This window comes from Undibacterium sp. GW821-FHT11H02 (assembly GCF_058808015.1).
The window spans coordinates 1-48,214 of record NZ_JBXARG010000026.1 but is presented as its reverse complement, the minus strand read 5'-3'; the positions used below and the strand labels follow the sequence as shown (position 1 = coordinate 48,214).

Genomic DNA, 48,214 nt, shown 5'->3' with positions numbered 1-48,214 from the left:
GCTTGCACTTGATCGTAGATGCCCTTAACACTGTCATCGAGCGCATCACGTTGACGCGCCATTGCTTGCGCCGCCGTGTCTGTCAAACTGTTTAACTGATCTTGCCAAGTCGCTCGCTGCTGTGCGATTTCAGCAGCCTTTTGTGCTGCTTGCGCTTCGATCTCACGTTGTGCTGTGAGTGCTTGCACTTGATCGTAGATGCCCTTAACACTGTCATCGAGCGCATCACGTTGACGCGCCATTGCTTGCGCCGCCGTGTCCGTCAAGCTGTTTAACTGATCTTGCCAAGTCGCTCTTTGCTGTGCGATTTCAGCAGCCTTTTGTGCAGCTTGCGCTTCGATCTCACGTTGTGCTGTGAGTGCTTGCACTTGATCGTAGATGCCCTTAACACTGTCATCGAGCGCGGCACGTTGACGCGCCATTGCTTGCGCCGCCGTGTCCGTCAAGCTGTTTAACTGATCTTGCCAAGTCGCTCTTTGCTGTGCGATTTCAGCAGCCTTCTGTGCTGCTTGCGCTTCGATCTCACGTTGTGCTGTGAGTGCCTGTATTTGATCATATAAACCGCGATTGCTCGCATCGAGGGCATCACGTTGACGCGCCATTGCTTGTGCCGCCGTGTCCGTCAAGCTGTTCAATCTATCCTGCAACGATGCACGCTCAGACATGATCGCTTGCTGAGTCTTGATCGCGTCTGATGTTTTTTCGATAGCTGGATATAGCTCTGCAAATAGCCCGTTCAACTTAAGCAAAGCTGCTAGTTGCTCAGTGTTGCCCGACTTGTCAGCAGTCTCTACGGCTTTACGATAATCATCACGCGTGGCCAAACCGCCTGCACCGGCTTTCGTCAACTCTGCAGCGAGCGACTCACGCTTGATCTTTTGTTGTTCAGCTTCGCTATAAAAATTCTCAAAATACGAATTGCCTGCCGCTCTCAAGTTCTCTATGCCACCGAACAGATCTGCAAAGCCAGAAGCCGCTTTGATCCCCATCTCATTCGTTTGAAACAAAGTTAAATTGAGGTCTTTAAAAATCGCATTAACACTACCAAAATTATCCGCAACACGTGCCAAGGTAGCGCTCGCTGTCTCACCTTCTTTTGACAGCGAATCTATGCCGGGCAAAAGTGATTCTGCGATTGAATCAGCGATGGCCGAAAATGCAGCGTTGACTACTTTGGTATTTTCCTCAGCAGTTTTCCCGAGTGTGATGTTTAACTGGTCATTGCGCGTGGCAATGCTATCCGCGTTGATTCCCAATATTTTTGCGTACTCACTCGATGCTGATTTAATCGCTGCATAGCCGCTGTTTAGGATTTCCAATAATGCTTTGTCGGAATTGAGACTATTGCTGTCGACATAGGCTCTACCATCTTGGATCGCGGTCGAATCTTTCAAGCCATACGACCAGACACCGGATCGATCTGACCGAAACCATCCGCCAGACTGCGACCAAGATTGATTGCGCATCAAGCTATCCGTGCCCAATGTACCAGTAACGGTTTGACCGCCAAGCTCTTTTTCTCGCATGCCGAATGCTCGATTGAGACCGCCCGCAATTACCCCACCGATTGCAGCACCTATCGGCCCACCGAAAAAGGCACCAGCGATTGTTCCGACATTCACCAAAGCATTACCATGATCGCCGACAGAATAACCGTTTGAGATAGCACGACCTCCGTACACCCCCGCCGCAATACCCGCGCCATAACTCGAAAACGTACCAACGCCGCTAGCGAATGAGCCATTTGCACCGCCGCTCATTGATAAGCCCGCCTTATCCAGACCCGATTGGACAAACGTAGCAATCTTATCGCCGAACCCACTGAAACCTGAGCTAAACGATTCCCACATAGTTTTACCAGCATTGATCACGGACTCTGGACTGAATGGATCACTTGCAGCTTGTGCCATACCCGATGCAGATACAGAGACTCCAGCACCCACATTGATGAACCACTTTTTAATGGTCATCTGATAGAGCCAATCAAAAAATATATTTTTAAATGTGTCACGGAGACGCGCAGCCGTTTCTTTGCCACCATCGGCCATGCTGACAAACGTGTCGTGCGCAGTACGATCGATTGACGCCCAGATGTCGGTTTGCTCTTTCAAAGCTGTGTTGACTTTGTCGATCTCTTCTTGCTTGTCGATTCCCTTATTTTTCAATGAATTAAGCTCACGAATCAGCTTGGCTTCTTCGCGGTACTTATCACCTAGTTGGCCAGTCAAGTCGATTTGATCAAGCACATCTGCCATGGATTCTTTGGCAATTGCTTGACGCTCGATTTCAGCATCATTCAACTCGCGAATCGAATCTTTAGACATGCCGAGGCGGTTGTTATAGTCGAGCTGCGCTTCCACCTGAGACTTTAGTACATCGACGTTTTTTTCTAAAGTGTTCGCAAATTCAAGATTTTGTGCAGCGTGTTCTTGCGATACTTTTATTTCGTTTTCAATCGCCTTTTCGTTGGCCGAATGCGCCTCAATAGATTTTGTCAGCACTTTGACTTTATCTAGTTGCTTCCCTGTGATGCCAAGCTGAGCAGCCTCATACACCTTTGCTTGTGCCGCAGTTAAGGAAAGCATTGCGACTTCTTTTTCGAGGCTTTCGACAAACTTTGAACGCTGTTTTATTCTCGCCTCTAGCTCACGCTCCTCCCTCGCCATGCGCTTTTCTCTCTCTGCTTCAGCCTTCCTATAATCTTCATTGACTTTATCAAGCTCAGTCATAATCGTGCCGAGAGACGATTTGACCTTCTCATTCACTTTATCCGTGGCTGTTCCGATCTTCATGATGCTTTGTTCCCAAGCATCAAACTCTTTCCGACCTTGCTCAGCTTCAGATTTCATCATGTCACCGATGCGGCCTGCCTCCTCCCAGTTACCAGATGCAAATTGAGTCGCTTGAGCGGCTAGCCCGCCAATTTCTTTGCCAATACCTTTAAATACGTAAGCAACATTACCGCCCAATACGACAAGTGCCTTAAATCCTTCTAACATAATCGGCATCATCTCGACTGCCACTTTTGTTGACAACTCACCAGCACCAACTTTTAACGCTCCAAAACTATCTTGCAGTTGGCTCGCTTTTTGCGCGGCATCTGTTGATGCACCAGAAAACTTTTCGACGTTCTCCGCTACATCATTGAGATACGGCAATAAGTCCGCACCAGATTTCCCAAACAATTCGTTCGCTACCGCCGCTTTACTTGCGTCATCATTGTAGTCTTGGAGCTTATTAGCAATATCAATGACGACTTCCGACGTGTCGCGCAAATTCCCATCTGCTGTTTTCGAAGAAATACCAAGCGCATCTAACACTTTGGATGCACCAGTGCCTTCCTCATCAAAACCACCAAGATTTCTTGCCAATTTAGTGATGCTTGCATCCACGTTCCCAAATTCGAAGCCCGTCATCTCGGCCACTTTTTGCAATCGCGATAGATTTTCAACCGACGACCCGGTCTTCTGAGACATATCATCCAACGATGCAAGCTGCTCAACGGATTTATTAAACATCTCAATCGCACTACCAACACCGAGAAACCCTAGGGCACCACGAGTCGCATTAGCAAAAAAGTCTGAGACACTGTCTTTTGCTGCATCAAAGTGCTTTTGGGTGTTTTGTGCAAATTTAAGTGAATCCTGACTAGATTTATCAAGACCTTTTGTGTACTCAGCATATTCCAATGCGAGCTTCACGACGAGCGAACCCAATGCAGACATGGTCAATCCTTTTTTTGCTTATTTAATACGGGCAAAGCAGCAAGCTCAATAATGCGAAGGTCGCGATAGAGCGCTTGCCGCTTGTTTTTTTTAACAGGTTTAAAAGTGCGGACAATTGATTCGATGCAGGTGTAGTTGAGGCCTAGGTACTGCGTGCTATCTAGACCTCTCGTGACAACATGCCAGTGATTTGAGATGTCTAGAAAGAATAGAAGCGATTCCCAATTCTCTTCCCATACATCACATACATCATCAACAGGCTTGCTCTTATTACGCGCCGCTTCTATCACCTCGGGTGGTGCCCCCGATGCTTTCAGACTGTCTATCGCACTCTTGTCCATCTGACGTATTGCCGCTGCTCGCTCACCTGCCCAATAACGAGCGGCAGCTTCTAGTTTTTTTCTTTCGCCTTATTTACTGCAGCCCAAAAGGCATTTTTCAGTGAGATCACAACATTTGGTATTGACAATAAGATTTTCAAATTGACCTCATTAAACTCGACCTGTTGACCGTCATCGTCAATTAGCTCAGTGAATCCGACTATCACATTGGGCAGAAAATCTACTGGTTTTTCTTGGATTAAACGCTGGTGCTCTTCCATATCGATGCGACGGAATTCACACATGAAATGTGAGCTGTCAAAACCACCTTTTGCGTTTGCTGTTTCTACGTCAATACGAGTAACAAATGTTGGTTTTTGCGTGAGACGAAATGCCATGATAATTCCTTCAATAATTTTGAAATTGAAATAAAAAAAGCCCACCGATTCGGTGAGCTTTTTGTGTGGTACGACTGATTTTTTTACTGCTAGCGCAATGTGAGAATCAACTCATCGTTGCCAAGATCTGGCTTGTACATCGTTTTCATACCGATCATTAAAACGCCGTCTGAATCTGAATACGACGGTTCAGACAGCTGCACTTTGGGTGCATCAATCTCGATGATGTGCCCAGCTACCGTACCATGAACAATATTGAACTCACCCAAGTCAGCTTTGATGACGGAATCAAACCAATTTTTATCAGCAATCGTCCCCATCTCCAACAAAACATTGCCAGTCGGGAGGCGATCAGTGATGCGGATACCTTGCTTCCCAATCAGATTGCGATAGCTGACTTGATTTGCCCAATCGATACTGATTGATTCGAGCGCACCACTTTCGCCATGCAGAGTCCAGGTTGGCGTATTTGTGAAGTTCACCGGCACTGGATCAGTGAAATCAGAGTAATCAACACCAGTTGGCATGGGCGCATCTGCTGCTGCAACATACAGACCTGTGAATTTAAATGTCAGTAAAGAAATTGACTTTGATTTCAACTCAACAGAGACCGTGCCTTTGGCGTCGATCATGCGGTGGCGGATGCCGTCGATAAATACTTCGATTGTAAGCTGATCCGTGACGTTAGAAGTTACAGGCGCATAGACAACACTGGTTGTGGGCGTGATGGTTTCACTCATCGCGCAGGCACGCATTAAGTGCCCCCACTTTGGCGCCACACCCGCTGAACCAGAAGCCGCCAATTCGACTTGGAACTCAACTTCTGAATAGACATTAGTAATCACACTACCAGCATGACCGAAATGCGCTTTGATGTTTTTACGATCTTCACTACCCACTACGGCTGGACGTGGCTGTACGCCGCTGCAAAACAGCGCCTTGGTGCCATCGAGCGAGGCGGCTACACCGTTGACCGATTGAAGTGCGGCTAGCACGACAATACTTTTATAGAGCTTTGACATAGGTTTCCCTTTTTGACGTTAAAAAAAATGCGGCCTATGCCGCTTTGGTGCGTTGACCTGTTGCCGGGTCAAATACGTAGCTGCCGGGCTTGCCAGCGAAGTCATCGCGAGCTAGCACGTCGGTCGCTTTAGCCTGCGTTGCTGAAGGTGTTTCAAGCAATGGCTGCGTAGCCAGTTGCGTGTCTTGCTTTGTGACATCGGATTGCGATGTGCTTGCTTGATTCTTTGGTTTCATTTGCTTCACCCATAAAAAAACCCGCTAGGCGGGCGTTGAAAAAATCATTGTGCAGACGTCTGTACTACTGACGCATGCGGATCACATGGTTTGAGTAGTAGCCATAGACGCTTGCATCTGGCTCATAATCTGCATCGCCGTGATCGCCGTCTTCTAAATAGCCCACGACGGCCTTCATTGCGACTTTGACCTGCTCGTGCAGTGCGGATATCTCACCTTGCGTCTTTGCGAGGATGACGATCGACACTGTGTGCTGCTCATAACCGCCACCCATGACCCAGCCTTTTTCTGGTTGCGTCTCGATATCAAAGACGATGGCTGGCCACGTTGGATTTTGTGGCAACTCCACAGCCCACGTATTACTTAAAACTGGCGTTAGCGCAGTAATGATGGCTTGCTTTATGCTCATTTATTTGCCTTCTCTAACGTCTTTTGCAGTCGCTTTTTCATGGCTTCGATTGCCTCTGCCCGTTTATTGGTTAAAGCTGGAGCGATGAATGGTGTTGGCTGAGTCCTATTAACCACTGTCTTTGTCGTCTTCATACGATGTCGCTTGTTGAAACCAACTGCTTCAACCCTAGCTCGTGTACTACCACGATAAACGTTTCGACCAAATTCCAAAAACGACCAATAAAATGGATCATTCACATACTTCACACCGATCCTGCCGTTAGCCTTCACGGCCAACACTTTTTTAGCTTTGTTACCAAGACCTCTACCGTGTCTAACCCCCAAGTTATACTGTGCAATTCCTTCAGGTGTTTTCTCACGTTTGATCGCGATGTTGTCGATCAATGCACCTGTTTTTCGCAAGCCTTGCTGTTGCGCCAGTGCCTTTGCTTCTTTCTTCAGGACACCACCGGCTGCAACTACCATCGCTCGCGATGTGCGCAACTCCATGTCTTTTGAAATCGATTGAAAGCCTTTGCGTAGCTCTCCTAGACCTTCAATCTTTTCAGCGGCCATCGTTTAACCCCGAATCACAGGTAATGATTTGAATGCGGTGTGCACCATTCAGATCATTGACGTGCTTAATGTTGTAAATACTATCGTCATACTTGATGCGCATAGTTGCATTGATCGCCGACTTGTAGCGAATTGTGAACTCGCTGACTGCTTCGGTGATCGTGCCGTCCTTACTTTGTAGACGCTTCTCTTTGCCAGACAGGTGCACAACAGCAGCACGCAATTTGCCATCCGTTGACGTGCCAAACGGCACTGGTAACCACGTATCAACTAAGCCGCCGTGCGAGTCTTTGGACTGGCTTAGCGCTTCGATGATGATGGTGCGATTCATTCTGCCTGCTCGGATCATTTATCCCCCCATGCCATAGCGGTATGGCTGCAACAAAGAGCGGGAGCCACGTGGCAACTCTGAAGAGATCGTGCCGATGACTACGTCCTCGCGATTGGCAAAGCGATGCCCCAAAATGAGCAAGATCGCTTGCTTAATCGCTGCTGTGACGACTATCGGTGCACGTCCTGCATCACCCGCCGCAACAGCTGCATCAAGGGCTGCTTGATCGGCATAGACCTTGCGATCAATGAAGTCGATTGCTTCTTGCTCGGCTGCTTCGAGGTAATGCTGAATCAAGGCACCGTCTGAACTATCTGCATTGCAATGTGCAAGCGCAATATCTGTTGTGACCAGCATCTTGATTCACCTTTTTAGTTTTGGTTTTCAGCACCACCGTCAGCACCACCGTCAGTACCACCGTCAGCACCACCATCAGCACCACCGTCAGCACCACCGTCAGAACCACCGTCAGTACCACCATCAGTACCACCATCAGTACCACCATCAGTACCACCATCAGTACCACCATCAGTACCACCATCAGTACCGCCGTCAGTACCGCCAGCACCATCACCATCGGTACTGCTGCTAGCTGGTGAAGATTTCTTCTTGTTTGCTGGCGATTGGCGTTGTTTGTTTTGCGTTGCTAAACTTGGCTTCGTTATGACGACATCTTGGTCTTCTGTGGCTAAGCCAGCCTCGACCAGATCACGTGCACGTAGATCTTCCACTTCAATGACTTGTCCGACAGCGAACCAAACGCCGACACTTTGAAATGGCTTGAGAATCTTTATTTTTTTCATGGTAAAAAAATGGGCAGATTGCTCTGCCCACTCTCGAAGTTAGGTCAATAAAAACCGCTTGCGCTAGGGCTTCAATTAAGGTGCTGTGAATGCACCGTAAATGAAGGACTCAGGACGCATGACAGCCAATGCCAAGCGCTCTTGCGCCAAGATAGTGACCATCCCTTTTTTGAAGTTATCACCGTCTTCGGTCGATACTTCGACGCTTGCGTCTTCACGGTCAAAGATTTGTGCGGCCATATTGAACGCACCCACCAAGAAGTGATCCGGTGCGATCGCATTGGTATCGATCACTGGCACACGCCACATGCGAGGTTCTGCACCTGTTCCGACATTGACCCAGATGTATTGACCAATCGAGTCTTTTTGCAACTCGATTTCTGCCCAATCTGCTGGGTTGAGCATGATCGCATTCGGTGTGAACTCTGCTAAACGACATTGCAAGATTGCACGACGCAGTGTGTCGATCTTGGTGTCATTCACTTTGCGCAACGAATTGTTGAATGCCGCTGCTTGTGGTGTGATGCCCAACAAGTTTTGGCCTGTGCCATCGCCACCCAAGATGTCGAGTTCTTCTTTGTACGCAAGACCATAGCGCATGCGGCCATCGATATAGCTTTGCAACATCGGGATATCGTCTAACACCTGTTTAGATGCCAAGACATAATGACCGATGGTGCGCACTGGTGTTTGCTTCAACTCGAATGACAAGTCGGATTGTGCACGTGTCGCGCCTTCTGCCACCGCTGCTGCCATGTTTTGATAGCCAGATTCACGGACATACTCAATCGAATTTGAGGATGTACGACCTGGCATGATCAGATCGCGGACAGTGAACGTGCGCAGATTTGGAGATACAACGCCTTCCAATCGATCTGGACGGATAGCAGCACCAACACCGCCAGTGCCAGTCGTTGCACTAGTGATGCTAGTAACAGCCTTGAGCCCGATGCGGGCAATGCCGCGACCTTTGGCTTGCAGCGACTTGAAGTCGTCAGAATCTGTGAACAATTGACCATTTGACTTAACGACTTGGTCTTGATCACCACCACGACGCGCTAGCTTTTGCTCGACCTCATCGAGACGCGCTAGGATCGCCACGCCGTCTTCAGACAGTTTTTTCACTGATGCCGCAGTTTCAGCGCTGACCTTGCCCGTTTCTTTGATTTCTAACGCAGCCTTCTCACAGAAGGCTGTGATCTCGGCATCGCGCTTGGCTAAGCCTTCGTGGATGGACTTCAGTTCTAATTGATCGTCGGCACGGTCACCGGCTGCTTTGCGTTCTAACTGACGCGCATGAGGAATGTTACCCATGATGTTTCCTTATAAAAGATTTGAGAGAGAAAAACTATTTAATTGCGCAGCTAATGGCGCGAGGCTTACTTCATTTTCGCGGTCGCTGGCAGACTCACTCTGCAGCAAATGTTTCAGGCCACGGTTTGCGATGACTGTGGACTGCGTTTTTGAAAAGCCTGCCTCGCGCAGGAACTTTTCGAACTCGGGTAACTCGGGCAAATTGCCGTGTGCGATCTTGGATTTGATCAAGTCGATTCTGGCTTCGTCGTTGGCTGGCGTAGTGACGATACTGATCTCGACAAGATCGACTTCTTCTAACGTGCGAATGCCAGTCTTCTCGTTGTACGAGGACTTGATGACGTAGTAGCCAATTGACAGACCTGTGATCGACCGTGTTTGCATTCCTTTGTACGCGACCTTTGCGTTTGGCGCTTCTTCGAGCCATAACTCACCGTCACCTAGGAGACCATTGGAATCTTCTTTGAGATTCACCCATGATCCAATCGGCTCAACTGTGCGGTGCTGCCACAAAATTGGAATCGTGCGTCCTTTATCTTCTAGCGCTTTCAAACTATTGGCGAAAGCGCCCGGTGCGACAACTTCACCGTAGCTATCGACCACGCCAAACACGGAGCCATAACCTTTGAATGCGCCTTCGGTGTTGACCGACTTCACGTCAAGATCAAAGCAACGAATCTTCATGCCCGGTTTGTTTTTACGATTCATCGTTTTCTCCAAAAGTGGGTAGACCAAGCCAGCTAGAAAATGCATCTTTTGCGACTTTGTCTGGTGATGTTTTGCCGAGCAAGTTGATCGGCATTAAATTGCTTTGTACTGTGAGTTGATCAGCACCTTCACGTGGCGGTCGGTTCTCTAATTCACGAATCTCATTGCGATCCATCCAGCCGTTTTGTCCTGCTGATGCGTAGAGCGCTGCACGACCTTGTGAGTCTGCCCGCATCAAGCCTTCAATGCTGAACTCTGCAAAGAACTTGAGCCGATCTGGTGGACTAAGAAGATTTTTCTTGATGCCTTGCTCTAGCCGCGTGAGGTATGGCCTGAGCGCAAAGGTTAAGAAGCCGATCATTTGTTGCTCTAGTCCTGTGCCCCAACTTGTCGATTTCTCTGAGTGTCCAATCATGAACGGTGGCACGCGGTACCAACGGCACATTTCCTCTACGTTGAACGCTCTGGTCTCTAGCATCTGTACGTCATCGGGATTCATCGACAGTGTTTGATACGTTGCACCACCCTCAAGCACCATCAGCTTTCCAGTATTGGCAGTGCCAGCAAGGTTTGACGCCATCGATTCGCGGATCTGAGTACGCTGCTCAGGAGTCAGAATTCCTGACATGGTCAACGCACCACCTGCTCTCATGCCATTGGCAAAAAGTTTGCCGGATGCGCGATCTGCTGCCATTGCTGCACCGAAGGTATTGCGTGCGTAGGACACTGGCGACAAACCGACAAGACCGTTGGTACCAAATCCTTTGATGTGCCAGATCTCGGCTTCACTGTAACGAACGATGCCTTTCGCAGTCGTATACAGATAAAACAGATCACCATTCTCATCGGTCTTTACGACCATTGCGTTTGGATTCAACGGATCAAGAGAGACGATGCGCGTGCCAACGTAGGACTTAAACACGTAGGCATTACCCACCAAGCACAGCTGCGACACAACCGCTTCCCAAAACTCGACCGCTGTCATGTTGGCGTTGGGTTGGTCGTGTAGCAGTCGATACAACGGATGCTCGGCTGCCACCTTGCGACCTCCTTTGGGATCACGTTCGTACATGATCATTGGGAGCGTTGCAATCGTTTCTGCGATCAAGCGTACACAAGCCCATACGGTGGCGATCTGCATCGCGCTTTGATGCGTGACGAGTTCGCCAGAGTAGGAGTCGCTACCACCGACCGCACTTGGTATGGTCGCGACTCGACCCGCAACTGACTTCACCAGCCAGTTGATTGCTTTGTTAAATATCGTCATTTATACGACCACCGGATCAAAAATAAAGTCATTGATGTTTGCTTCGGGCACCTTGTTGATCGCCCGGTTCAGACACATGATGAGCGCCACCGCGCCATCGATTTTGTTTTCCGCTCGTTCTTTACGCGGAAAGATGTTGTCCTTCGCATCGTGATGGCAGACCACATTACTGATCATCCACGTTAAAACGGGATCACCATCAAAGTGGAACCGACCTTCAAGCACCAGCGATTCGAGCCATTTCATGGGCTCACTGAAGTTCTTAACCGTCTGCCCTACTTCGATCATCGGCAAGCCGTGCTCGATCATGCGTTGGCTGAACTGCGTGGCCTGAAACGGATCGTATGGCGCTTCATCGATGGTGAAACTGGATGCGTCCGCTAGGAACTCATCTTCGATCACACCAAAATCAGTGACATTGCCAGGTGTGCTGTACAGACGTCTGCACTTTGCCCATCCTTCATATTGCGAGTTTCGACCGTCTGTGATCGCTTGCTCGTTCAAAAAGAATTGGCTAAACGCGTAGTAGTGACGCACGCCTTCAATGTCACGCCCGAACAAGCGCACCTTCGCAGCGATATCGACTTTGCTCGCAAGATCGTGTGCGACGATGCACTCTTCGCCTTTAAAATCATCGATCTTTAACGTCTCATCAGCGCATGCATCCCATGCTCGCATGTCCATCCAAGCGGTATCGGCATTCACCCACACGTTCAATCGCTTGGTGAGAAATTCATTTTGTGCCGACATCATCACGGAGGCTTTTTTGCAAGCTGATCGCATGTCGTCAGGCTTGACCGATACTCCATAATTTGGATTAGCTTTAGGCCAGCAAGATTCGTCCTGCCAATCGTCATCCGCATCAATGGTGAAGATGATCCCAAAGAATGTGTCGTCTTCAACCGCATCGCCTTCGATTTTGTAACCTAATCCCTTATGCCGCAGCAGCGTAGCGTTCAAAATCTTGGTGGTATAGGTACGTAATTCGTAACAAATACCAGCGCGATTGCTACCTGCGGTCGTGATTGCAAATCCTAATGGCTGCGAACGCGCACCAGTTGAGCTGTCGATAACGTCATACAGACCACGATCAGCTTGAGCATGCACCTCATCGGCGATGAATCCGTGCGTATTTAGCCCGTCTAATGAGCCAAAATCACGCGCTAAAGCCTTGAATTCGCTGTTAGTTTCGACGTTATAAATCGCGCTGGTGTTCTCTTGCATGCCGAGTTCACCAAAACCAGATTCTTTTTGCATCATTGCCCGTGCGGTTTTCCACACGATCTTTGCTTGTTCTTTCTTTGTCGCGAAGCTGTAGACCTGCGCTCCGGGTTCGCCATCGGCACCAACCAAGTAGAGCGCCACGCCAGCCGCTTTGGTGCTCTTCGCATTCTTACGCGCCACCTCTTCGTAGGCACGACGGAAGCGACGCAGCTTAGTCGACTTATCCAGCCACCCAAACAGGTTGACCAAGATAAAGACCTGCCAGTCTTCGAGTTTGATTGTCTGATTGACTGGTAAGCCATCAATCCAAATCGGTTTACCCCACTCCCCTTCGACATGCGGGAGTAGTTCTACAAACTCACAGATGCGCGTACCTTCTTGCTCATCCAAATAGTATGGCCAGTTGGTTTCGACAGAGCGGATTTGATCGTCAAGAAACCGTCTCGCCGCCGCTTTAACCCACTTGCACGAAATGATTTCACCGGACAATACCGCTTGCGCGTAGCGATTTGCCCGCGCAATGAACGGCAACATCAGCGCTTGTTGAAACTACCAAGTGTTTTTGGTGCACTTGGAGTTTCACTCCCAACGACAGTCGGTTCAAAAAGCGACAATTGCGTGGTGGCTGGAGCCAAGTTCACACGCGATGCTGGTGTCAAGCCAAAGTCTGAACACAACTTGTGATAAATCTCGATTGCCTTATTGCTCGCGGTTAGCGCAAACGAATGCACCATGTGACCATTTGGCGAGGCCACGCATAAACCGTGATTGTTTGGATCTTTCTTCGATGCCTCTGCGATCATCTCTTCGGCCTCAACGTATCGCGCCCACTGCGTGCAAAGCATCGCCAATGCGCCACGGTCAACCGCTGAAATCATCTGATAACCGCCAAGCTCTTCCGTGATTCGCATCCATTCTTTCTTCGCCTCGCCGCGCAAGTGCTTTGGGCAATCAGGAACGGAAGCAACTGGACGAAATTCGTTCTTGTTGACTGGCCGTTTTCCGGGATTTCCCCCAATGACCTTGAGGGAAGTTGGTATCGCTTTACGTCCCATTCTTACCCCCCCTTCCTTTTTTTCGCGCACACAAAAATTTGACTTAGACCACGGTCTTTTCTCAAAAGGTTTTTAACTTTCACCCGCCCTACCCCTACCGACCAAAGCCGCCATCTTCGCTGGCGGTTTTCTTGTCGTGACATGGCTTGCAAAGCGGTTGCCAATTCGATGTATCCCAAAAAAGCTTTTGGTCGCCCTTATGCGGCTTGACGTGATCAACGATTGTGGCTTCAACGATTTGCCCCTGCTGCTCATGATGTTTGCAAAGTGGATGACGCTGAAGGAATGTGATTCGCGCCTTCTGCCATCGGGATGTGTATCCGCGTTGATGTGCCGACCCACGTTGCGCATCTGACTGTTTTTGCTTTTGCTTTGCATGCGCCTCGCACATGCCAGGTGTATCCAACAACTTGCCGCAACCCGCGTGGCAACAAATACTCTTCGCTCTGCTTGCCATTCGAATCACCAAATAAAAAAGCCACTCGAAGGTGGCAAAGACCGTTTCCGATCAGGAGAACTACACGGCTAATGACTGAACCAGACTCGGTCGTCCAGAAACATTACAAAGAGGTTTCCATGATGTACCCGAGAATTACTATTGCAATCATCAGCCGTGTAGTTCCTGACTCTTATGTGATCAAGAGCACTAGACACAAAACAAAATGCCCCGACTCATTGCTAAGTCGAGGCATCACATACGAAATAAGTTAAGGCAAATTGATCTGTTAGTCCGTTGCCACCGGATGCTACGTGCTAGTCCGCAGACCAATTACCTTTGCACTAAGCCAGCTTCAAGGTTTTAACAGGTGGAAGCACAAACAAAAAAGCCCCGCATTTAGCGAGGCTTACTTTTGTTTGGACGAGTTCCGCCCGCCCAAAACGAATATTAAACAAAGAAAATTCGCGTGGCAAGATTTTTCTTCAATTTATTTTCAAGTTCGTGTTTCGCGTCAACCACAACCTTTTCAAAATCCAATGATTGAAAGTTCCAAACATTGGTGATACCGCAGCATTTCTTGATAGCCCAACGCATATGCGCTGGCAAACCTCCGACCTCTGCATCTACCGCTTCAGCCACTTTACTATCCAAGTTCGAATACAAATGATCAGAACAAGGTGGCGCATCACTGTTCAAGTGACGCGAGCTACTGCCACAACCCACATCAAGATCAGCATGACGATACGAATCAATCCAAGTCTCCAAGCACTGATCCAGCGGTGTTGTTGGACGATGGTCATACACAGGTATCGCTCTTCTCTCAGCCATTTTTCTCTTCCTCAATAATCAATCTAAGTTGTTTCGCCACCACACGCGCTTCTTCAGGATCACTGAAATCCACACGCTCGATCAAAATTCCTTTGCGCTCAGCCAATGCCAGCGCTTCGATCATCCAATCAGGATCAACCCGCACTGAAATGCCCCGATCATTCAACACATAAGACGACGTGATAGACGTATTGCGAGTACCAACCTCAATCCCATTTTCACGCGCCCAAAAGCACCGCATATCACCCTTGATAGCCTTCTTCATCTGGCTATCTACAAAGCCCTTCCCATGTTGCAATCGCATCTGATCGACCAACTGTGCTGTCAAAGGCATCTGCTCTCTAAGGCTCATCTGTCACACCTCCAAAATCAAAAAGGTGTGACAGAAAAGTGAGACGTTCAAAACCCGCATAAACATTAGGTCTGTACAACGTTCAACCTTGTCCAACCTTTTTTTAATAGTTTCAAAATATTTTTTAAGGGGAAAACTCTCACGTGCGTATACGTGTGCGTGTGCGCACGTATACGAGAGAAATCGAACAAATAGGTGTGACGTGTGCCAACACCTTTGTTTATGCGGCTTTCCAACGTCACACCTTAAAAAACCTAGGTGTGACGTAGGTGTGACGTGTGACGCCTCAAAAGCAATCTGACCCTTTTCCGCAGACGTATAAAACGCCCACGATCTCTGAAGCACAGATGCCATTGAAACGCGTTCACACGCGATTGAATTAAAGTGGCAAGTCATCATCACCACCCTCTTGACTGCCCGACACGTTGCCATCTGGTCGCAAGTAATACCCCTCACGAGCGCCAGTGGTTTCTTTCTTCTTAATCCAGCCAAACTTGCGCATGATGTTGCCGACGCGCGTGGTCTCTGACTTCGCAGCACTGATCTTTGATATTTCCATGTGCAACGCTCGCGTCAGAATCTCGCGTGAAGTCACCTTATCAATACGTTTCGGAAACGCTGGAACAGTTCCGTCAGCCTCATAACCTTCAAGGTATTCCCAAATACGACCAGACCATTCATCAGCCAACTCGCGGTCTTCTTGGTGAGGCGATATCAACTCGATTTGCTGTTGCGGCGTTGGATACCACTTCACACCTTGCTGCATCAGATGCACCGCTTCACCAATCAATTGAGCACGATCAGCTTCCAACGCTGCCAAATCTAAATGACGCGCATCAACAGGCCAGAACCGTCGGTTACCCGTTGCGTCCTTAAAGTATTCATCTTGATTTGTCGTCGCTGCAAACACCGTGCGACGTGGCTGGTTCTTCATGCGACGACCATACGGCTCACGATAGCGATCCACACGGCTCGACATAAACGCCTTAACCGCAGTGACCTCAGATCGATTGAATTGCTCCAATTCCGCAATCTCATAGATCAGCACACCTTGAATCGCTAAGTAACCATCTTTCTCACCCATACGAAACGGCGTATCAGCAAACCAGTCGCCACCCAAGATCGAGAGCGCAGTCGACTTACCCTTACCCTGTGTGCCTTCAAAGACTGGTGCATAGTCATGCTTAACACCTGGCGTATAAGCACGCTTCGCTAAGCCAACAAAGAACATTGTCGAGATCAAGCGCATGTATTCGGAATCTAACGCGCCCCAATAGCGACTAAACGCACCATCAACGCGTGATTGACCATCCCATTCCGCATAGCATTGATCAAAGAAATTCGTCACCGGATTAAACGCATTTTCACGCGCTATCTGTGCCACCGCCTTTTCGATATCGCCCACCGATGCAATCACCAGCCCATAGTTATTGGCGAGATACATGCCCAAGTGAAAATCATCACCTTCATTCCACTCACCCAGTTCTGAATGCCACGGTGGCAACTTACGTTTCACCTGTAACAAAGCGAACTGATCAAGTGCAACCAAACCTTGCAAGGCAGGATCAAGCTTCATCGCCGTGTACACGTTCTCACGACAGCCCTTCACCCCGCCATTCGAGGTTTGAATCATCGCCAAGCGAATGTGACGCTTATCCACTGCACTTGCGCTAGCGGCACGAGCGGTAGAAATGCCAGATTCAATCGGTGCCTCATTGATCCATTCAGGCACATCATTAGAAGAAGGCGATGTTTCAGGCTCATCGACGGTAGACTTAGACGTAACACGACGAACCGCTTTTAGCCACGCTAAAACCTCATCACGTGTGCCACCATCACCGACCAGATCAGCAACATCCCACCCATCAGCAATCTGTCCAGGTGGAGGCACTGCGACCACGTCCACGATGCAACCCAGCCCCTCCAAGATCGCAGCGAGATTACGCATCGTGACGACTCCGGGCTGTTCATTCTCCGGTCGCAACACACCCGCTTGCGGATGCTTCTCTGCATACACTTTTGAATCGCAGTCAGGCCACAGAATCACATGACGGCCAGCCAGCAAATCCCAAGAAGCCTTGTCTACCGCCTTACCACCGCCCGGCCAAGACACAACATCAAACAAATCACCCACGATGTCATGTGCTGCATCAACACACTTCTCGCCTTCAACCACCACCACGGACAAATCAGAGCGCATCGCGCCCTTGATATACAGCGGACGTGGATCACGAAACGATATCCAACGCCACTCCCGCGCACCAGTCGCAGGATGTTCTGCATACACGCAAGGCAGCACCTCTTTACCGCCTTCAGAATTGGTAAAGCGATAGATCACGCCGAGCAATTGGCCGTCTTGATCACGATACTCCCAATGCATTTGTGGACGACCACGCTTGATATGCGCACGTGGATAAGCACCAGCCTCGGCAGGCACTGGCAAAATGGGCGTCCATTCAGTACGTGGCTTAACCCTTTCTACCCCCTGTGCCGCTTGCGCAGGCGCTGATTTCTGCGGCATTTTTTTAGGGACGATAGGATCATATTTAGCCTGCCCGCTTGGACGCGTATCAGTAAGCTCGATGCCCAACTGCGCCGCTAGCGCAACGCAAGCCTTACCATTCGTCATGCCCTCCTTGAGGGCATATAGTGAAATAAGATCGCGACCGGCTTCGCCAGTCGAAAAATCAGACCAGACCCCTACCTTGTCGCCTTTGACTCGAATGCGTAATGATTGGCCGGCTTCGCCGGAGATAGAACCAACGCTAAACTCGGCACCGATAACTACGCCGTTAGCAAACCAGTTCGATAGAATAGATTCGATTGAATCATTAAGTGCATCCGCTACGCGGCTGAAATCGTCGAGGTTCAATTGTTAGAACCCTTCGGATAAACCCGCGCACCACCCATCATCGAAGGAATAGACGCATACTCAAAAGCCCCCTCACGGATCGGACGGCCAGCAGCGAGCTTAGCAACATCCAACGGACGAAAAGGCGTAGGCATACGTGGCGCAGCTGGCTTCCCCTCAAATGTTTCCGCAAGTGGAAAAGCCTTCGGCAAAAAGCTACCTGCATACTCCTTACCATCGTGCGTCGCTTTCAAAACTGCACCACTCTGCTCGATCACATACCCACGCTCACGCAACGGTTCAATCACTCGATCACGTATCTTCGACACACGCTGATACTCAGCTGGCAGCACATCAATCAAACGACTAATCGCCGCAGTCCCACCCAAATCGACTAACCGACACAAAACACGATGCGCTGGCGACCCTTGATGCAATTGACGGTTTTTCATTCGTCACCGCCCTTCGCAGCGGTTTCACGGCAATACACCTTCACAGTCAATGCCATAATCTGATTCAATGTCATGTGCATCTGATCAATGATCGCGTTCAACTTCTCGCGCTCACGTGAATTGACCTCACCATCCTTGACAGCATCGCGATACTCAATCGACAGCTTGCCAAGCGTCTCCATTGCTTCATGAAATTTTTCGGAGATCTCTTCATTACCAATCGCATCGATCTGTGGCAGCTTTACAAACGTGCCACCACTCACCGCCGCAACCGCTTCAGCAAACAAAGTCGTACCAGAAAACTCCTGCATCAGCAGCGCGGTATTAACGCCAACATCCATGCCCTTGCACTCGTAAATACGGTTCTGTAATGCGATCCGATTCATACCGAGCGCACCACACATCGCATCCCAGCCGCCCGGAAACTTCTTAATCATTTCTAACAGTGATTGACGTATGTTCATTGAGCTTTCCTTTTCTTATGGTTTTAATCAGTTTGATGACGAACTACACTCGTCCTGGAGCACTGACGGATACGCCAACTTGATGTACATCATTCGTGCTTTGGGAATTTGAGTCTTTCTCCAGATGGACACTGTCGGATCGGAAACGTCAAAGATGCGAGCAACAGCCCCGGTACCACCGAGTCGGTCGATGATTGCGGAATGCTCTTTGTTTAAGTGTTTAGATTTCGTCATAGTGGCGAAATATTAGATTAATCTAAAAAACTAAGCAAGAAATTTTTAGCCAAATCTAATTTTTTTTGAATTAGCATACGACGATGATGAAATGGTATGAAAGACTAAAGATCGCCCGAGAGGCTCAGGGCTTGAAGAAATCTCACTTTGCATCGAGGATCGGCGTTACTCCAGCGACGATCACAGAGTGGGAAGGAGGACTTACAACTAGCCCCTCCGCAAGCAATACTCTCAAAATTTGTGATGTCTTGAAAGTTTCACCCGATTGGTTGATTAATGGCGACGATGCACCCGACAAATCATCAAACAAAAGCGCGGATATGAAGAGAGCAATTGAAATTATGGAGTCACTCAGTGAACCAGAATTAAAGCAACTCTTGGCCATCATCAATACCTTTTCACCGAACCACACTTCGATTACCAAATAGAAAAGCCCTTAGTTGGGCTTTTTTTATAATTTATTTTTCAAAAAAAGGTTGCATACATGCGATATGTAATTATTGGCCTTGCCATTTTGATTTCCATGTCAACTGCCGTCGCGGAAAACAAATCGAAAGTAGCAAAGAAAAAATCGTTAGATTTTCTTGAAGTTCCATTTGATATCGATTCACAAAAACTAAAATGGACAGGAGAGCACGATATCTCAAAAGTCATCGCCGCTATCAAGAAGATTGATTTCAAAAAGGATCAATTCGAAACCACTGCAGCTTATCTAGCACGAACAGAAAACCCACGCATCTTCTCAATGCCAATCAATAGCCTACTTGGATTCAGCTTTTCTTTCCAAGACTCAGGAACGCCGAGCCTATGCCACACAAAGTACGACGCTGACAAACTTGATCTAATTGTTGCGTGCCTAACATCAACATTACAGCGCATTTACAGTCCCGAAAAGGAAAAGTTTATTGAAACTTTTACATTTTCCAAGGTAACTACTACCGATGGGAAGAGCTACGTGGGCGAAAATAACTTTGGGGTCAAGAGACGCATCAGTGTACGTACCGCAAAAGGTCTTGGCCTCGCAATCCGCAACCTTGAAGGTATAGCCGCGCCTGACTTTACATCAGGGTTATTAAAGATAGAATTGAGACTTCCAAACATCACTCAACAAACGGCGAAAGCCAATATGGATGACATCGGACTCTTATTCATTGGAGAATTGGAAAGCCCTTACTTGTTACGTGAGTCAAAAGCTGAAGAACCTACAATTGATCGACCGATTGACTATCGCGGCGACTTTCAATATCTAAATATGTTCATGAGAGAGGTCTGGGTCGTTAATATACGCACCAAGGAAATTCTTCAGCGATTTGATCGCTCGAAGGCTAGACTCGAATAATTTTCGCGACTGCTTTCTATTTGTGCTACAGATTTACTCCACGTCACCGGGAATATCAGATTCAATCTTCCCACCTGAAAACATACTTTTGTACAAAGCAAGGATCAGATCGATTTTTGCTTTTTCGTCGTCACTAGACGGAGTTATAGTCGACAGCTGATCGATGCACTGGCATAAGAAAGCAATTAATCCACTTTGTCGCGAAAGCAGTTCCTTCTCAATCACCTCGTCTCCGCAGAAACTGGACGTCAGTCTTGCAATTATCTCTGCATTCATCGAACGTCCATTCAACTTTGCCTGCACGGAAATCTTTTGACGCATACCGTCAGGTAAGCGAAGTTGAAATTTTTCAGATTCACGAGATACTGTGAGAAGTTCATATTTTTGCATTCAGTGAGAATACAAGGAATAGCCCTCTGTTTAAATAATGGCACCGTGCCCTACAATTCTACAATTCGATAGATTCCTAGCATTGGGACTCACTTGATCATATTGTTTATGGTCGAAGATAAAACGAATTAAGGAAATTTAAAGTGCTGAAATTTACAAGAATCGAAGATCTATCATTTATCTCTAAACCTAAAAACTCAAATTCCCGTCACTTTTTCGACACACCACCATGCGGTGATTTCAATAATGACCTCAATTTAGGCAAAGAAATGGCTGTCGAATATATGAACTATTTGTCCGGCGGCGAGCACGCCGTGCCGATTTTAGCGTCGATTATCTTGGACGCAATCTCCCAAGAAAATGCCGATCAATTAAAACGCGCACAACTCATCGGGTTCATTTCAACAATTGAAGCTGAACTTAAAAGACACATAAAAACGAATAAATTGTGACTTCCTTCAAAAATTTACATGTAAATAAACAAGATTCTTAACATGTAAATCATTTTTTTTAGATTTTCCTAAAAAATTCTTGATTATTTTTTTAGATTTATCTAATATTCGACCACTACTTTTTAGATGGAGCGAATATGAAAAACCTAATCGCATTTATCGTTACTGTAAAACTCAGTGACACCACAATCCGCATGCCAGCAATCGCCAGCACGAGTGCCGACGCGATCATGAACATGACGGATATCTACGGCGCAGCAGTCATCACAGCCACTCCAATGGGAGTGCGCCATGTTTAAGCCAAAAGCCAAGTTTGATTTTCTAAGCCATCGCGGCCAGCCGACCGAGCTACCAGACAATAACTTTTTATCCCGCACCCGCGCCACTGGCCGCGATCAGTTCGAAGGATTAAAAGGCCGCGATTACATCAACGCTCGCAACTTGGGCAGAGTGCAGACGTCTGCACCGACCCACAAAACCTAATGCCGCGCATCGAGCCAGATGAAGCGGCATTGAAAGCGGCATACAACAGCCGCCTAACCCGCCCTCTCTCGCTCGAAGCCATGCTAAGCGATCCGCTCCAACGGATCATTTTAACCAACGGAGCCCGAGCCTATTTACGCCGCCATCAATGGCAATTCGACGCGCAAAAGGCAAGGCTTGGAGAGAAAGACGAATCATGAGCAAGCCAATCACTCGCGGATCTCGCGTCAAGTTTGAGAAAGATGGTGCCACCCTCACCGGCACAATTTTCCACATCGTCAATGACATCAGCAACGGTCGCAAGATGGCCGTCATTGAAATAGAACACAAGCTACCTGGCATTACTGTGACCATGCCGTTGGATGAGCTGAGAGCGGCACCAATTTCACAAGAAATCATCTTCATGACTAGCCCTGCAGACGTACTCAAACCAGAGACGAACGACCGCCGCTTTATGGCCGTGTCAATCGACAGCAAACGTGCAAGCTGAGGCGATCATGGGAATCACACGACGCAACCGCCCCATCATCATGAACGACATCGTTTGTCGAATGGGCGCTCGATCACTCACGCCAACAATGTTGCTCGCTGAGCTGCAAGACGATTATCCATTTCTCGCCGCAACCACGCTAAGAGGGATGCTCGACACCCTCGAAAGTGAACGTGCAATCTGCATCGCCGGCTACGAAAAACGAGGCAGAAAACCAGTGCGAATTTACAAGGTGCGTGACAAGCCACCACCGCCAGACAAGCAATCATGGCTCACCCCGCTATTCACCAGCATCACGCCCTTATAATTTTTTTGGAGTACATCATGGAACAAGCAAACGCAATCATCGGACAAGACCCGCACACCATCGTCGTTGACGAACTGGCGACAGACAGCCGCTTCGACTCATTGCCGGTTTTGGATATTCGTATCTCAAAGACAAACCGCAAACGCTTCAACTTAGCAGCATTAAAAGAACTCGCCGCCAACATCAAAGCCAACGGCCTGATTCAACCAATCTTAGTACGTCCAGTCGAACCAACTGAAGAAGAACCACAGCACTACGAAATCGTATGCGGTGAACGTCGCTATCGCGCAACCAATATCGCCAAGCTGACTTCGATCAATGTGATCATCCGCAATCTCAGCGACACCCAAGCAGCCGAGCTACAGCTAATCGAAAACCTGCAACGTGAAGATCCACACCCAATGGAAGAAGCCGAAGGCTATCAAGCGCTCATGCTGCACAGTGGCTACACAGCAGACATGCTGGCAGACAAACTAAGCAAATCCAGATCACAGATTTACGCCACGCTGAAGCTGTGTAATCTCTGCAAAGAATTGCGTGATGAGTTTTTTGAGAACAAAAAGTTCACGCGCTCGCTCGCATTACTTATCGCTCGCATTCCGGTACCAGAGATTCAAGTCGAAGCCTTCAATGAGATCATTGACGAATATGGCACAGGCGAACCAATGTCTTATCGCGATGCCACCGAACACATCCAAGCGAATTACAACGTCCACTTGAAGACAGCAATCTTTTCTACGACCGACACGTTTTTAACGCCAGATTCAGGTTCATGCAAAGCCTGTCCAAAGCGCACCGGCAACGATCCAGACTTGGCAGACCTCGACAAAAACATCTGCACAGATCCAAAATGCTACCAAGAAAAAGTGATCGCGCACAACGCAAGGATCATTGAAAGAGCCGAGCGAAACAACATCACTATTTTGATCGACGCCGAGGCACGAAAAGCCATCAGCTACGCAAACGAAAAGCGTGACAACTATGCAGTCAACGGCACCCGCCTGTTTCACTTTTCACGCCTCATCAACAACGCTGACCGAAACAAAACTGTGATCGATGCCATTGGATCAGACAAACTACCAGAACCAATCGCTGTCGCGGTCGTCAATGGCGTACCAACAAGCATCTACAACGCATTGCATGTTCAAATCACCTTAGAAGACTTAGGCTTTTGCAAAACCGAAGTCCAAGCACAAACGAAGGCAATTGAACAAGCAGATAATGCCGCCGAGAATACAGAAGGTGACGATGACTATAAACCATTCGACGATGGTGAGGACGGCGACGATTCCGACACAAGTACGCAATCACTGGATAAATCAGCCGAAGAAAGCAATCGCCAACGTGACTTGGTCAACGAAGAGATCAAGCGTATTCGCATTTACAAAGCGATCCGTGCACGTGGCCAGCTTAGTCTAGAATCACTGCGCGTCTTCATGAAGCAAATTGAAGTTGGAATGTACTTTGCGGTACCGTCGTCAATACACGACGAATTCTATGGTCAAAGCATGGCCACCGAACAAGACCGCATCGAATTCATCGAAAGCGCGTCATGTGAGCAATTGCAACAACTCCTGATCGACTACGTAGCTGGAGATATCGGCATTCCACGCGGCTGGCACAATCACAGCGGCTACCTCAATCGCGAGGATGAAGAATTCGATTTGCTCCACTCCTTTGCGCAACATGAAGGCATCGACATCACAACAGCAGAACAAGAGCCAGCCTTACCAGTTCAAGCACCGGCGACAGAACAGGCCGACGAAGAAGGACAAGCCACACCAGCGCCGAAGAAACGTGGCCGCCCATCCAAAGCCGACAAAGCAGCACAAGAAGCCGCCAGCAAGCCAGCACCTATCGAGCAATGGCCTTTCCCAACACCGACGACTGCGAGCGGATCATGAGCGACGATAAAAAACAAATCTCAATAAAAGATCTCCTGCAGCTAATCAATTCAAAAATGCACGAAGGAACTTGCCCGACCGCAGGTTCACTTGGTGAATGCGCGATTATCTCTCAAGACGACGTTGGTTTATGGCAGGCAGTCTTGTACATCTGGGATGCAAGCTTTCACGACTCCACGCACGTCGCTCAGTGGTTTCATGATGCGGGCGCCACCGAAGTATTCGTGACGCATGTACTTTACGACAGCGTAAACGACGACCGCAACGGCCAGTGCATCGATGGTGGTCGAGCTTGGTGGGTTCACTTTCGCATGATTGACACTCAAGCACAAGAGCCAGTGAAGCGACAGGCCGCGCAAGTTATGTACGATGAAGTAATGTATGCGTTCAAAGATTCATGCAACCACACGCACCAAGCAATTGACTACTACAAAGCATTAATTGATGTTGCGGCTAATAAGGTTCAACAGCCAAGACAAGAAGCCGCCAGCAAGCCAGCGCCAATGGACAAATGGCATTTCCCAACACCGAAGACCGCGAGCAAATCATGAGCGAAATAGAAATGTTAGACCGACTAGCAACAGCGGTAGCAAGTAAGATTCAACCACCAGTGCGCATTGAAGACGATCTTTGGTCAATAGAGAACATTGCAGCCTACTTAAAACGCGATGCCTCAACAGTCCGTGAACGTATCGCCTGCCTGCCATCGTTTCCAAAAGCGATCCGCATACCAGCAGCAGGCGTCAAACGCTCACAACCGCTGTACAAGGAATCAGAAGTACGATCTTGGGTAGAGAGACACCAAGAGCGCAACTAACAAAAAAGCCCGCAAGTCGCGGGCTTTTTTGCTAATCAAATGTACAAAGCTCATATGGCGCAAACCAGCAAAGCAAAAGGGAAAACGCCCACTCTCCTAGAAGGCTTTATGACTTGCTAATCTCAACTCGGCTTAAAGGCTCACTCGAAGCAACAAACAGATCAATTTTTTCACTAAGTCGCCCCATTGTTGACTTCATCTCTGAAAAAAAATGCGCATCAAAAGGATCTGAAATTTCATAATCCGCACAAACACGAATCTGCTTCATGGAGGCAAGAACATAGGCGATAGCTTTAGCTTCCTTAGTGCCATTTGCCATAAGTCGTTCGGTGATTCGAACATGACTTGGCATAGAAAGGTGCGAATTATCAGGGCAAAATTTAAGCACTTTCGTGACGCTGTGAAAAGCACAGTAGTAGATTCGAGAACAAGCATTACGTAGTTCAATCTCCGCTGAATCGCTTTTAATAGCGGATGCGAAAAACAAAAAGTCTTCTGGATTAACGCTCATTTGTATAGAGACTGTGTCTGAGAATAAGTAGAAAAAGGTCTACACCTGATTGTGAACAGTTCCATATAAACGTCGTCGAATCTATCAACAAGTTCCTCGGCTATCTCAAAGTTCAAATTCGTGCATGTATCCTGATCTTCATCCACGTAGAAATGAATAAAGTATGAACCATCGTGAAAAAAAAGTTGGTCTGTCTCACAAATCCAAAAACCTTTCTTAGAAATCACACTGGTCGCAACCTCAATGCGGTCAATGATCGTTCGATCATCAATCTTCTTCTCGGAAACATTGGCCAGAACAACATCATTGTGAGCGTGGAATTTTTTCAGCACATTCGTGGAATCATTAACAGTCAATTTCGCATATCTTTCAATGAACTCTGAAGCTTGAGTGAAAAAACCCGCTCGCTGCGAATTAACAATGGCCTCGTGCACAGCCGACTTATCACCTAAAGACTTCGCGACACTCTCCAACGACGTATCCATGGCCTCTCGGAGCATTCCGAGTTTTCGATAAGCTAGCGCTTTCACGTTCCTGACAGAAAAATCATTAGGGTTAATTCGAATCGCGTTATCAATGTTACTGATAACATTGTCTTTATCTTTTTCAATGAGCGCCAGCAAACCAAGCGATGCGTAGCAATAGGACATCCCTTCAACTCCCGAGCTTATGAGTCGTCTTGCATCGACTTTAAAACGGCGAACAGTTAATTGATCATTAAAAGGAGCATCAACAATCTTTAAAATGTCATTAAAGATTTCGATAGATTTCAAAAGAGGCTGTGGTGCGACCATTTCTTTACACTTTTTATGTTTTTTCGGATACAGATTTTCGAAGTTCTAATCTTTCGCTAATCTAGCATAATTTCAATTCTACGACCTAACAAACATTTCAGAAATTAGACAAGTGTAGTGACAAATACCAAACGCAAGAAATACTGAGCACTACACCAAATTTACACCAAAACTCTCAAGAGCCGCATCAAACAATAGGATTTGATTCCCTCCGTGGGAAACTGAAGGATATCTTACAAAAAGCTTTGCAAGGAGATGCTTAATCATGACAGCGCCAGTCAATATTCAACCGCTATACGAACAAGTTCGGCTAGTCCTTGATAGCGCCCAGCAACAAGTTCGTCACACCATTAACGATGTCATGGTGCAAAGCTATTGGCATATCGGTCGTTTAATCGTAGAAGATGAGCAAGGCGGTGCTGCTCGTGCGCAATACGGTAAGCAAACCCTGCAACAACTCTCGCAAAAGCTCAGCGCCGAATATGGAAAAGGCTTTTCGCCGCAAAGTTTGTGGAGTTTTCGACAATTTTATCTTGAGTTTCCAATTCTCTCTACACTGTGGAGAGAATTACACTGGTCCCATTACAAGGTCTTAATTCGCATCAAAGATAAGACGGCGCGCGATTGGTATGCCAATGAAGCAGCGACCCAAGGATGGAGCGTACGCGCCTTAGATCGCCAAATCAGCACCCTATTTTACGAACGCCTGCTCTCCAGCCAAGACAAGGTCGCAGTACAAAAAGAAGCAATTGCTCTCATCGCCGAACATGCGCCCAACGCTACCACTGATGCCAATGCTGCACGCGACTTTATCCGCGATCCCTATGTACTTGAATTTATCGGTGCCCAACCCGGCGCCACCCTCTTTGAAAAAGAATTAGAAAGTAATCTCCTAGGCCAGTTACAAAGCTTCCTGCTAGAGCTAGGCAAGGGCTTTGCCTTTGTCGCCAGACAAAAACATCTGCGCGTAGAGGGCGATGATTTTTTTGTTGATCTGGTGTTTTATAACTACTTGCTCAAATGCTTCTTACTAGTCGATCTCAAAGTCGGCAAACTCAGCCACCAAGACGTAGGCCAAATGGATATGTATGTGCGCGTGTTTGAAGAACAATACCGAGGCGAAGGCGACAACCCCACGCTAGGTCTTATCCTCTGCTCAGAACGCAATGAAGCCGTCGCCAAATACTCGCTACTAGCCGACAGTGAACATTTGTTCGCCAGCCGCTACCGCGCCTTTTTGCCCACCGAGGAACAATTGCAAGCCGAATTACAACGTGACCGCGCCGTATTAGAAAACGCCCAAGCAGGAGAACAGGCATGAGCGCAGTCCATAAACTGATCACAGATCATCTCGATATTTGGACAGCAGCAGACACCGAAAAAAAATCGGGACGCGGACGCACTTCGGGTAATGCGAATAGCGTGTATGGCATTAAGAAACTGCGTGAATTGATTTTAGAATTGGCGGTGCGTGGGAAGTTGGTGCCGCAAAATGAAAATGACGAGCCGGTAAGCGATTTTTTAAACGGAATCAACGCAAGAAAAAAGATTCTGCTCGCAAATAAACAAATCAAAAAGAGTAAAAATACAGCGGATTTTGATTCCGGCGAACCCCCTTTTCAGATTCCAACGAGCTGGCGTTGGGAAAAACTCGGAACTCTCTCGACCAAACTTACAGATGGCTCACACAACCCTCCAAAAGATGCTGGAGCGGGCATACCTATGTTAAGTAGCCAGAACGTGAATTTCGGTAAAATTGATTTCAGCACGCCATCACGCTTCGTAACACACGAAGATTTTGAGCTAGAGGATGCACGAACTCAGATTGAACCTGACGATGTGTTATTGACTATTGTTGCCTCTCTAGGTCGTCCGGCAGTTGTGCCTAAAGATGCACCAAAGTTCGTCTTACAACGTAGTGTCGCGGTTATAAAGACAGGACTGTTCCCGCACTACTTATGCTTGCACCTAGCTTCACCATACTGCCTCGCATATTACGACGAGCATGGAAAAGGAACAGCTCAAAAAGGAATATATCTTGGGCAGCTATCTGAACTTCCAATAGCGGTTCCACCAATCGCAGAACAACACCGCATAGTCACCAAAGTAGACGAACTAATGGCGCTATGCGACCAACTAGAAGCCCAACACAACAACGCCGCCGACGCCCACGAACAACTCGTCAGCCACTTGTTAAGCACGCTCACGCAATCGCAAGACGCGGAAGACTTCAACGCCAACTGGCAACGCATCGCCACGCACTTCGACACCCTATTCACCACAGAATCCAGCATAGACGCCCTCAAACAAACCTTGCTACAACTAGCAGTCACGGGCAAACTCGTACCGCAAGACCCGAACGATGAGCCGGCTAGTGAGTTGCTTAAGCGGATACAGGACGAGAAAGCGAAGTTGGTTGCTGAGGGGGCGATCAAGAAAGACAAACCGTTAGCACGGATCGGTGAGGATGAAAAGTCTTTTGATCTCCCCAAAGGTTGGGAATGGACTAGGCTCGGTACAATTGTAGAAAAGAGTGACTCTGGCTGGAGCCCGAGCTGTGAAGCATATCCACGCAATGGTACTGATTGGGGCGTCTTGAAAGTTAGCGCTGTGTCTTGGGGTAAGTTTTTATCTGATGAAAATAAGGCACTACCAAAATCACTAGAGGCAAGATTAGACTGTGTTGTTGAGCAAGGCGACTTTCTAATATCCAGAGCCAACACCGCTGAATTAGTGGCAAGAAGCGTCGTAATCGACGAGTGCCCACCCAATTTAATGCTGTCAGATAAAATCGTCAGGCTTCGCCTTTCCTCACTTTGCGATAAGCAGTTCATCAATCTTGTAAATGCCTCACCATTTGCGCGAGCCTATTATTCACTCCACGCCGGCGGGACAAGTAGCTCGATGAAAAATGTGACGAGAGAACAGATACTTAATCTCATTTTAGGTTGCCCTCCGCTCGAGGAACAACACCGCATAGTCTCTAAGCTAGAGGAATTAATGCTCCTCTGTGAACAACTAAAGTCCCGCATCATAGAATTAAATCAAATACAAAAAATATTAGCTGATGTATTTGTAGAAAACGCCCTCGCCTGAATTATCCTTTTCCAAATTTATCTAGACAATTATCAAGATGGAGAGCAAATGTATCTTCGTTCAATTCGATTAAAAAACACTGGTCCAATTAAACAACTGGATGTGGCTTTACCGTTCAATGGCGAAAACCCCATGCCGATCGTATTTGTTGGTCGCAACGGTAGCGGAAAGTCGACAGTAATTTCTTTTATAGTTAACGCCTTACTTGTTATGAAACAGCGAGTATATGAAGACACAGAGGTCGAAAAGGGGCGGGTATTTCGACTTCGTTCTCCTTTAGGTATTCATGAGAATCAAAATTTCTACTTTGCAAAACTAGAATTTGAAAAAGGCGTCTCTTTAATCGAATGGCAGTTAACTATGCCGAAACAAGAATGTGGAACATCTGTTGAACTTGCAAATATAGATGTTTCTTGGGAGCGAATACCAGCGACAGAATCAAGCTTTTTTGAACTTCCAATGGGTGAACTTGAGCAAACTCACCTTCTTGAAAAAGAACTTCAAGAAAGCTGTTTTCTTTTTTTTCCAGCAGACCGTTTTGAACCACCAGACTGGATGAACGTTAGCGACTTATCTAACGAACTTCAACTTACAGAGGCAATCAGAACAAAAGGAAAAACAGCCAGAAAAATCTTATCCAAGAATCGACTCAAGATCACTTTGGATTGGCTCTTCTCTGTTGTCTTTGACATGATGGTAAGTGAGCACGTTTCAACGAGAGTTCCGGTAAATTACGCTGGAAGTATAGCTGAGGTACGTATACCTAAGCCTGGAAAAAGTCACGCTGTGTTCAATGCAATAACAGAAATTCTCAAGCGGGTGTTATGTCAACAAGACACCGACCTATTGCAATTTGGCATTGGTGATAGAACAAACAGAATCATAAGTGTGACTATTTCTCGCGATGGACAGGCAATTAGGTTCATCAAAGATTTATTAAGCCTCTCGGCTGGAGAAAGCGCGTTATTTTGCATGTTTGCTTCAATTATTCGAGATGCAGATTTATCGTCCATCAATTTTTCTAACACGCAGGAGATCCCCGGGATTGTTGTCATCGATGAAGCTGACTTGCATCTACACTTAGGATTGCAATATTCGGCTTTACCGAAACTAATATCATTGTTTGGAAAAATTCAGTTTATTTTCAGCGTTCATGCACCTTTGGTTGCTCTAGGGCTAGAAGATGTACTAGGGTCTGAGAAATTCGAGATCAGAGAAATGCCTGATGGTGGTCTGATTACGCCGGAAACTTACTCAGAATTCTTGACTGCTTTTGACGTATTCTCAACCACAAAAAAATACCAAAATGAGGTATTAATAAAGGTAAATGAAACGACGTTGCCAGCATTACTTGTAGAAGGAAAAACTGACGCAACTCTGATACGCACAGCATGGGAAAAACTTAATCCAGGAAGCCCTATTCCGTTCGAACCAATTCCTTGTGGTGTTGAGCCAAATCCCGAGGATCGCAATGGTGGCGCAGAACCATTAAGACGCTGCTTTGAGTTTTTATCGATAGTCACAGATCGAACTGTAATTGCTGTTTTTGATAATGACAGAATTGGAAACGAACAGTTTAATGGTGTATCGAAAAAAGCATTTACCAATGGGAAAGATGGCCTTCATCGCCTTCACAAATCGAAACCAATGCACGCAATTTTATTACCAATACCCAGCGGACGTGAAATTTTTGCCTCAGCATCAAACTTGATTTATCGGCATTTATCCATTGAGCACTATTTCAAGGACGACCTTTTAAATCAACACGGGCTAAAGGGCTCACCCATTATCGCAGATTCAATTGTTTTTGAGATCAGCGGAACTTCACAAGCAAAGGTTGATTTTTCGAATGCTTGCAAATTTTTTGATCCAGAAGAATTTTCTAATTTCTCACTTTTATTTGAAAGGATTAAGGATGTACAAAAATGACCAATATGAACTGTAGAATTTTAACGGCAGCATCATGATTTAGTACGATTGGGGTCAGCTTCGCAATAGATTAAGAAAAGACGTTTAAAGACAAACTTATGAAGGCGGGAGAAAGGCAGTCGGTGAAGGATTTGAAAACTGGTGTTTGAAAACTTATCCCCAGCCATAAAGCGAAAAGCCCCGATGGAACTCAACGAGGCTTAGACGCCGACCGGGAACTCCCAGTCCACTTGCGCAAAATTATAGCAAACGAGCGTTAAATCATAGGTGAAATTATTGGTGATATCGCTGTTACAACGAACATAATTCTGGCGAAAATATGCCGAGCATGTACCAATCGAGCTTAGCTTTAATTAATCACAAACGTAATATTTTACGAGAGACGCATATAAGTCTTTGAAATTATTAGTTATTCTTATTTAATCGCAAATGTCATCGCATTTCTCTTATGGCATTTATTTAAATATAGAAATGATTTTTTACATCAATATCAAACCGATTATCTCCATTCGCTTAGCCCACAAATATTCGCATGACCTCACCATTCTCCCTAAAAATCTTCGTAGCCAATGGCGACCCAGACGGTCTGCGTATCGTTGAACGCAGCAATTGGATAGGCAAAGCGATTGTATTTCCGCGCCCTTTGCTACCAACCATAAAACAGCGCGAAGAGTTTGCGCAAACGGGTGTCTATCTTTTGCTTGGTCCGCGCCCTGATGGTGATGGCGAGATGATTTACATCGGTGAAGGCGATCCCGTTAAACCTCGATTGGAAAACCATTTCAGCAATAAAGATTTTTGGACGCGGGCAGTCTTTTTTGTGGCTGGATCTGGTCAATTGAATAAAGCCCACGTGCAATTCCTTGAGTCACAACTGATCCAACGCGCCAAAGACGCAAAGCGCATGCGTTTGGATAATATCAAATCAGAGAACGAACCTACGCTATCAGAGGCAGACCGCGCAGACATGTTGGTGTTTCTCGATCATATGCTGAGCATGCTGCCCGTCTTGGGTATATCTGCTTTTGAAATGACACGCGCAACCGACATTCGCATTGCTGACATCGCGCTTTTGAACTGTGTCGGCAAGGGTTTAAAAGCGCAAGGATACGAATCCAATCAAGGCTTTGTCGTGAAGGCGAATTCGCAAGCCAGCTTAGAGGTCACCGCATCCATGCAGCAGCAAATGCACAGCATTGTCGATCTACGTCAGGACTTAATCGCTAACGAAGTTTTGCAGCAAGTTGGTGATAGCTATGTTTTTCAACAAGACTATAGTTTTTCTAGCCCATCCACTGCTGCTGCAATCATCCTCGGGCGTAGCGCAAATGGTCGCATTGAGTGGAAAGATGACACAGGTCATACGCTCAAAGAAATCCAAACCCAACAGGCAACACTTTGAAGAAAGAATGTTACATCTTCTCAATCCGATGTGAGTTTTCAAATTATTTGGCCAATAGACACAAAAAAACCGCCTTAAAAAAGGCGGTTTTCTGGGCCAAAAAATAAACCTAAAATTTATTTCTTGTCGCTCGCTGCTGGAGCCGCTGCAGCTGGTGCAGACGCTGCTGCTGAGGCAGATGCCGTCGCTGATGCAGCGGAAGCGCCGACGATTTCTATCTTGGCTTTTTCTTTCATCTCATCCAATAATTTTTTCAAATTCTGTTGTTGAATTTGTTGCGTCAAACGTGGTTTGACTTGTTCTAAAGTTGGGGCTTCTTTTGCACGTGTGTCGTCTAACAAGATGACGTGGTAGCCGAATTGAGATTTGACTGGCTCTTCGCTGAATTTGCCTTTTTCCAATTTGACGACTGCTGCGCCGAATTCTGGCACCATGCCGCGTGGATCAAACCAGCCTAAGTCGCCGCCTTTTTCTTTCGAGCCTGGATCTTTGGATTGGGCTTTGGCTAAAGCTGCGAATACTTTCACATCTTTTTTCAATTTAGCGATGATGGCTTTTGCATCTTCTTCTTTTTCTACCAGGATATGACGGGCAGAGACTTCATTGCCTGCGGTTGCTGCTTTGATTTTTTCGTATTCTGCGGCGTATTGTGCGTCAGTGACTGGGCTATTTTTTAAGAAATCATCGACGAAGCCTTGCGCCAAAATACCTAAGCGCGACATTTCGATTTGCTCTGCGGTTTCACCTTTTTTATCCAGACCTTTTTTGACCGCTTCTTCTGCGGCGATCGTTTGCAATGCCAAGTTGTCGATAATCATTTTGCGCATTTCTGGCGTATCTGGCATACCTTGTGAGGCTTGCTGTTTCATGATTAAGTCAACTTGCTTTTTGCTAATAGCTTTACCGTTGACGGTTGCAGCGATCACATCAGTTACTGAATCAGCAGGTTTGTCTGTGCTTTTTGAGCAGCCAGTCAATGCCATGAGTGCGATGGCGCTACCAATGACGAAACGGGATTTAATCAACATCGTGGTCTTCCTTTATGATTTTCGGTATAAGGCAGAAGCTAAGGCTGCTGCGGGTTAAGGGTAAAACTGCAAAAAAGTGGCTACTACCAGCGGTAGTCAATCGTTTAAAAAAGCGATTGCGAATTTTACCTGTGATTTCACAATTACACTTAAAATTCGCTCAGTTTGCGCGGCTTAGGGCTTATTTTGGCAAAAACATTAAAGAAATATTTATCAGAGGAAAATTGAATATGCTCGATTTCTCAGAAATGTTACCAGTCGGCATGGTGGCGCACGGCGGACAAGTGGCACAAATCATGGCGGAGATCGCTCAGCGGCAACGTGGCTTAGCGGGTTGGGAAGCCTTCCATTATGAAAAAATCTCGGACGCTGCGGTTGAGCTAACGGGAGGCATCGTCAGTACTAGCGGAGGCAGTAAGCGCTGGTTGGAGCCACATGATTGCATCACGATACCTTTCGCAGCGGTGATCGCGGAAATGCAGGCGCAAGGTTTATTATCGACGGCTGCGCCTATGATAGCTCCTGCAATCGAGGAGAAGCAGGAAAGTATGCCTGCGGCGGCGAATCGGCTTGCCACAAAGTCCGCCCAAAACTTGTCGCAATTGAATGTGACATTTGCCCTACCCGCTGATCCGCAAGAACGCCAACGTATTTTGCAAGCATTTCATTTGCAGGCGGATATCTTAGGGGCACAAATCATTGCCTGTCGCCTTGAATAGCACCGTAGACAGTGCCATTGCAAGACGAGGATCTGGTGAGGAATTCAAGCCGCCCCCCTGCTACATGAAAGGGAACGCCACAAGCCCAGCGCCTGTTTCGCTAAGTCCTAAAAAATCAAACCCTAGTCACACGCTGGTCATAGTCGCTCAGTACATTGGAGACTGTTTTTTGTTTCCTTCCGTTAATTTTTTTCTACGGTGTACTTATGTCTGTCTTCTTTGCTCCCGCTATCGCCAGCATGCGTCGTTTGCGCTTACTGCCCAAATTCTTGATTGTTGCTTGTTTGTTTGCTATCCCGGCGCTGGTGGTCTCAGGTCTGTTTATCTGGGAGTTGAACAAGTCGATCGCGCTGACGCAAAGTGAACAACTAGGCGTCCAACAAGTACGCGTGATACATCAACTGGTACAACTCACTCAGCAGCATCGCGCCTTGCGTCATTTGGGATTGGCTGGGAATAAAGACGCACTTGGCAAGGCAAGTAGCCTGACGCCACAAATTGATCAAGTGTTTGCCAGATTGACGCCCAGTAACACGAGCCAACCAGAATTCGCAGCGCAGAAGGACTTACAACAAGCACTGAGCATCTGGAAAGGTATTCAAGAAAAAATCTCAGAGAGCAAAGCGAAAGACAGTTATCTCGCCCATCAAAGCTTACTAGAGCAACTCAATAAAATCGCGGTTAAGATTTCGGACCATACTCACCTCAGTCTTGATCCCAAAGTCGATACCTATTATTTGATTGGTTTATTCGGTAAATCGATACCTGAATTGACCGCTCTGATGGCAGACACCAGTGCACGCGGTGCGCCCTATATCGACACAGGTCTCATGGAAGCCAATGAAGATGTGGTGATCAATGCCAATGTCATGCTGAGTCAACGTGATCTGCAAAAAGTCGAAGCACAAATTCAAGCCGTGATACAGGCGAATCCCGCATCACAAGCCTTGGCGCAACAAAGCAAAAAAGTGATTGAAGAAAATGTCGCTTTTTTGGAGCGTACCAAAAGCGAAATCCTCAGTACTTTGAATCAAACCAGTGGTACGGCTTATCTGGAAGCGGGACAACAAGTCATCTCTGACTGGGCACAATTAAACCTGAGTATCGCGAGTTTGATCGAGTCCAAGCTGCAACAAAGATTAGAGAACGATGTCTGGAACCGCAATGCCATGCTCCTGGCGATCTTGTTTATGCTGAGTTTTGCTTGTTATTTACTGGCGGGATTTTATCTGGCATTCTTTGGTGAATTACGCAACTTGAGCCTGGCAGTACATCGCGTTTCGGATGGAGATCTGAGCACCAGCAGTCATACCAAAGCACACGATGAAGTCGCCCAATTAGTCAAAGAATTCGATGCAATGCGACAGGTATTGGCTCATCTGGTTTCAAATATTCGCAGCAGCACCGAAAGCATCAGTAATGCTTCATTGCATATTGCACACGGCAATGCCGATTTGTCTTTGCGTACGGAACAGCAAGCCAATTCATTGGAAGCGACATCATCGTCTATGGAAGAATTGACCGTCATGGTCAAGCAAAATGTCAACAGTGCTCAACAAGCCAATCAAAAAGCATCGTCTACCACTGCGCTTGCGAAACAAGGTGGCGCAGCCGTGCAGCAATTGGCCAGCACAATGGACGATATCCAGCATTCATCGAAACAGGTCAATGAGATCATCGCAGTTATCGACGGCATCGCATTTCAAACTAATATTTTGGCATTGAATGCGGCAGTTGAAGCAGCACGGGCGGGCGAAAAAGGGCGTGGCTTTGGTGTGGTAGCAAGCGAAGTTCGCAACCTGGCGCAACGCACCGCGAACGCCGCCAAAGAGATCAATGTACTGATCACCAATTCGACCAAGAAAGTACATGCAGGCCATCTCCAGGTTCAAAATACTGGAGTCACCATGCACCAAATCCTTGATGAGATACAGGCATTAAGTAGCAATATGCAAGCCATTACGGATGCCAGCGTAGAACAAGGCGCCGGCATCAGTAATGTGAATACGACCCTAGTTCAACTCGATCAGATTACCCAACAAAATGCGGTACTGGTGGAACAAGCGGCCAGTGCGGCCGGATCTATGCACAGCCAGGCACTCAAGCTGGCGGAAGCAGTGGCTGCATTTGAGATCGATGGCACGATGGCGACATCTGACGAGGGCGCAAAATCTTTAGCCTTGAGAGAAGTCAGCCACGATAAAACGACAAGCAAAGCCCAGACAATTCGCAGCGCATCAGCGATTCACAACTTAGGATTGGCCAGGCGCGCCTAATGTCATAGTAGTGCTAAAAATCCAGACTTGGTCGTGATGGGTCTTTGCGATAATAGTGTTTTAGGACGTGCCACCCTCGAGTTTTAGGAGTTCGCAGTCCGACTTGGATGTCTGCTGCTGTGCGGCTCAACAACCTGAGGTATCCACCACATAGGTAGGTACCGCGCCAACTGAGGCGGCTTCTGTATAGGTCACCGAGCAGGTGGCAGCAACGCTTGCACTAACAGGTGACACTCTCAGGCTGCTTCCGCTGAAATTGAGCGCATAATCACCATTCGCTAAACCAGCGGCAGTAGCAAAAGCATTATTGGCGACGGGGTAGCCTGTCGCAGCCATCGTAATAGTCGCGCCTTCGAATAGCAGGGTCGCGGGCGAAGGACTAATCACCAGATATTTGCTGTGCGCCATACCAGCCGTTGCGGTCATCGCAGCCCGCGCAGCGGTGACACTGGCAATCCTAGCATCTTCACCTAAGTCGGCAAATTTGGGTAAGGCAGTGGCTGCTAAAATACCTAAGATAACGATCACGACGATCAGCTCTATCAAAGTAAAACCAATTTGAGAAGCGCGGCGCATATATCTTTTCATCCTATTTTCTTGGTCTGCTAACAAGTCAATTTTGCCTATTTGATTTAGAGATAAAAAAAGCGCCTACTAGAGACGCTTTTTTTTTGTGACCTCAGCTGATTAACAGCTGGTGGTAACAATAGTAATGACTGGTGCACCAGTCGCTGTTGCTGGCTCTGCATATTTGGCATAGCAGCTCAATCCTGCTGGGCTACCGGCAACGCTCACAGGTATCACGGCTGTTTCAGTGGCACTAGTGACAGGTGAGTTTGCTGTCGCAGCTGAACCAGCAGCGATGATAGTGTAATCATTACTAGAGATGCCGGATGCTGCAACAAAACCAGCATCTGCTTTTGGATAACCTGAAGCAACTACCGTTGCAAATGTGATCGTCGTACCTTCAAAAGTCACTGTAGTCGGCGCTGGTGTTGTCACCAAGAACTTGCCGTGCGCCATTGCTGCTGCAGCACCCATAGAACCACGTACTGCATTTAAAGAAGCGATACGTGCATCTTTGCCTAAGTCAGCAAATTTTGGCAAAGCCGTAGCTGCCAAGATGCCCAAAATCACAATCACAACGATCAATTCGATCAAGGTGAAGCCCGTTTGTTTAGATTTAGTCATGTTCATTTTTTCTCTCCAAAAAAGTTGTCCACTTGTTGATTAGGTAGATAAGCACTTGCGATTACTAATCCCATCCTATTTTCAAGGTGTTTGGATGCCAGTATCACACAAGCTATCCTTGACCACAAGCAACTTAGCGTTTTTTCGTTGTATAAACTTGTAACAGGATGTATTGACATAAAACTCACCCTGTCGATTTACGCATTTTTTTAATCTTCGCCAAAAAATTGGCTGTGCTTATACAAAAACGGCTAGGATTTAGGCATACCGCTGCCAACTTTCTATACATACAACCATCATGAGCTTAACTTTTCCGGCGATAGCCGAATGGCATCAAGTCACACCTCAACTATTTCAGGAAGAAATTGCCCCCTTATATCGTCCTGCAATACTACGTGGCCTGGTCAAAGACTGGCCTTTGGTGCAAATGGCCCATGGCGATGTCACGGAAATACTAAAAGATTTACACCAGCGTGATTCAAGTGTTGGCGTAGATGCCATCATGCTGCGACCAGAAACTCAGGGACGCTTGTTCTATAACGAGGCTATGGATGGATTTAATTTCCTGCGCAAGCGCGTTACGATTACCGAAGTATTAGAACAACTGGCGCGCTACGCACAATTCCCAACGCCACCTTCGGTCGCTGTGCAAAGCGCACTGATCGCGGAATGCCTGCCCAGTCTGCCACAAGATCACCCTATGCCTTTGTTGACCGCCGATATCCAGCCGCGCATCTGGTTAGGTAATCACATCATCACGCCCACCCATATCGACGGGTCCGACAATATCGCCTGCGTGGTGAGTGGACGAAGGCAGTTTGTGTTGTTTCCACCAGAACAAATCGCCAATCTTTATATTGGTCCGCTCGATTTCGCGCCGACGCCCTCACCTATCAGCCTGGTGAACTTACACGATCCTGATTTCACGCGTTTTCCCAATTACCGCATCGCATTGGAGCATGCGCAAACCGCGATACTAGAACCCGGCGATGCCATCTATATTCCTAATTTATGGTGGCATCACGTAGAGTCGCTGGAGAAAATAAACATACTGATCAATTACTGGTGGGGAGGATCGAATTTTTCTACAGAAAACAAAACCTCACCTTATGGTTTGCTATTGCAAGCCCTACTCAGTTTTAAGGAATTACCCCCAGCACAAAGAGCTGCCTGGGGAAGTATTTTTCAGCATTATGTCTTTAGCTCACAAGATCCGGCGGCACATATTCCTGAACATAAACGTGGTATTTTGCAACGTTGATGGCCTGCTTGCCGACCGGCCAAACACGATGCAAAATCGCAAGTTCAGTACACTAGGAGTACCGAACTTAGCGCGCGCTCATTTCAAAAACTAAGCACTCTGCAAAGCCAAATAAATCGCCGTCTTCAATTCACCTGGCGCGGTATCGCGTGGATTGTTCAAGTACTCTTCAAACACGGGTACGTCCGCCGCCTCGTAACCGGATGCGGGTAACCAGACACCGAAGAACCATTGATAGGCGGCTTGCATATCGGAATAAGGGCCTTGGTATTGCAAGACGGCATAAGAACCCGCCTTGACATGGTAGGCTTCAAGCGGTGCTTGCGCCTTAGCCTGATGCTCGGCACTCACCGCCAGACAGGCGATAGAGCGTAACTCCGCTTCTGCCACCAGCGCCGGATCATCAAAATAGATACCTATCATCTTGCTGTCTGGACCGAACATCTGACGCGCTCCGGCTATCCCGACTAATTGATCAAATGCCTGACTGATACCCATGTAATTACCGCGATGGGGAATTCCCACCAAAGTCATCGCTGCTACTTCTTGAATCTGTACTGGAAACATCGTCTCACTCCTTATTGATTGTGCTGCAGAAAATTGTATATGGCTACCGTGCTTGCGATAGCGTGCAGGCGGCATACCATACACACTAGAAAAAATACGTGTGAAGGATTGCAGATTGTTATAACCGCAGTCCCGTGCAATTTGCTCTATGCTGTGCGGGGTCTTCACCAACAAATTAGCCGCGCGTTGCAAACGCAAACGCTTCACCGTCGCGGCCAAACTTTCGCCGCAAAAAGATTGATAAATCCTATGCCAGTGATACGGTGACATGCAGGCGATTTCGGCCAAATGATTCAGATCTAAATCTCGTTCCAAGTTCTCGTGCAGGTAATCAACGACGCGCCGGAAACGGCGCTCGTAACTGGCTCTATGCGCACTGATGCTGGTAAGTTCTTGTTCCATCTTGTTCTCCACAGATTCGATGGGTAGAACAATATCATGGAGTGATTTGACAAATCTTGCGGACTTATCGTCCGAAAAGATTTAGGGGAAGTATTGAAGTAAAGACTAAATAGGGCCTGTTAACATTTAAATTGGGAGTGCGAATGCGGAAAAACGGGCACAGGGCTAGGCTATCGCTAAAGAAAAGCATCCTTGCAAGGATGCTTCGTTGCGTCAGTGAGCAGCATGCTGCTCTAAACCCTGACTTCACCGTCAAGGCGCGCCGCAGTGCGAGCACTGTAAGCGACTTGCAACAACGCCATGTGCCCGTTTTACCCATTCCCGAAGGGTTCAAGCCAAAAGGCGCGATGGACAGCGTTGCAGCTCTTGCCGAGGCATCAGCCTCGGCGGCGAACTACGCCTTGCCATCCCACCTTTTGGCTTGAACGCATCTCCCGATTTAAATGTTAACAGGCCCTAGCTCAGGCTTTAGAAAACGCCGTTTCTAAACGTTTTAATAAAGGTTTATGCATCGCATAGTGATGTTTGTTCCAATGCTTTTGCATGCGTTCTATTTCCTGACGTTGCGCTTGGGCGGTAGCGACATCACCTATGCTCAATGCCCATATTGCATACTCAGCATAAGCATCAATGCTGCCATGGTCACTAGCTGCCTTAGAAAATTCCTGACGTGCAGCCTCGTTTTGACCTTGCAAGGCATAAGCCTGCGCTAACAATAAACCGACCTGCTCTTTACGAAAATCAGCGTGTAATTGGCGTATCTTCAGCAGCAATTCAAGAGCGGCATCACCTTGTTGATTTTGCAGACGGGCCTTCGCAGCGCCGAACAGGATTTCGCGCTCGGTAGCGAAAGGTCCGCGCAAGCAAGCTTCATATTGCACCGCTGCTTGTTGTGGATCGCCCGCCTCCAGATAAGCGCAAGCCAGGCGCATCTGATTTTGCGCCGAGGGCGTCAATTCAAATGCCTGCTGCGCCTCACGTAATTCTTTACCCGGGTCCAGTGCTTTCAAGGCCGCCGTAGTCAACTTATTCGCACCGTGTTGCAAACGACTGTCGGGTAAATAGATCGCGAAAAAATACACGATGCTACCCAACAAGGGGAAAGCAAATAAAATCATTAGCCAATACATTTCACGGCGATGACGTATCGCGTGAATAGCAAAAAAAATCGCAACCAAAACGTGTAAACCAACTCCTAAATACGGCATGTTTTTTTATCCTTAAACTTTGTGTTTACTGTAATCGACTTTTTCTTTCGGCTTTTTTTCCACTAAAAAACTTGATGGGAAGATACACGCCCAAACAATGAAAAAAAATCCCATAAAAAGCGCTTTATACCAATCCGCATTTTGCCATCCACGCACTACAATTTCGTATATTGCGGTAGCGAGCATACTCCCCACAAAGACACTCAATAAGCTAAAAAAAGTAGCTCTCCGGTTTTGATTCATTTTCAAGTTTCCTTCAATTTATCTTTACTCTATTTAATACAAACCACCCGCACCTGTTTCATATCCATAATGCCGGATAACACTTTTTCCATGCCATCCATTTTTAGAGTGAGCATGCCATCGCTCAATGCTTCGGTAAATAATTGTGCGACGCGCGCGTGCTCCTGTATCAATTTCTTGATGCCGTCTGTGCCCACCATCAATTCGTGCAAACCAACCCGGCCTTTATAGCCGCCGACACATTTCTCGCAGCCAGCTGGACGATACAAAGTAAAATTACCTCGTTCGTCCGCATAATTTTTCTGCCATTTTTTCAGCACTTTTTGCTTGGCGATATCAACATCAATTTGGAACTCCGGTGTCGCCAGCAATTCCGTACAATATTCATTAAGCATGCTTTGTATCTCTTCCGCTTCGGGCTGATAAGCGACTTTGCAATTCGTGCACAGACGTTTAGCCAGGCGCTGCGCCAAAATGCCGAGTAGTGCATCGGCGAAATTGAATGGGTCCATGCCCATATCAAGCAAACGAACTATAGACTCTGGCGCGCTATTCGTGTGTAAAGTGGCGAACACCAAGTGACCTGTCAATGAGGCTTCCAAGCCTATCGAGACGGTCTCTTTATCACGCATTTCACCGACCATGATAATGTCGGGGTCGGCACGCAGAAATGCCCGCATCACGGTGGCAAAATCCATCCCTGCCTTGCGATTGACTTGCACCTGACGCAAACCTTTTTGGGTGATTTCGACCGGATCTTCTGCGGTCCAGATTTTGGTTTCTGGACGGTTCAAATAATGCAGCACCGAGTGCAACGTTGTCGTCTTACCGGAACCGGTGGGTCCGCAAACGAAGAAAATACCATAGGGTTTTTCAACCACCTCTATCAGACGTTGCAAGTTGTGCGGCAAGATGCCGAGTTGCGCCATCGGTATCGGCTCACCTGCGGCCAAAATACGCATCACAACGTCTTCCATGCCACCCGAAGATGGAATAGTTGCGACCCGCAATTCAATATCAAGCGGACCGTATTTTTTGAACTTAATTTTGCCGTCTTGCGGTTTGCGTTTCTCTGAAATATCCAGATCACACATAATTTTAATCCGTGCGATCAAGGCGTTGCGGTAGCTGGCAGGTATTTCTATATACGGCGCGAGTGAACCATCACGCCGGAATCGAATCACGGTTTTTTCTTTGCCGGGGCGTGGTTCTATATGAATATCAGAAGCGCCTTGTTGATAGGCATCGACAATAATTTTGTTGAGCAGCTTGACCAATTCATTGTCGACCGCTGCCGATACTTCGGTGGTGCCGCTCGTTTCGTCCAGGTCTTCGTCTTCCATGCCAGACAACAGTTCGCCAACAGAACCGGTATCCACACTTTGTCCAAAAAACTGATCAATAGTTTGTTTAAATTCTCGTTTGGTCGTGACACGATAATGCAGGCGTGGCGTAGAAAATATCAGATTGACGACACGCGTGGTTTTCACATGTTCTGGATCTATCGCTAAAATACTAATCCCGGTCGGGTCATCAGAAATCGGCAGCCAATTGGTTTCTTCTACGTACTGCCGCTTTAATTTCTTGGTCAACTCAGCATCAATCACACGGTTTGGCTTATAGGGTTCATAGGGAACCGCAAAAAACTTCGATAAAGCCATACCAATATGCGCGGTCTGTACTTGAAATTCATCAATCAACACATCTTCTAAATCAAGCTGTTTCTTACGTGCCGAGCTGATCGCGAGTTCAAATTCTGGCGCAGATAAAATGCCTTCTGATACCAGAAAATTAAATTTCGATGGTGGCAAATTCAAAGGCTTATTTTTTTGCGTCAAAGCGATGGCCAAGGTATCGCAAAGTTCTTTCACACCCTCGGTCGCAATAGAGGTAAATGCGACGCCATGCCGGTTATTAATAAATTGAATGACGCCCAATAATTGCTGAGTGCCGGCATCAATAATAGGCGCGCCCAACATCTCTTTGGTGCGATAACCGGTGCGCTCATCAATCGCTTTTTGAAAATGCAAATGCGGCGAATAGCTACGCAATTCTTCTTCGTCATACACGTCTTTGATACAGAGGACTTGCTGGTGCAGAGCGACAAAGCCGGCAATACTCTGATCCGAAATAGGCAGGCGTATATCTTTAAAACTGTTCAAACCCTTCTTCACCTTGGAGATCAAATTCGCTTTATCAGGTGCCACGACATAGATCGTTAATCGATCACATTCAAACAGATCGCAGATATCCTGACTCAAATCAAGCATGATTTGATCAAGCGCTTGGGTCGCATGAATCTTGTTGGTAAGGGTTTGCAGTCGTTTAAAGAATAGCAAACGCTGGGTCGAGCTTTCTGCTACTGCGCTTTGCTGCGCACCTGATTTTGCTTGATTCGGCTGCATCTTGGCCCTGCTTTCTTCAAGAAGAATTTCCGTATGTCTCGTCTATTTCAAATTCACTGCATGCAATGACAAAGCGGGTTTGCCATCATCAGACTATTATGAAGCAAAGTGAATACATAAAAACAAGAATGGCGCATTTATCAGCGCTGGTTTCGCAATTTACGACATGTCTGCAACACTCTATTTATCAGTGGCGAAGCAATTATTTTTTAAATTTTCAAAAATAAATTAGGTGTTTACGAAATATGTGTGTATATTTCGCCCTGTACTTGCATCAGGTCGTTTTATTGTTGGTCCCAATTCCGCATGGCTGTTCTTCTCTAGTCGTTCTGTTTTATCTCCTTCGGTCTCATCTCTTGGTTTTAAGTGCCTAACAGGCAATTTCGCCTAGCGGTAACTCTTTCGCTCGCATGTTGATTTTTTCACTGCGCCTAGATTGGTTGCCAAATTGAATTTAAAGGAAATAACATGAGCAATCAAACTGGAATCGTCAAATGGTTCAACGATGCTAAGGGCTTCGGCTTCATCACACCTGACGCTGGTGGCGCGGATTTATTCGCTCACTTTCAAGACATCCAATCTTCTGGTTTCAAAAGTCTGTCGGAAAATCAACGCGTTTCTTTCGAACGCAGCGCTAGTCCTAAGGGCGACAAAGCCAGCAATATTCAAATTTTGTAAGATTCGTCTTTACAAAATTTTGTAAAAAAACGCTGCGTGAACATCACTAGTTTTACCGTTAAGCATCGTTCAGAATGAGCCTATTTATGGGGCACCATTACCGGTTATTCACACTATGCAGATAGCATAGGTGGATAAAACCCCGCAAAGATTTCGTTCAAACAAGCAAGCGCATATTGTGCCAGGTGATTGCACAATAGCCGCACAAACTGGTTCTAACCGGCCATGGCCACCACGCAGATAGCATGGGGTGTAGGAAAATGGTTTAGCCAGGCGACGCCGCCATCTTGAATCTATCAAGGTGGACGGCATTTCGCTGAAAGACAATTTAACAAAATAAGAAAATCATTTGTGCTTCGGATATCAGCATCGCGACTCACGTGCGCTTTGCATATCTGATATTGCAGCAAATAATTCAATAACCCAGATTTTCTATTAGGATTTAAGATGATGGCGGATGCACTTTTTGAGTCAGTTTTTGCGTGAATGAGGCGCTAATAGCTAGCTATTAGCAACGAAGAATGCGAAAAATGACCAAAAATGCGCCGCCAACACTCAAATAGCGTCGAAGACGCGCCGAATAGACAATCTGGGTTAAATTGCACTATCAAAATTGTGATCAGATTTTGATAGCAAACTAATTCCGATGGGTACACCACGCAGATAGCATGGGTGCCAGAACAGCTGCTAACACCTGACAGATAGTCTTGGTTATCAGTGAATTAGCGCGATACATGGAGAGCCCGCCTTTGGTGGGCTTTTTGCATTGCACCTCCATATTCATCTCAATAGCCATTAAGAATTTCAAATAAATCTAGTTGCGTATAATCAACTTTTCAGGGATGGAAATTGCGGTATTTCACGATATCGCAGCTATACTTGACTCACTCAATTACGAACACTATTACTCAACTTGATTTACGCATGAACTGGATTTCTCAATTTTGTCTTGTATGGATTTTTGTGCTGACGTTTGCTAGCACGACGTACGCGCAGAATAAAATCCTGACCGCTGACGCCCGGCCAAGACCACCCGAAATCGTCACCGACGAACAGACTGGCAATGTGTCGGGTCCTATCGTCGACATATTCAATGAGGCGGCCAAGAATCTTGGTTATCAAGTTCAATGGCGCATCGTACCCTTTCCGCGCACTTTAGAAGATCTCAGAACTGGCGTGACCGATGTGGTTCCCGGCATCTTTATGAATGAAGAAAGAAAATCTTATATAGAATTTCTCGGGCCTATCGGTACCGAACGTGCCCCGGTCCGATTCCTCATGCGTACGGGACAAGAGCATCTGCTTAAATCCTATGCAGACCTGAAAAAATTAAAAGTCGGCGTCAAGCGCGGCACCCTGTATTTTCCGCAATTTGATACTGACAAGTCGATTCAACGCGTCGCTGCACAAGATGATCACAATATGGTGAGAATGTTGGTCGCCGGGCGCTTCGATGTGATGATAGTCAATGACAAAGAAGCGGCCGCGGTCGCGTTGGAACGCAATCAGGTGACAGGCACATCTTGGGCTGACTACCTGGCGTCGCGCGCATTGCAACGCTACTTTGGTCTGTCAAAGCAGTCCAAACACCGAGCGGCAGCCACTGCTTTTTCTGACGCAATCAAACTTATGGTCAAGAATGGTCGCGTTGCCGAGATTTATCAGCAAGCGGGTTTATCCTTTAAAGAATACGAATAGAATCCAGACCGACAAACCAGCTTTGTTGGTCAAGCACATCAATGCACGGAAACAAATTTGACCATCAGGTGTGCAGGCTGGATACTTAGCGCCTGCTAAAAATCAATTAAAAACAACTTCGGAGTCCTTCATGAAATTTCCCCTTTATTCGTCTTTAATCGCCGCCGCTTTGGGTTTGGCAGCTAACGCTATCGCGGCTGATGTGCTGATTTCTGCCAGCAATATGCTCGATGTACGCAGCGGCAAAATGATTGCCAATCCTCAGATTCTGGTCAGAGACGGTCGCATCGTCAGCGTCGTCAGTGCCAAGGCCGGAGCTGCAGCAACGACCAATAAAGATACCAAAAAAATTGATCTGCCTGGTATGACCTTGGTACCAGGATTAATCGACATGCATGTGCATTTGGATTCTGATCCTACTTATGGCGGCTATAACAATCTGCAATTTGGTGATCGCTTCTGGTCCATCTTGACCGTGCCACATGCGAGCCGGACTTTGAATGCGGGCTTTACGACTGTGCGTAATGTCGGTGCCGATGCCTGGAATGATGTCGGTCTGCGTCAGGCGATTGATGAAGGAAAAATTCCTGGCCCGCGTGTCGTCACAGCAGCGTATTCTTTTGGTGCAACGGGTGGTCATTGCGATTCGACTTTCTTTCCGCCGTCTATGAACCAACAAAGTCCTTTCAATGCTGACAGCCCTGAAGAAGGTCGTAAGCGCGTACGTGAGTTACGCAAATACGGCGCGCAAGTCATCAAAATTTGTGCAACCGGCGGCGTGTTCTCCCACAACACAGAACCTGGTCAGCAGCAAATGAGTTTGAAAGACATGACCGCGATTGCGGAAGAAGCCCATCAATGGGGCCTGCGCGTCGCAGCCCACGCACACGGCAGTTCAGGCATTAAAGATGCGATTCGTGCAGGCATAGACACCATAGAACATGCGAGTCTGATCGATGATGAAGGTATCGCACTGGCCAAGAAGCATGGCGCTTATTTGTCTATGGATATCTACAACACCGACTACACCCAATCGGAAGGCAAAAAGAACGGCGTACTGGAAGACAATCTGCGCAAAGACAGAGAAGTCGCTGACGTACAACGCGAAGGCTTCCGCCGCGCCCATGCTGCAGGTGTGAAAATGGTATACGGTACTGATGCCGGTATCTACCCACATGGCGACAACGCCAAACAATTCGCCACCATGGTGAAATACGGCATGACACCAGTACAGGCGATTCAAGCCGCCACCCTTAATGCCGCAGAAGCCTTGTCGAGCAAAGACGTAGGCATACTCGAAGCTGGCCGCTTTGCTGATATGGTGGCGGTGGCTGGTGATCCTAGTAAGGATGTGCGTTTATTAGAAAATGTTGCGGTAGTGATTAAGGCGGGTGTTGTGGTGAAAAGTGCGAAGTAAGCTGCTGAATATTACTGCTTAACTAGTTGTGACAAGGATTTGAATTGAAGAAAATTTGATTCAAATCCCATCTGATAGGTACGCTCAAGAATTGGTAGCTGTCAAGTCAAGCCCCAACTACTTGCGCAAATCCTCCGCCTTAAGAGGGTGTAAAAAATTTTGTGTAAACGGACATTTTGCAGGAAACTGCGCAATTGCATGGAGCAATGATAATGACCG

General features: G+C 47.2%; 51 protein-coding genes. 20 read left to right on the top strand and 31 right to left on the bottom strand.

What is annotated here, in order from left to right; genetic code table 11:
- From AC1RR2_RS19380 to AC1RR2_RS19280, 21 genes are all read right to left on the bottom strand, one after another.
- Positions 1–3,725: hypothetical protein (locus AC1RR2_RS19380; protein WP_493223924.1), on the bottom strand; the 3,725-nt coding region annotated here is incomplete at its 3' end.
- A 2-nt stretch (positions 3,726–3,727) separates the two neighbouring features.
- Positions 3,728–4,066 carry a DUF1799 domain-containing protein gene (locus AC1RR2_RS19375; RefSeq protein WP_493223923.1) on the bottom strand — a complete coding sequence of 113 codons (339 nt, stop codon included), beginning with the start codon at positions 4,064–4,066 and terminating at the stop codon, positions 3,728–3,730.
- Positions 4,067–4,116: 50 nt separating this feature from the next.
- Positions 4,117–4,443 (bottom strand): hypothetical protein, encoded by a 327-nt coding sequence (locus AC1RR2_RS19370; protein ID WP_493223922.1) that lies wholly within the window; start codon positions 4,441–4,443, stop codon positions 4,117–4,119.
- 89 nt (positions 4,444–4,532) lie between these two features.
- The gene (locus AC1RR2_RS19365) at positions 4,533–5,465 is read right to left on the bottom strand and encodes a phage tail tube protein (RefSeq protein WP_493223921.1); all 933 of its coding nucleotides are present in this window, start codon (positions 5,463–5,465) and stop codon (positions 4,533–4,535) included.
- 34 nt (positions 5,466–5,499) lie between these two features.
- Complete coding sequence (locus AC1RR2_RS19360; RefSeq protein ID WP_493223920.1) at positions 5,500–5,700, bottom strand: hypothetical protein; 201 nt, start codon at positions 5,698–5,700, stop codon at positions 5,500–5,502.
- Between the two features lie 64 nt (positions 5,701–5,764).
- Positions 5,765–6,109 carry a hypothetical protein gene (locus AC1RR2_RS19355; RefSeq protein ID WP_493223919.1) on the bottom strand — a complete coding sequence of 115 codons (345 nt, stop codon included), beginning with the start codon at positions 6,107–6,109 and terminating at the stop codon, positions 5,765–5,767.
- On the bottom strand, positions 6,106–6,666 hold the full coding sequence (locus tag AC1RR2_RS19350) for an HK97-gp10 family putative phage morphogenesis protein (RefSeq protein WP_493223918.1): 561 nt from the start codon (positions 6,664–6,666) through the stop codon (positions 6,106–6,108). The genes AC1RR2_RS19355 and AC1RR2_RS19350 overlap by 4 nt, the downstream gene beginning before the upstream one ends.
- Positions 6,656–7,015, bottom strand: a complete 360-nt coding sequence (locus AC1RR2_RS19345; protein WP_493223917.1) for a phage head closure protein — start codon at positions 7,013–7,015, stop codon at positions 6,656–6,658. The genes AC1RR2_RS19350 and AC1RR2_RS19345 overlap by 11 nt, the downstream gene beginning before the upstream one ends.
- Positions 7,016–7,354, bottom strand: a complete 339-nt coding sequence (locus AC1RR2_RS19340) for a head-tail connector protein (protein ID WP_493223916.1) — start codon at positions 7,352–7,354, stop codon at positions 7,016–7,018. It lies immediately after the preceding gene.
- A 14-nt stretch (positions 7,355–7,368) separates the two neighbouring features.
- A complete protein-coding gene (locus AC1RR2_RS19335) occupies positions 7,369–7,800 on the bottom strand; it encodes a hypothetical protein (protein WP_493223915.1) in 432 nt (143 codons plus the stop codon).
- Positions 7,801–7,875: 75 nt separating this feature from the next.
- Complete coding sequence (locus tag AC1RR2_RS19330) at positions 7,876–9,114, bottom strand: phage major capsid protein (RefSeq protein ID WP_493223914.1); 1,239 nt, start codon at positions 9,112–9,114, stop codon at positions 7,876–7,878.
- A gap of 9 nt (positions 9,115–9,123) precedes the next feature.
- A complete protein-coding gene (locus AC1RR2_RS19325; protein ID WP_493223913.1) occupies positions 9,124–9,822 on the bottom strand; it encodes an HK97 family phage prohead protease in 699 nt (232 codons plus the stop codon).
- On the bottom strand, positions 9,812–11,089 hold the full coding sequence (locus AC1RR2_RS19320) for a phage portal protein (protein ID WP_493223912.1): 1,278 nt from the start codon (positions 11,087–11,089) through the stop codon (positions 9,812–9,814). Before AC1RR2_RS19320 ends, AC1RR2_RS19325 begins: the two co-directional genes overlap by 11 nt.
- On the bottom strand, positions 11,090–12,847 hold the full coding sequence (locus AC1RR2_RS19315; RefSeq protein WP_493223911.1) for a terminase large subunit: 1,758 nt from the start codon (positions 12,845–12,847) through the stop codon (positions 11,090–11,092).
- Entirely contained in the window at positions 12,847–13,368 is a 522-nt protein-coding gene (locus AC1RR2_RS19310) for a phage terminase small subunit P27 family (protein ID WP_493223910.1), read from the bottom strand. Before AC1RR2_RS19310 ends, AC1RR2_RS19315 begins: the two co-directional genes overlap by 1 nt.
- 94 nt (positions 13,369–13,462) lie before the next feature.
- On the bottom strand, positions 13,463–13,825 hold the full coding sequence (locus AC1RR2_RS19305) for an HNH endonuclease (RefSeq protein ID WP_493223909.1): 363 nt from the start codon (positions 13,823–13,825) through the stop codon (positions 13,463–13,465).
- 429 nt (positions 13,826–14,254) lie between these two features.
- Complete coding sequence (locus AC1RR2_RS19300; RefSeq protein ID WP_493223908.1) at positions 14,255–14,635, bottom strand: hypothetical protein; 381 nt, start codon at positions 14,633–14,635, stop codon at positions 14,255–14,257.
- Positions 14,628–14,987 carry a hypothetical protein gene (locus tag AC1RR2_RS19295; RefSeq protein WP_493223907.1) on the bottom strand — a complete coding sequence of 120 codons (360 nt, stop codon included), beginning with the start codon at positions 14,985–14,987 and terminating at the stop codon, positions 14,628–14,630. The genes AC1RR2_RS19300 and AC1RR2_RS19295 overlap by 8 nt, the downstream gene beginning before the upstream one ends.
- Before the next feature lie 379 nt (positions 14,988–15,366).
- Positions 15,367–17,859 carry a VapE domain-containing protein gene (locus AC1RR2_RS19290; RefSeq protein ID WP_493223906.1) on the bottom strand — a complete coding sequence of 831 codons (2,493 nt, stop codon included), beginning with the start codon at positions 17,857–17,859 and terminating at the stop codon, positions 15,367–15,369.
- Positions 17,856–18,290, bottom strand: coding sequence for a hypothetical protein (locus AC1RR2_RS19285; RefSeq protein ID WP_493223905.1), 435 nt, complete (start codon positions 18,288–18,290; stop codon positions 17,856–17,858). The genes AC1RR2_RS19290 and AC1RR2_RS19285 overlap by 4 nt, the downstream gene beginning before the upstream one ends.
- Positions 18,287–18,754, bottom strand: coding sequence for a YmfL family putative regulatory protein (locus AC1RR2_RS19280; RefSeq protein WP_493223904.1), 468 nt, complete (start codon positions 18,752–18,754; stop codon positions 18,287–18,289). Before AC1RR2_RS19280 ends, AC1RR2_RS19285 begins: the two co-directional genes overlap by 4 nt.
- A gap of 320 nt (positions 18,755–19,074) precedes the next feature.
- Between AC1RR2_RS19280 and AC1RR2_RS19275 the strand changes: the two genes are divergently transcribed.
- Both AC1RR2_RS19275 and AC1RR2_RS19270 read left to right on the top strand, forming a co-directional pair.
- Complete coding sequence (locus tag AC1RR2_RS19275) at positions 19,075–19,416, top strand: helix-turn-helix domain-containing protein (protein WP_493223903.1); 342 nt, start codon at positions 19,075–19,077, stop codon at positions 19,414–19,416.
- Positions 19,417–19,472: 56 nt separating this feature from the next.
- Positions 19,473–20,327, top strand: a complete 855-nt coding sequence (locus tag AC1RR2_RS19270; protein ID WP_493223902.1) for a hypothetical protein — start codon at positions 19,473–19,475, stop codon at positions 20,325–20,327.
- A 33-nt stretch (positions 20,328–20,360) separates the two neighbouring features.
- On the opposite strand, the gene AC1RR2_RS19265 is transcribed toward AC1RR2_RS19270, so the two are convergent.
- Positions 20,361–20,717 carry an Arc family DNA-binding protein gene (locus AC1RR2_RS19265; protein ID WP_493223901.1) on the bottom strand — a complete coding sequence of 119 codons (357 nt, stop codon included), beginning with the start codon at positions 20,715–20,717 and terminating at the stop codon, positions 20,361–20,363.
- A 143-nt stretch (positions 20,718–20,860) separates the two neighbouring features.
- Here AC1RR2_RS19265 and AC1RR2_RS19260 point away from each other — a divergent pair, with 143 nt between their 5' ends.
- The 8 genes from AC1RR2_RS19260 to AC1RR2_RS19225 all read left to right on the top strand — a co-directional run bounded on the left by AC1RR2_RS19260 (position 20,861) and on the right by AC1RR2_RS19225 (position 25,170).
- Positions 20,861–21,169: a hypothetical protein gene (locus AC1RR2_RS19260; RefSeq protein ID WP_493223900.1), complete on the top strand. Its 309-nt coding sequence runs from the start codon at positions 20,861–20,863 to the stop codon at positions 21,167–21,169.
- 137 nt (positions 21,170–21,306) lie between these two features.
- Complete coding sequence (locus AC1RR2_RS19255; RefSeq protein WP_395008567.1) at positions 21,307–21,468, top strand: hypothetical protein; 162 nt, start codon at positions 21,307–21,309, stop codon at positions 21,466–21,468.
- Positions 21,461–21,652, top strand: a complete 192-nt coding sequence (locus AC1RR2_RS19250; protein WP_493223899.1) for a hypothetical protein — start codon at positions 21,461–21,463, stop codon at positions 21,650–21,652. Before AC1RR2_RS19255 ends, AC1RR2_RS19250 begins: the two co-directional genes overlap by 8 nt.
- Before the next feature lie 196 nt (positions 21,653–21,848).
- Positions 21,849–22,142: a hypothetical protein gene (locus AC1RR2_RS19245; protein ID WP_493223898.1), complete on the top strand. Its 294-nt coding sequence runs from the start codon at positions 21,849–21,851 to the stop codon at positions 22,140–22,142.
- Positions 22,143–22,149: 7 nt separating this feature from the next.
- Positions 22,150–22,449: a hypothetical protein gene (locus tag AC1RR2_RS19240; protein ID WP_493223897.1), complete on the top strand. Its 300-nt coding sequence runs from the start codon at positions 22,150–22,152 to the stop codon at positions 22,447–22,449.
- A gap of 17 nt (positions 22,450–22,466) precedes the next feature.
- Complete coding sequence (locus AC1RR2_RS19235) at positions 22,467–24,353, top strand: ParB/RepB/Spo0J family partition protein (protein WP_493223896.1); 1,887 nt, start codon at positions 22,467–22,469, stop codon at positions 24,351–24,353.
- A complete protein-coding gene (locus tag AC1RR2_RS19230; protein WP_493223895.1) occupies positions 24,350–24,904 on the top strand; it encodes a hypothetical protein in 555 nt (184 codons plus the stop codon). The genes AC1RR2_RS19235 and AC1RR2_RS19230 overlap by 4 nt, the downstream gene beginning before the upstream one ends.
- Positions 24,901–25,170 carry a hypothetical protein gene (locus tag AC1RR2_RS19225; RefSeq protein ID WP_493223894.1) on the top strand — a complete coding sequence of 90 codons (270 nt, stop codon included), beginning with the start codon at positions 24,901–24,903 and terminating at the stop codon, positions 25,168–25,170. Before AC1RR2_RS19230 ends, AC1RR2_RS19225 begins: the two co-directional genes overlap by 4 nt.
- A gap of 106 nt (positions 25,171–25,276) precedes the next feature.
- Here the strand turns inward: AC1RR2_RS19225 and AC1RR2_RS19220 are convergent, their stop codons facing one another.
- Together AC1RR2_RS19220 and AC1RR2_RS19215 are read right to left on the bottom strand one after the other, a co-directional pair.
- Positions 25,277–25,681 carry a hypothetical protein gene (locus tag AC1RR2_RS19220; protein WP_493223893.1) on the bottom strand — a complete coding sequence of 135 codons (405 nt, stop codon included), beginning with the start codon at positions 25,679–25,681 and terminating at the stop codon, positions 25,277–25,279.
- Positions 25,678–26,475, bottom strand: coding sequence for a tetratricopeptide repeat protein (locus AC1RR2_RS19215; protein ID WP_493223892.1), 798 nt, complete (start codon positions 26,473–26,475; stop codon positions 25,678–25,680). Before AC1RR2_RS19215 ends, AC1RR2_RS19220 begins: the two co-directional genes overlap by 4 nt.
- Positions 26,476–26,740: 265 nt before the next feature.
- Between AC1RR2_RS19215 and AC1RR2_RS19210 the strand changes: the two genes are divergently transcribed.
- The 4 genes from AC1RR2_RS19210 (at position 26,741) to AC1RR2_RS19195 (ending at position 32,902) form a co-directional block, all read left to right on the top strand.
- Entirely contained in the window at positions 26,741–27,796 is a 1,056-nt protein-coding gene (locus AC1RR2_RS19210) for a PDDEXK nuclease domain-containing protein (protein ID WP_493223891.1), read from the top strand.
- The gene (locus AC1RR2_RS19205; protein ID WP_493223890.1) at positions 27,793–29,571 is read left to right on the top strand and encodes a restriction endonuclease subunit S; all 1,779 of its coding nucleotides are present in this window, start codon (positions 27,793–27,795) and stop codon (positions 29,569–29,571) included. The genes AC1RR2_RS19210 and AC1RR2_RS19205 overlap by 4 nt, the downstream gene beginning before the upstream one ends.
- A gap of 48 nt (positions 29,572–29,619) precedes the next feature.
- On the top strand, positions 29,620–31,500 hold the full coding sequence (locus AC1RR2_RS19200) for an AAA family ATPase (protein WP_493223889.1): 1,881 nt from the start codon (positions 29,620–29,622) through the stop codon (positions 31,498–31,500).
- Positions 31,501–32,032: 532 nt separating this feature from the next.
- A complete protein-coding gene (locus tag AC1RR2_RS19195; RefSeq protein ID WP_493223888.1) occupies positions 32,033–32,902 on the top strand; it encodes a GIY-YIG nuclease family protein in 870 nt (289 codons plus the stop codon).
- Between the two features lie 116 nt (positions 32,903–33,018).
- Here the strand turns inward: AC1RR2_RS19195 and AC1RR2_RS19190 are convergent, their stop codons facing one another.
- Positions 33,019–33,930 (bottom strand): foldase protein PrsA, encoded by a 912-nt coding sequence (locus tag AC1RR2_RS19190; RefSeq protein ID WP_493223887.1) that lies wholly within the window; start codon positions 33,928–33,930, stop codon positions 33,019–33,021.
- 230 nt (positions 33,931–34,160) lie between these two features.
- Here AC1RR2_RS19190 and AC1RR2_RS19185 point away from each other — a divergent pair, with 230 nt between their 5' ends.
- Both AC1RR2_RS19185 and AC1RR2_RS19180 read left to right on the top strand, forming a co-directional pair.
- The gene (locus AC1RR2_RS19185) at positions 34,161–34,649 is read left to right on the top strand and encodes a hypothetical protein (protein WP_493223886.1); all 489 of its coding nucleotides are present in this window, start codon (positions 34,161–34,163) and stop codon (positions 34,647–34,649) included.
- Between the two features lie 206 nt (positions 34,650–34,855).
- Entirely contained in the window at positions 34,856–36,925 is a 2,070-nt protein-coding gene (locus AC1RR2_RS19180; protein WP_493223885.1) for a methyl-accepting chemotaxis protein, read from the top strand.
- 126 nt (positions 36,926–37,051) lie between these two features.
- On the opposite strand, the gene AC1RR2_RS19175 is transcribed toward AC1RR2_RS19180, so the two are convergent.
- Together AC1RR2_RS19175 and AC1RR2_RS19170 are read right to left on the bottom strand one after the other, a co-directional pair.
- Entirely contained in the window at positions 37,052–37,513 is a 462-nt protein-coding gene (locus tag AC1RR2_RS19175) for a prepilin-type N-terminal cleavage/methylation domain-containing protein (RefSeq protein ID WP_493223884.1), read from the bottom strand.
- Positions 37,514–37,612: 99 nt separating this feature from the next.
- A complete protein-coding gene (locus AC1RR2_RS19170) occupies positions 37,613–38,122 on the bottom strand; it encodes a pilus assembly FimT family protein (RefSeq protein ID WP_493223883.1) in 510 nt (169 codons plus the stop codon).
- A gap of 292 nt (positions 38,123–38,414) precedes the next feature.
- On the opposite strand from AC1RR2_RS19170, the gene AC1RR2_RS19165 reads away from it, so the two are divergent.
- Positions 38,415–39,377, top strand: a complete 963-nt coding sequence (locus AC1RR2_RS19165; RefSeq protein WP_493223882.1) for a cupin-like domain-containing protein — start codon at positions 38,415–38,417, stop codon at positions 39,375–39,377.
- A gap of 90 nt (positions 39,378–39,467) precedes the next feature.
- Here AC1RR2_RS19165 and AC1RR2_RS19160 read toward each other — a convergent pair whose 3' ends face one another.
- The 4 genes from AC1RR2_RS19160 to AC1RR2_RS19145 all read right to left on the bottom strand — a co-directional run bounded on the left by AC1RR2_RS19160 (position 39,468) and on the right by AC1RR2_RS19145 (position 44,202).
- A complete protein-coding gene (locus AC1RR2_RS19160) occupies positions 39,468–40,346 on the bottom strand; it encodes an AraC family transcriptional regulator (RefSeq protein WP_493223881.1) in 879 nt (292 codons plus the stop codon).
- A 461-nt stretch (positions 40,347–40,807) separates the two neighbouring features.
- Positions 40,808–41,554 carry a hypothetical protein gene (locus AC1RR2_RS19155; protein ID WP_493223880.1) on the bottom strand — a complete coding sequence of 249 codons (747 nt, stop codon included), beginning with the start codon at positions 41,552–41,554 and terminating at the stop codon, positions 40,808–40,810.
- A 12-nt stretch (positions 41,555–41,566) separates the two neighbouring features.
- Positions 41,567–41,797, bottom strand: coding sequence for a hypothetical protein (locus tag AC1RR2_RS19150; protein ID WP_493223879.1), 231 nt, complete (start codon positions 41,795–41,797; stop codon positions 41,567–41,569).
- 29 nt (positions 41,798–41,826) lie between these two features.
- The gene (locus AC1RR2_RS19145; RefSeq protein ID WP_493223878.1) at positions 41,827–44,202 is read right to left on the bottom strand and encodes an ATPase, T2SS/T4P/T4SS family; all 2,376 of its coding nucleotides are present in this window, start codon (positions 44,200–44,202) and stop codon (positions 41,827–41,829) included.
- A 468-nt stretch (positions 44,203–44,670) separates the two neighbouring features.
- Between AC1RR2_RS19145 and AC1RR2_RS19140 the strand changes: the two genes are divergently transcribed.
- The 3 genes from AC1RR2_RS19140 to AC1RR2_RS19130 all read left to right on the top strand — a co-directional run bounded on the left by AC1RR2_RS19140 (position 44,671) and on the right by AC1RR2_RS19130 (position 47,995).
- Positions 44,671–44,880 carry a cold-shock protein gene (locus AC1RR2_RS19140; protein WP_493223877.1) on the top strand — a complete coding sequence of 70 codons (210 nt, stop codon included), beginning with the start codon at positions 44,671–44,673 and terminating at the stop codon, positions 44,878–44,880.
- A 924-nt stretch (positions 44,881–45,804) separates the two neighbouring features.
- The gene (locus AC1RR2_RS19135; protein ID WP_493223876.1) at positions 45,805–46,578 is read left to right on the top strand and encodes a substrate-binding periplasmic protein; all 774 of its coding nucleotides are present in this window, start codon (positions 45,805–45,807) and stop codon (positions 46,576–46,578) included.
- A gap of 130 nt (positions 46,579–46,708) precedes the next feature.
- Entirely contained in the window at positions 46,709–47,995 is a 1,287-nt protein-coding gene (locus tag AC1RR2_RS19130) for a Xaa-Pro dipeptidase (protein ID WP_493223875.1), read from the top strand.
- Positions 47,996–48,214 lie beyond the last annotated feature (219 nt).

Excerpts from the sequence above, each read along its gene's own strand:
- AC1RR2_RS19210 (WP_493223891.1), top strand. The coding sequence starts at position 26,741 with ATGACAGCGCCAGTCAATATTCAACCGCTATACGAACAAGTTCGGCTA.
- AC1RR2_RS19250 (WP_493223899.1), top strand. The coding sequence starts at position 21,461 with ATGTTTAAGCCAAAAGCCAAGTTTGATTTTCTAAGCCATCGCGGCCAG.
- AC1RR2_RS19215 (WP_493223892.1), bottom strand. The coding sequence starts at position 26,475 with ATGGTCGCACCACAGCCTCTTTTGAAATCTATCGAAATCTTTAATGAC.
- AC1RR2_RS19225 (WP_493223894.1), top strand. The coding sequence starts at position 24,901 with ATGAGCGAAATAGAAATGTTAGACCGACTAGCAACAGCGGTAGCAAGT.
- AC1RR2_RS19160 (WP_493223881.1), bottom strand. The coding sequence starts at position 40,346 with ATGGAACAAGAACTTACCAGCATCAGTGCGCATAGAGCCAGTTACGAG.
- AC1RR2_RS19360 (WP_493223920.1), bottom strand. The coding sequence starts at position 5,700 with ATGAAACCAAAGAATCAAGCAAGCACATCGCAATCCGATGTCACAAAG.
- AC1RR2_RS19170 (WP_493223883.1), bottom strand. The coding sequence starts at position 38,122 with ATGAACATGACTAAATCTAAACAAACGGGCTTCACCTTGATCGAATTG.
- AC1RR2_RS19315 (WP_493223911.1), bottom strand. The coding sequence starts at position 12,847 with ATGTTGCCGTTCATTGCGCGGGCAAATCGCTACGCGCAAGCGGTATTG.
- AC1RR2_RS19245 (WP_493223898.1), top strand. The coding sequence starts at position 21,849 with ATGAGCAAGCCAATCACTCGCGGATCTCGCGTCAAGTTTGAGAAAGAT.
- AC1RR2_RS19340 (WP_493223916.1), bottom strand. The coding sequence starts at position 7,354 with ATGCTGGTCACAACAGATATTGCGCTTGCACATTGCAATGCAGATAGT.
- AC1RR2_RS19155 (WP_493223880.1), bottom strand. The coding sequence starts at position 41,554 with ATGCCGTATTTAGGAGTTGGTTTACACGTTTTGGTTGCGATTTTTTTT.
- AC1RR2_RS19220 (WP_493223893.1), bottom strand. The coding sequence starts at position 25,681 with ATGAGCGTTAATCCAGAAGACTTTTTGTTTTTCGCATCCGCTATTAAA.
- AC1RR2_RS19130 (WP_493223875.1), top strand. The coding sequence starts at position 46,709 with ATGAAATTTCCCCTTTATTCGTCTTTAATCGCCGCCGCTTTGGGTTTG.
- AC1RR2_RS19175 (WP_493223884.1), bottom strand. The coding sequence starts at position 37,513 with ATGAAAAGATATATGCGCCGCGCTTCTCAAATTGGTTTTACTTTGATA.
- AC1RR2_RS19320 (WP_493223912.1), bottom strand. The coding sequence starts at position 11,089 with ATGACGATATTTAACAAAGCAATCAACTGGCTGGTGAAGTCAGTTGCG.
- AC1RR2_RS19285 (WP_493223905.1), bottom strand. The coding sequence starts at position 18,290 with ATGAAAAACCGTCAATTGCATCAAGGGTCGCCAGCGCATCGTGTTTTG.
- AC1RR2_RS19310 (WP_493223910.1), bottom strand. The coding sequence starts at position 13,368 with ATGGGACGTAAAGCGATACCAACTTCCCTCAAGGTCATTGGGGGAAAT.
- AC1RR2_RS19180 (WP_493223885.1), top strand. The coding sequence starts at position 34,856 with ATGTCTGTCTTCTTTGCTCCCGCTATCGCCAGCATGCGTCGTTTGCGC.
- AC1RR2_RS19140 (WP_493223877.1), top strand. The coding sequence starts at position 44,671 with ATGAGCAATCAAACTGGAATCGTCAAATGGTTCAACGATGCTAAGGGC.
- AC1RR2_RS19280 (WP_493223904.1), bottom strand. The coding sequence starts at position 18,754 with ATGAACATACGTCAATCACTGTTAGAAATGATTAAGAAGTTTCCGGGC.
- AC1RR2_RS19200 (WP_493223889.1), top strand. The coding sequence starts at position 29,620 with ATGTATCTTCGTTCAATTCGATTAAAAAACACTGGTCCAATTAAACAA.
- AC1RR2_RS19255 (WP_395008567.1), top strand. The coding sequence starts at position 21,307 with ATGAAAAACCTAATCGCATTTATCGTTACTGTAAAACTCAGTGACACC.
- AC1RR2_RS19300 (WP_493223908.1), bottom strand. The coding sequence starts at position 14,635 with ATGGCTGAGAGAAGAGCGATACCTGTGTATGACCATCGTCCAACAACA.
- AC1RR2_RS19355 (WP_493223919.1), bottom strand. The coding sequence starts at position 6,109 with ATGAGCATAAAGCAAGCCATCATTACTGCGCTAACGCCAGTTTTAAGT.
- AC1RR2_RS19195 (WP_493223888.1), top strand. The coding sequence starts at position 32,033 with ATGACCTCACCATTCTCCCTAAAAATCTTCGTAGCCAATGGCGACCCA.
- AC1RR2_RS19205 (WP_493223890.1), top strand. The coding sequence starts at position 27,793 with ATGAGCGCAGTCCATAAACTGATCACAGATCATCTCGATATTTGGACA.
- AC1RR2_RS19185 (WP_493223886.1), top strand. The coding sequence starts at position 34,161 with ATGCTCGATTTCTCAGAAATGTTACCAGTCGGCATGGTGGCGCACGGC.
- AC1RR2_RS19365 (WP_493223921.1), bottom strand. The coding sequence starts at position 5,465 with ATGTCAAAGCTCTATAAAAGTATTGTCGTGCTAGCCGCACTTCAATCG.
- AC1RR2_RS19265 (WP_493223901.1), bottom strand. The coding sequence starts at position 20,717 with ATGCAAAAATATGAACTTCTCACAGTATCTCGTGAATCTGAAAAATTT.
- AC1RR2_RS19275 (WP_493223903.1), top strand. The coding sequence starts at position 19,075 with ATGAAATGGTATGAAAGACTAAAGATCGCCCGAGAGGCTCAGGGCTTG.
- AC1RR2_RS19370 (WP_493223922.1), bottom strand. The coding sequence starts at position 4,443 with ATGGCATTTCGTCTCACGCAAAAACCAACATTTGTTACTCGTATTGAC.
- AC1RR2_RS19325 (WP_493223913.1), bottom strand. The coding sequence starts at position 9,822 with ATGAATCGTAAAAACAAACCGGGCATGAAGATTCGTTGCTTTGATCTT.
- AC1RR2_RS19295 (WP_493223907.1), bottom strand. The coding sequence starts at position 14,987 with ATGAGCCTTAGAGAGCAGATGCCTTTGACAGCACAGTTGGTCGATCAG.
- AC1RR2_RS19335 (WP_493223915.1), bottom strand. The coding sequence starts at position 7,800 with ATGAAAAAAATAAAGATTCTCAAGCCATTTCAAAGTGTCGGCGTTTGG.
- AC1RR2_RS19150 (WP_493223879.1), bottom strand. The coding sequence starts at position 41,797 with ATGAATCAAAACCGGAGAGCTACTTTTTTTAGCTTATTGAGTGTCTTT.
- AC1RR2_RS19350 (WP_493223918.1), bottom strand. The coding sequence starts at position 6,666 with ATGGCCGCTGAAAAGATTGAAGGTCTAGGAGAGCTACGCAAAGGCTTT.
- AC1RR2_RS19240 (WP_493223897.1), top strand. The coding sequence starts at position 22,150 with ATGGGAATCACACGACGCAACCGCCCCATCATCATGAACGACATCGTT.
- AC1RR2_RS19270 (WP_493223902.1), top strand. The coding sequence starts at position 19,473 with ATGCGATATGTAATTATTGGCCTTGCCATTTTGATTTCCATGTCAACT.
- AC1RR2_RS19190 (WP_493223887.1), bottom strand. The coding sequence starts at position 33,930 with ATGTTGATTAAATCCCGTTTCGTCATTGGTAGCGCCATCGCACTCATG.
- AC1RR2_RS19330 (WP_493223914.1), bottom strand. The coding sequence starts at position 9,114 with ATGGGTAACATTCCTCATGCGCGTCAGTTAGAACGCAAAGCAGCCGGT.
- AC1RR2_RS19235 (WP_493223896.1), top strand. The coding sequence starts at position 22,467 with ATGGAACAAGCAAACGCAATCATCGGACAAGACCCGCACACCATCGTC.
- AC1RR2_RS19145 (WP_493223878.1), bottom strand. The coding sequence starts at position 44,202 with ATGCAGCCGAATCAAGCAAAATCAGGTGCGCAGCAAAGCGCAGTAGCA.
- AC1RR2_RS19375 (WP_493223923.1), bottom strand. The coding sequence starts at position 4,066 with ATGGACAAGAGTGCGATAGACAGTCTGAAAGCATCGGGGGCACCACCC.
- AC1RR2_RS19135 (WP_493223876.1), top strand. The coding sequence starts at position 45,805 with ATGAACTGGATTTCTCAATTTTGTCTTGTATGGATTTTTGTGCTGACG.
- AC1RR2_RS19305 (WP_493223909.1), bottom strand. The coding sequence starts at position 13,825 with ATGGCAAGCAGAGCGAAGAGTATTTGTTGCCACGCGGGTTGCGGCAAG.
- AC1RR2_RS19230 (WP_493223895.1), top strand. The coding sequence starts at position 24,350 with ATGAGCGACGATAAAAAACAAATCTCAATAAAAGATCTCCTGCAGCTA.
- AC1RR2_RS19345 (WP_493223917.1), bottom strand. The coding sequence starts at position 7,015 with ATGATCCGAGCAGGCAGAATGAATCGCACCATCATCATCGAAGCGCTA.
- AC1RR2_RS19165 (WP_493223882.1), top strand. The coding sequence starts at position 38,415 with ATGAGCTTAACTTTTCCGGCGATAGCCGAATGGCATCAAGTCACACCT.